The following is a 57,671-nucleotide window of genomic DNA, read 5'->3' as shown; positions in this document are numbered from 1 at the left end:
TCAATAACAATTGCCTGCGCACCACTTTCATCACCAGATACGCTCTTTTCTTGAATTAATCGTGTTAAAAATTTTACACTCTCTTCTTCATGACCCTCAATATAATCACAAACTTGTTTTTTTAATTGCTCCATATATTACAACTCCCCTCATTCAATTACTAGTAAATTTGAGCTTATATGAAAATCAGCTGTCGTATGTCGTTTTACATCTTCTACAGTATATGGACTCATTAATTCTTGTAAGACAAGTCCTCTTTGGGTCACTTCCATGACAGCCATGTCTGTAATAATTAAATCTACACATTTTTTCGAAGTTAATGGCAATGTACATTCCGAAACAATCTTTGCATTTCCGTATTTATCAACATGATTCATCACAACAACGACCCGCTTCGCTTTTTGCGCTAAATCCATCGCTCCTCCAATACCTGGAACGCGTTTTCCTGGTACAATCCAGTTCGCTAAATCACCATTTTCACTTACTTGTAACGAACCAAGTATCGTAACATCAAGTAATCCTTTTCGAATCATGCCAAACGCCATGCAGCTATCAAAATAACTTGCTCCTGTAATAAGAGATGTTGGTAAACCAGCTGCGTTACATAAATTCTCATCTTCATTCCCTTTACTTGGCGTTGGTCCCATACCAACAATACCGTTTTCTGCATGAAACATAACATTCATATCTTCTGGCAAATGATTCGGTACAAGCGATGGAATTCCAATACCTAAATTTACAAGCATACCATTCTGAATTTCTTTTGCTGCACGTCTTGCAATCTTATCTCTTACTTCTACGCCCATACCCATTTCCAATTCACTCCTTCCGATGGCACGATATAATTTACAAATACACCTGGGACGACAATTTCTTCTGGATCTAAACTTCCAAGTGGAACAATTTCTTCTGCTTCTACAATCGTTATGTCACCAGCCATAGCTACGTGAGGATTCATATTACGAGCGCTTTTATCAAATACAAGATTTCCAAATGGATCCGCCTTTTTCGCATATACAATTGCGACTTCAGCCGTTAAAGCTGTTTCAACTAAATATGTCTTTCCATTCATTTCAACTGTGCGCTTTCCTTCTTCTACAATCGTATCAACACCAACGTCAACTAAAATACCACCAAGCCCTACACCACCAGCGCGAATACGCTCTGCGAGTGTTCCTTGCGGAGAGAATTCAATTTGCAATCTTCCTTCATTTAATTGTCTTCCCGCATTTGGATTTGACCCAATATGAGAAGTAACTAAAGATTTAACCCTTTCATTCGTAACAAGACGACCGATTCCTACATCAGCAAATCCAGTATCATTTCCTATTAAATTTAAATTTGTAATGCCTTTATCTAAAACAGCTTGAATTAAAGATGGAGGGGATCCGATTCCTCCAAATCCCCCAAACATTAATGTCATATCATCATGGAACAAAGAAATTACTTCCTCTATTTCTTTTAATTTACCGAATGTATTTGTAATAGTTGTCATGCGATACTATGCCCTCCTTTTTGCATCATCTCTTCCACGCTCTTTACAAAAATTGAAAGTAATTCATCTAACTCGGAATATGTAGTTGTCATTGGTGGTGCAACAAGCAGTGCACTATCCTCTTTTCCTGCTTGCCCTGAAACAGCTTGGTATAAGAGCAGTCCATTTTTAGCAGCAACTGAAATAAGCTCCGATGCTTTTGTAAACGGTTGCAATTCTATTCCAATTAGCAATCCTTTTCCACGCACATCGGCAATGATTGTCGATTGTTGCTGAACTTTCTGCAAACCTTTTAATAAATACTCTCCCTTTTCTGCTGTTTTTTCAGGTAAATTATGTTTCTCCATATATTCAATAACAGCTAAAGCCGTTGCTGCAGACAATGGATTTGCACTAAGCGTATGCCCACTCATTACAGAACGTGATCCATGTAAAATCGGCTCCATAACACGGTCACTTACTATTGTCGCTGCCATTGGTGTATAACCCGCTCCTAGCCCCTTACCAAGCGTCATAATATCCGGTTCTACACCCCAGTGCTCCATAGCAAACCATGCACCAGTACGACCAAGTCCAGTCATTACTTCATCCGCAATAAATAATATATCGTAATGACTACAAATATCTTTAATTACTTTATAATATTCTTTCGGCGGGACAACCGCGCCTCCAGCAGCTCCGATAATCGGTTCAGCAATAAAAGCTGCAATATGTTCTGCACCAATTCGATCAATCGCTCTTTCTAGTTCAGTCGCACAAGAAAGTTGACATGTTGGATATACCTTTTGTACAGGACATCTAAAACAGTATGGAGCTGGAATAGTCGGATAATCTTCCAAAATAGAAACGAAACGTTGTCTGCGCAGTGGATGCCCAGACATAGATAAAGCTCCCATTGTAATCCCGTGATAGCTCATCCACCGTGACAAAATTTTATGTTTCCCTTGAATGCCACGCTCCTGAAAATGCTGAATTGCGATTTTCATAGCTGTTTCATTTGCTTCCGTACCACTATTCACAAAAAAGCTCCAGTTCAAATCTCCTACACATAAATCACTTAACTTCTTCGCTAATTTTTCAGCTGGTTCACTCGTAAACTGTGATCTATAAACGAAAGCGATCTCCTCTGCCTGTTTTTTAATAACTTCTGCTATCTCTGCTACGCCATGTCCAATACCTGCCGTAATCGCTCCAGACGAACCATCAAAATATTTATTTCCGTTTTGATCATACAAATACACACCTTTTCCATGTGAAATCATCGGATACGGCTGACCAACAAGTGGTTTAATTAAGTAATCGCGCATAGCGCTCCCCCATTTCTCCAATTTGTATATGTATATGAAGAAAATTGACGTTTCTTTCATAAAAAAGAATCCTCTGCAAAAGCAGTGAATTTATCAAAAAACTATTATAAAATATACAAATGACTGCTAAATATTATTTCGAAAACAGAAAATTCAGAACTTAAAATGAAGACCAACCTTACCTGTACGCTTAAATACCCCTTCCTAATTTAAGATAACAGCAAATTGAATATTTTTTTAATATAATATCAACTTCCCTCAATTGCTGACATTGTGTAAACTTCGACGGAACTCCCGTTATTCTCCTTCCTATTATCCTACTTTATATTGCATATTTTCAAACAAAATTCGACATTTTACTCCACCTCATTTATCGTAACTATTTCTTAACAAATAGTACCACCTATTTAGAACAATAAAAAAAGAACCGATTAACCATATTAATCAGTTCGGCACGACGCTCTTTTATCGGTATTACCTTATCCAACGCATCACTAAAATTAATAGCAATACTCATAATACAAATCCATAATTCGTCCCACAGCCTATAGCACCAAATCCTCCATAACTTCATTCCAAATAACTATGGGGATATCCCCATCCCAATGGTTCCACTCCTTCCATCAAAGTCAAACTACCTTTCCTTTATAATTTATGTAGGACAATTATCGATTTGTATGTGTGTTTGCCTATAAATAAAAAAATCCCCATTTTAACTTTTCTTTCTAGAAAGGCAAGTTTTTTGCATAACCTCTTTCTAGCTTCGCATATATTTGTAATGATGATAAAGGAGGAATGTTCATGACTCAATCCGAAATTGAAAAATACGGCCAAGAAGCTGCACGTTACGAACAGCTCGCTCGTTACTATCAATATAGCAATCCTAAAAAATATGTAGAACTCTATATGAAATACTATGATGCAATTACAAAACTTGTACAAGCATATGAAAAGAGGGATTCACAAGAAGCGACTTTACCGTCACATATGAGAATCTTCCACACAGCTCCCCATACACCAGCAGTTGATATTATAATAAACGGACAAAAGGTTATTAAAAATATTTCTTTTAAACAATTCAGTCCGTATTTATCATTAGTGCAAGGTAAATACCGTATTGATATTGTCCCTGTCGGAAACGAAACTCCAATATTTTCAGCATTAGTACCAATAATGGGGAATCACACTTATACCCTTGCAGCGATCAATAGCGATAATCATCTCCAATTACAACCCATTCTTGATAATACTCATTTACCATCTGGTCAAGCAAAAATACGGTTTGCACATTTTTCACCAGACACTCCAGTTGTAAATGTAAATTTAAAAGATGGGGATCATTTATTTGAAAATGTACTCTTTAAGCAAATAACAGATTTTTTACAAGTTAGCCCTGGTACAGCAGATATTGAAGTTTCACTTGCTGATACAAAAAAAGTATTATTAACCATTCCAAAATTCAACGTTGAACCAAATACAATTTACACAATTTCAATAGTTGGTTATTCAACTGAGGATCCAAAATTAGAGACCGTTATACTTACAAATTAAAACAGTCTACACCATTCGTATGGTGTAGACTGTTTACTTTTGAAACGTAATTTGAAATTCTGTCCAATCGTTATCCGAACGACACAATATGGATCCGTTATGTTTTTCTACAATTTGTTTACATACAAATAGTCCAATACCAGTTCCTAGCTTTTTAGTAGTTACAAATGGCTCAAAAATGGTCTCTACATTGTCTGCTGGAATCATAGGTCCATTATTTTTTATAACAATGCGAACAGCCTGATCTTCTTCAAATACATCAATGATAATTTTCCGCTCTTCTTTCACCGATTCAAGAGCATCAATCGAATTCATTAAAATATTTAAAACTACTTGCTTCACTTCACTCCGGTAACCAACGAGTGGAATAGGATACGGCAAATTCTTTTCAATCAAAACATTTGCATTAACTAAACTTGGATATAAGAATTGTATAATATCTTGAAATAAGTCATTTACCCAAAAACGTTCAGATTCATTCCACATTTCTTTTTTCGATACAAGTAAAAATTGCGAAATCCTAAAATTTAATTGATCTAATTCATGTGAAATAATATCTAAATACGATAGATTAGGGTGATCTGTCTTCAATAACTTTACAAATCCCATAATCGAAGTTAGCGGATTACGAAATTCATGCACAAAACTAGCCGACATTTGCCCTAGAATCGTAAGCCTTTCTTTATGTGTTTCATTTATATATTGCTGTTTTTCTTCTAAATTTCTCGATATAATTTCTGAGTATTTTAAAACGGTATAATAAATTAATTTGTCAAAACAAGTATGTATTTTGGCCATAATCGGTTTCAGTTCACGAGCACTTACATCCAATTCGCACATTGCTTCAAAAAGTTCATTTCTTCCCACATTTGCATTGTAAACAAAATCTCCAATATTCGCATCTGCCCCTGCACGCTCAATGGCAATTTTCTCACATAATGGCTGAAGATAATTAATGTCTTTATCTTCCATAATGAGTTCGATAATTAACTCTAATAAATTCGCTCCATTTTGAACTACCTCTTGTTTAAATGGATCTTTTTCGGAAATTATCATTTTGTTTTTCCAGTTCTCTACGAATTGGTGCCTGTTGTTTTTCAAGTGCGAACAAAATACTTCTTTAATATCCTTATCGATTGGAAAAACCTCCATTCCCTCCATTTCCATACGACGAATACCCTTTATATTTTGAATATTAACACAAAAAATACATTTCGTTAATAGATTGTTGTCACATTTTGTTAATTTCTGTTGATAAAATTTATTTTTCCTTTCTTATTTAAATAAGTTTTATTCATATATCCCTTTTCTCTTCTCATTTTTTTAATTATTTTCCTGTTCAAAACTACTTTTTTTTTGCATCCTTTTTAATTCTTGCGTACAATAAGAAGTGAAAGGTGTGAAAAATATGGTAAATAAAAATGTGGAAGACTATCTCCAAGAAGGCATATATGGCCAAAAGCAAAACAAACCAGAAGAACGTAATATGTACTTAACTACATTACGTGAGCGTGTAGAAATCGCTTTAACAATCGGTCAAGTAATGCAAAGTAATGTGTATACAGAAGTAACGGGTAACATACGTTCTTCTCAATCATTACAACTATTCCTAAATGGAAGCATTGCTTACCCACATTTATCAAAATACATTAAATTAGCAACTGAAAAAAATATTCCTTTTACAATTGTTCAAAATAAAGGTACTGAAACACCAATCGGTTTAGTACTCTCTCATAGCACTGCTGTAGATAAAGAACATATTTATGTCGAAGATGATATTTTCAAACAAGAAATGAAGTAAAAGGTACACTTGATTAAATGTAATCGTTCCGAGAAACGTAAAACAAACAATAAAAAACGAGTATGGAATCGTAAACATTTCCTGCTCGTTTTTTATTGCGGTGTTTAAGCTCGATCTACTTTATTTTTTAATACACACTAATTTCATTTCTGTCATTTCTTCTATTGCATATTTAATCCCTTCACGGCCTGTTCCACTCTCTTTCACACCGCCATAAGGCATATGATCTACTCTGAACGTTGGAATATCATTAATCATGACACCACCGACTTCTAATTCATCAATTGCACGCATTGCCTTACATAGATTGTTTGTAAATACACCTGCTTGTAATCCATAACGTGAATTATTTACTTGTTCTAAAGCCTCATCAAATTCTTTAAATGTATTTACAGTCATAAGTGGACCAAATACTTCTTGGCACTGAACAGATACATAATCTGGAACATTTGTTAATACAGTTGGTTCAAAAATCCTTGCATCACGTTTGTTACCACCGTATACAACATTAGCTCCTTCCTTAACTGCCTCTTCCACCCATGAATTTATACGTTCTACATCTTTTTTTGAAATAAGTGCTGATACATCTGTTTCTTCATGAAGCGGATCTCCTACTACAACGTTTTCCATTGCTTTCGTTAATTTTGTAATAAACTCTTCCATTTTACGTTCATGCACAAAAACACGTTGTACTGAAATACAAACTTGTCCATTATTCACAAACGCGCCCCATTTTACACGTTCAATTATTTCGTCTGTCAATTCAACATCTTCATCAATAATTACTGCAGCGTTCGATCCTAATTCTAACGTCACTCGTTTCAACCCGGCTTTTGCCTTAATTCCAATACCTACTTTCGGACTTCCTGTAAAAGTAATACTAGCAACGTTCTCATCTTTTACTAATGCCTCACCTACAACAGATCCAGGTCCAGAAATTATATTGAAAGCTCCCTTTGGTAAACCAGCTTCTTCAAATAATTCTACCAATGCATACGAAGAAAGTGGCGTTTGGTCGGCAGGCTTTAGCACAATAGTATTTCCAGCCGCAATTGCTGGGCCTACCTTATGTGCTACTAAATTAAGTGGAAAATTAAACGGTGTAATAGCACCAATAACCCCGATTGGTTGTCGAATTGTATACGCTATACGGCCACCTGCTCCTGGTGCAGCATCTAATGGTAACGTCTCACCATATATTCGCTTCGCTTCTTCAGCTGCAAACTTATATGTTTGAACAGTGCGATCTACTTCTCCCCGTGCAGCACGAATTGGTTTTGCAGCTTCTTTTGCGATAATCTCTGCAAACTCTTCTCTTCTCTCATCCATTTTTTGTGCAACCTTTTCTAAAATAGTTGCACGGTCGTATGCGGATAATTTTTTCATTTCTTTCATTGCATTTTTGGCCGAAACTATTGCTTCCTTAACATCATCTTCTGTACCTTGCGCAATCTCCGCTAATGTTTCTTCAGAATATGGTGCATACAATGGTTTATACGTCTCTACTGATTTCCATACCCCATTTATATATAAATGTTTTTTCATAGTGGTTCTCCTTCCGAATATATGTATACAATAATACATTTCATTTATTTCACCTGGTGAAAGGTCTGACTTGTGTAATTGTATCATAGCCCTAATACATCAAAAAACATTTTGCTCAAAAAAACTCTGCTACAAAGCAGAGTTTACGAACTAATTTGTTCTTGGAGCGAAATCTTTTTTTCATCTCCTACAATAACAATCGATTCTGAAGGTTTCGTTACTTCTAATCTCTTAATATAGTGTCCATCTAATTTTTTCACGCAAAATTTATAATTTTCAATCTCAATGGTATCGCCCTCGGAAATCTCAATATTTTTTGTTAGGATCCAACCGCCAATCGTATCGACATCATCGTCGTCAATAGCCAAACCTAATAATGCGTTCACTTCACTAACAAGTACTTTTCCCTCTAAAATCGTTTTCGTCTCACTAACTTGTTGGATTTCCGGTTGTTCATCAGTATCGAACTCATCTTGAATATCCCCTACAATTTCTTCTAAAATATCTTCAACGGTTACAAGACCTGATGTACCACCATATTCATCAATTAATATAGCGATATGTGTTCTTTCTCTTTGCATTTTTAAAAATAGATCATGAATTGGGATAGATTCAATAACTAAAATAATTGGCCTAATATATTGCTCCACTGTCTTTTCACTAACAACTCGGTGCTTCACAAAATCTGTAAATATATCTTTAAAATTCACAAAGCCTATTACATGGTCCTTATCACCATCAACAACCGGATACCTCGTATATTTTTCATGAGACATTTTTTGTAAAGCCTCTTCAGCAGGCATTTCTTTATTTAAAATATTCATCTCTGTTCGTGGTACCATTATTTCTTTCGCAATACGATCATCAAATTCAAATATTTTATTCACATACTTATATTCAGATTGATTAATCTCACCATTTTTATAACTTTCTGAAACTAACAACCGCAATTCTTCTTCTGAATGCACTTCATCATGCCCTTTTGGTGGTTTCAACCCAAGAAACTTTGTAATTAACCGAGCTGATCCATTTAAAATCCAAATGAATGGGAATGCAATACGATAAAACAAAATGAGTGGCTTAGCAACAAAGAAACTCACTTGTTCTGCTTTTTGAATCGCAAATGTTTTTGGAGCTAACTCTCCTACTACCACATGGAAAAATGTGATAAACAAAAACACTAAAATTATAGCTAAAATGTCTGCGAGTTGAGTAGGGACGTTCCAATTTGCAAACAACACATCAAACATGTGCTTTAGCGCAGGTTTACCCGACCACCCAATCCCAAGAGCTGTAACAGTTATTCCTAATTGACAAGCTGATAAATATTCGTCTAAGTTTGTAATGATTGTTTTGACAGATATTGCACGATTATTTCCTTCTGCAATTAAATAGTCAATTCGTGAACTCCTCACTTTAACAATTGCAAATTCTGCTGCAACGAAAAATGCCGTTAAGGCAATTAAAACAATCACTATACTTATACTATATATGTCCAAATACTTTTCCTTACTTACAGTGTAAGCAAGGAAGCCACCTCCTACTTAAATTTATTCAAGTGAAGTAAGCATTCTTATACTCTAATAAAATTCTACATTAGTAACCACCTTTTTATATATTATATGCATACATAAAAAAGATATTTATAATTATGATAATCTAATTAGCTTATTATCGTCAAACTATAATAAGCCCAATTTTCCGATAACTAAAAATGATTTATATAAATAGTATGTGCTAAACAGCTGAACTTCGTGAAAAAACACTTTCTTTGCCGATTCCACACTTCTTTTGTCACACCTGAAGGGAACTTGCTACATAACTAGAAATCATTCAACAGGATATATATAGGAGGGATTATTTTGGAATATAAAACACCATTTATCGCAAAGAAATTAGGTGTTAGCCCAAAGGCTGTTGTCCGGATTGCACAACAATTAAATCTTACGATTAAAAAAAATAAATATGGTCATTTTATTTTCACACAAGGTGATTTAGATCTAATGTTAGAATACCATCGCTCTCAAATGGACCAGCCTCAAAACTCTCAAACTACTCAAAAACCATCTTCAAATGATGTAGAAAAATTAAAAACTCAAGTAAACACAATTGTTCAAAACACATCATCGAATGATTTTGAGCAATTAACAGCTCAATTTACCACAATTACGAGAAGACTAGATCGAATGGAAGAACAAATGCAAGATAAAGCAAATGATGTCGTTACATACCAACTTTTACAACATCGCCGCGAAATAGAGGAAATGTTAGAACGAATTCAAAAACTAGAAGCTGCCCTAAAAAAAGAAGAACCAATATACATTACTCCTGATGCAAAACCAACATATGAAAGAGAAAAGAAACCGAAGCGTCGTAAAATGATTTTTAGTATATTTGGACTATAATATTGTAGACCCTTATTCTGAGAATAAGGGTCTACTTTTTGTATGAAAACAGATGCCTGTAATAAGTAACTCTTCTTCATACTATACATATTCATATATTTTCATTTTGTTAACATAATATTTTTACTGTATTCTGCAATAAGTGCCTGCGCATGAGCATTCCCTTGAATAATATCACGGAATTCTTTCAAAGAATACAGATGTGTAGCCCCTTTTCGAGCATGAATTCGCACTGGTACACCTTGTAAAGTATCATGAAACTGGAATGGACTATCTATCGGTTCGATTGGAAAACCGAGTGTAAGTAAATACATATACATTCTTTTTGTAACTGCTGCAATATACCATTCCGCTTTCGTCTCTAACGCATGCATAAATAAAATAGCTGCCAGCCTTTTGAAATGTCCTCTCCCCCGAGACGTTTTCGCAATACTTAACTTTCCTATTTCATACACATTTTTCAAATCTTTCACTAAATCATTTTTAGAAAACGGATAGAAAAACTCAGAATTTGATTGTTCAGGTACTGTAAACTTAATACATTCAACTGTACCAATATGATGTTCATCTTCTATTAATAAAAATCGTGATGGATTTAAATTACGTTCTACAAACATTAAGTTTCTTTCTTCACAAAAATCTCCCCACAGTTGCTCGAACCAAAAATGCTCTTCTTTTGTTTGAACACGCTGGAACATATTTAACCGCCTTTCCCATCGCCGCTCTGTTTTTGATAACGCTTTCGCTTACTATCATATAAGAACAAATCTTCGTATGCAACTAAAAATATTTATGTCTTATTATATTCTGCAAAATGAATTAAATTCCTACTTATTAGTCATTCATACACATGTAAAAACCCTTAATTCCCAATACTGTTACAAATATAAAAAGATCCAATTACTCTAATAAAAAAATGATAATCACTATCAAGTTCGAACCGTATAATGTGTCTTTCCGTACTGCATATAATTCTTCTTAACCTAAAGAAATCCTTCATTAAAAAGGATTTCTTTTACATTTTATTACTTTTTAACCATTTCTCAAAAATTTGAATCATCCCATGCTTCCCAGCCAACTTCTCTTCTCCTTGTTTCGTTTTATATGGATATAGTTGTAAAAACACTCCACATCCAGATTCAATTTTTTTACTATGCATATGGCTACCTGGATATACACAAATCACTTCATAAATCGCTCTTCGCTTAAAAATTCGTTTACCATTCTGTTCTTCTACATACTTAATAGACCAGTATTTATACATTTGCTCCGTTGCTTTCGTATTACCTACAGGCTGAAAAATATTGTACATAGGGCTATATTTCACTTCGATAATAATAGAAGATTTATATACATACTTCTCTTCTTCCTTTACATAACAATCTAAACGAATATCCGGCTTCTTTGTGTCCTCTCCGTTATAAAAATTACTTCCTTTGCTTAGTGCAATAAGAGGGTGTGTTTCAATTAAATCATTAAACGCGACATGCACTTTTATATCATCTCGATGTAAAATCACTGTCGTTCCATCTTGTAATCCGTCTAAATAAAAATGTTCTTGTATTTGTTCACGGATAGGATTCTTATCTTCAAATCCGATTTGTTCTAATATAGAAATAACGATAAAAAAAGCGTAATACTCATACACTAAAAACGTTGGTTTATATACGAATAATAAAGATGGAGGTTGCTCGGTATGTTGCGGTAACAATTCTAAATGGTGGATTAATTGTTGATGCGGTATAGATAAAGTGTTCGAATTAATGGTAGCTGTTTCAGAAACTTCCCTCCAAAATGGAGAATACAATAAATGTCGAAAGTATTGTACGCTTTCATATACGATATGAGCTAATATTTTATATTCTTGCATTTTCACAGAACTTTTCCGTAAATCTGCTTCTTTCAGTAAATGTAGATTTCTATATTTTTGTTTTTCCCTATCCGTCACGGATCCATTTCGTTCAATCGTTTTAATAATTGTTTTAACAGCTTGAAATTCATCTGACTTTTTCTTCTTTTCTCCTTCTAGTATTTCAATAGTTTTACGTACAAAACTTTCTGCTTCAATTAAATAATAATAGAATTGCATCATTTTAAATTTAAGAAATGCATTTTCAATACTATTTTTTTGCTCCTTAAATTTACGGTTGTAATATTTCGCATAAAGCTTTCTTTCTGTCATAATGGCAGTTTTTCTCGTTGTCTTCCGCGCTTTCGTTTCCCATTCATATTCGTGTACAAATTCCGCATTCGATTCTACTTTTTTAAAAATTTGTTTTATTCTTTTCATTTTTTGTGGCAACTTTCTTAACAATACCAAATAAGAAGAATCTTCAATATCGCTAAGTGCTGAGAAAGTTTTCTTGTAATAACCTCTATCTAAAATTAACTCGTTCAAAATTGACTTCACATAATCTTGAATCATTTCAAATTGGTCATCAAAAAAGTTTTTAGGAACCACTTGAAACGCACCATAATAAGTTTTATCTTCTATACGCACTTCAAAATGGTATAAGCCACAGCGCCACGGATAAAAAAATTCAGTTTTTCCATGTTCATACACTAATACACTTTGTTTTTTTTCATTTAATTCATATTGTGACTCTTTTATATTCTTTTGTCCCTCATATACTTTATTCCATATGAATGTAATATCCATTGGATTTTGATAATGGAAATGTAATTTCAGTGGTTTTAATTCCTGTACTTTATAAATACATTGAACTAATGCTGTAGTAGACGTACAAAGCCGGTTTAAAAGGATAAAATCGCCTTTCCCCTCAGTACCAATAATTAGCTTCAATACAAACGGGAGCGTTTCTTTCGTATCGACGATTGCTGTTTCATAAGGCTCCTCATTTTGCATAGCCATACAGCTCCAGTTCTCTACGCTTTTGTCTTATATAAGCTAAAGAATGTTCAAATGTAGATACACGATTTGCAAGCGGAGACTGTAAAAGTGGTATCAATGTCGCTCCCCTTTTTGCTTCCTCAAAAAGTAGAGGGCCCACTGTCATTTCTGTCCCCCTTAATTTCGTTAATACACGCTGCTTTATTTGCAAATCAAAACCTTCTTCCCTGCTAATCATATAGGACTGATTATTTTGGAACGGTATATTTTGCAAATACGTAGCGATTGCGCTTGCACATCGGAAAGAAATTCCTTTTGATATATCGTGTGATGATAATACATCATGTAACTTATCCAATAACTCTAATTCCTCTTCAGTATACACTTCGATCATCTCTTTATTCCTAAACCAATTGAGTCGAAATTCTCCCGTTGTTACTTTCAACGGGGGTTGCTGAACAACTTTCTCATGTTCTATACTCATCTCGCAAAACGGAATTTTTTGTAATGTAATCAAATTTGTTCGATCTAATAATCGATCGGAAAGCTCTTTCGTCGTTTCATCAAAATTTACAGTGCCTACGAAAATAATATTCTCACCAATTTCCACTGAAGGTGGAATTTGATTTTCTATTTCTTGTACTTTCTCATACAAACTCAAAATACGATTTTTCTTTTCAAGTTGAAGAACGGATAGAAACGGAGTAAACCAATGCTCAATATGTGACATGTTCATTTCATCGAACACAATTATATACAATTGATTTGGATTTTCTTTAGCCTTTAACAATGTCCGAACTAACTTCGTTTCACTTTCAATAAAATTACCATTCGGATGAAGGTAACCGAGAATATCATGTGGTTCTTGATACGATGGTGAAATCGGAATCCAAATTAATTCTTCCCCATAACGTAACCCAAGTGATTCTGCATAAGCTTGCACAAAGCGTGATTTCCCAACACCTGGTATACCACCAACAATTGTTAACATATTGGTTTTAATACTAATGTGAAAATTATATATATCTGTATCATCCAAATATAACCCTTTATTACGAACCATACTTTGTACATACTGCAAAAAAGAGGATTCACGCTCATCCCATTCCCAGTCATCCTTTTGCATTTTAATATCTTCTACTTCAACTAACTTACCTTCTTCAGCAATTCGTTTATTTAGTTGGTCATACACATTTTCACTTACAAAATATAAATGATCATCTACTGCTATTTCTACATGTTTCATCCAATCGTTTATTTCAATATATTTGCATTCTTTTCTTTGCTCAAAATATGAAATTGAACTTATTGATGATTTTAACGATACATTTCCATATAGCCTTCCTTCATGCCACAATAATTCTGGAGGCTCAAAGTCTTTTGGTAATTTAGGCATAAGAAATGATAAATAACCGTTGCTTAACTTCCGTTCCAAAGACGCTCTCTTTTTATAATTTGAGACCTTTGGTGAAGGAATCAATTTATATGAAGATGCTATTTCCCGAGGCTCTTCTGTGCATATTAATTCCAGAAATAAATTTCCACGATCATAATAAAGACGAAACATAACCAGTTGCTTTTCTAATTTATGCTTCTTTAAATCAGTAAAGATTTTTTCATTCTTTTTATTACTGCATAATCCTTCAAACAAATATTTTCCAGTCGGAAATAACTCTTGTAAAGTTAAAGGTATTGAAGAAAGACATTGTACAAAGAAATTTTCTCCATTCTTCTCTCCCTCAGCTTTTGCAAACTTCCCAATAAACCTCATATAATACATTCGCTTTATAAAACTTGGATGAAGAGCTTTATGTAATTTCAACGTAGTCACCTTCTTTTTTTCATACTATTCTTATTGTATGAACTACAATCTAAAACTAGAAGTCAACTATCCCCACTGAGATGAAGCGTTTCAGTGGGGGCTTGAGTTAGAACGCTAGGTCTTTTCGTCTATCGCTAGACAGTTTGACGCTCTAGAATTCATGCCACCTTACAGTAACACCCCAAGTATGTTTTTGGTTGGTACTAGAAACGAACAATCGTTTCCCCACTTGCACCACCCTTTCGAAAAAGAGCAGTTCTTCCTTATAGAAGAAGCCACCACTCAGATGAATCCGGCGTGTGCTACAAGCCCCGACAAGTCGAGTACACATGGATGGTTGACGCACCCACTAAGCTATGCGCGAAGCAACAGCCTTACGTTTTTGCACTTCTAATAGAATCGGCGTTTTCACTTTGAGGTTGTCATCCAATTCTACAACTCTTGATTTTTGCAATGTATTCAACGCACCATTAATATCAGCGTGGATACATGTTCCTGCTTTACTTTGGTACAGGCCACGAGTGATTCGTCTGCCACTAAAACGATAATGCGCCCTATCATCCTTAGACCAAACAGGAACCCTGTCTTTATCAAGAAAACTAGCTTTTGAAGTATAGCTTTCTTCTTGTTTCAAAAAACGGATGCCTTCTTTTATACATTTATTCTCAATCGCTGCAATCAGTTTATGAAATGGAATTTGAACAAAATTTTGATTATTCTTTTTTCCCATATCAGATTTTTGTTTCCAACCCGTGTTATACCCTACGACAATAGTATCTATATCGAATACTTTCACTTTTTTGAACAACAAGCCTACAGTTTGTGAAATGTAACCGTTTACTCGCCCTTCTCGTTTATGCCAAAGTGCGGCCATTCTATTCGTTACAACGCGTTTTGAAATTCCATTTTCTATATTTTTCTGCTGCAAATTACGTATCTTTTTGTTGAAATATTGGTTAATGGATTTTAATTTTTTTCCATCAATTAAGAATGTATCACCTGTATTTGTTACGCAACTTAATAACCGATCTACACCTAAATCGCAACTCAAAGCGTTACTAGTAGTCGTGGAGTGTTTCTTCATTTGAGAAACGTGCATTTCATATGTGTAATGCACCTCAAAGAACCGACCTTTTTGTTTCGGTACAATCTCAATGTAGGAGATTTTTTTATTTCTTACGTTTTTAGGCATACGTATTTTAATGGAACCGAATTTTTTTCTGAATGCCACATTCATCGGAATCATCCAATACCCATTATCATCCACTTTTGGAACTTGATAGATTTCAATGATTCGTTTGTCCGTTGAACCAGAATAATTCGGAAACCTAGGACGGCCTGTGAATGTTTCCGGTTTTTTCTTCCACTGTTCCCATGCTTTAAAAAAGCTTTTTACTTCTGTAAATAAGGCTCTACGAATCGCTTGAACAGAGTTTGATTGGACGCCCGAGTAGTTCATATCGGCTTGCATGGCAGTGTCCACTTCTTTTACAGTAGCCATCTTGTTATTATTCAGATAACTTTGTTTAATCGTGTACAATCCAACATTTCGCAACGCTTTTGAACTATGTGACATGCGTTGCAGTAAACGAAATTCTTTCGCAGTAAGGCAAGCTCGTCCGATATTCTGTTTCTGAGTGAAGCGTTGCATGTTTTCTCTTTTCTTTTGTTTACGTAATACTTTCACTGCTTTCTTTCTACCCATTGTTTTCACCACCTTTCTCAGGGGGTTCATTAAAATCATTTCATTCCTTGTGATTCAATGTACTTACGGATAGAACCTATAGGTGCACCGCCCGTTGTTAAAAGACAATAACTTCGAGACCAAAACATTTCTTTCCATAGATCATGTTTTATCTTAGGAAAATCTCGTTTCACGAAACGAGAACTAACACTTTTGTAACTGTTAATCGCTTTTGACAAATCAATGTTTGGAACTGAACGGAACAAAACGTGAACATGGTCTTCATCGTGATTCCATTCTTCTACAGTAATTCCTTTTGGCTCAAGCTATATCGCAAGACGCAAAAGAAACAAATATTCGCTCTTTAAAAAATTGTTATTAACGAAACAAAAGAGTTCAGCCTACCTTCTGACGGCAATTCATCTCCACCTGAATTGTTGGGTTTCACCCGTAACACAAATCAGATGGAGTCTTCTTGCCGAAAAGGATAAAAAACCTGACGTCATCCGTCAGGTTCAAAATTAAAACGTATATTAATGAGAAGGAAATGCTTTTTTTTCTTGTAAAATGGCATTATGAGCGATTTTCATTTTAGCAAGTACGTACCGTAATCGATCTTCGGCATTTTCATCTTTATTTTGCTGCAAACTCGCCAAATTCTCTACAGAACTCGCTAAATTTTCAATCACGCCTCGAAGTTCAGGATGATGATTAAAAAAAGATTCTTGTACTAATACTTTCCTTAAATCACTAGCTAAATCCATAATTCTAGACAACTGTTCTTTTTCTTCCATTTTCATCCCTCCTGAATATCTTATGTATTAAATATTCTCTAGACAAGGAAAAAAGCCCTTTAAATTAAAAGGACTTTTACATTTTTATAGTTCCTGTCAGTAACATATAAAGTGATGTAATAGCTGCAATAACAATTGCCCACATCACATATCGCTCTTTGCCTGAAAAACAACGATTCCCTTTTTCTTTTCTTGCAAACATATACACGAGAATCCCAATACCATATACGATTGAAACAAGCAATAAATTCTTTAAACCAGCTGCATAAATTAGCCATACAGAGTATAGGGAAGCAATTAATGCTAACAATCCATTTTTTACTCTCGCAACTTTCAGCTCTTTCGTGATGACTAATTTCAATTGAAATAGCGCTGATAATAAGTACGGCAGTAATATAGATGTTGACGCAATAAAATACATAATTTGATATGTCGATTGTGAAAACAGAACGATTATAAATATAGTTTGGGCAACGATATTTGAAATCCACAATGCCATATGCGGCGTTTGTTTCTTATTTGTTTTCGTAAAGACTTTCGGAAACACGCCGTCTTTTCCTGCTACGTGAGAAATTTCAGAAACAAGTAAAAACCAGCCAATTAATGTACCTACAAGTGACGCAACTAATCCAATATTAATTGCCATTGCACCCCATGGCCCAACAACATGTTCTAATACATGTCCCATTGAAGGAGTCTCTAATACTGAAAGTTCTTTTCTTGTCATGGCTCCCATTGACAGAACAGAAATTAAAATATAAATAGACATTACTAAAATAAGTCCAAGTACTGTCGCTTTTCCAACGTCTCTACTATTTTTAGCTCTTCCTGATAATACAACTGCTCCTTCAACCCCAATGAACACCCAAAGGGTTACAAGCATTGTATTTTTCACTTGACCTAGTACAGAGGAAACTGAGATAGTTCCTTCGCCCCAAAAGTCATGTGTAAATGTATCCCAGCGAAACGCTGTTACCATCACGACAATAAATAATAAGATCGGAACTAATTTCCCAATCGTTGCGATAACATTCATAATGGAAGCTTCACGAATTCCAAATAAAATTAGAAAATGCAATGTCCATAATAAAAGTGATGCACCTACGATTGACGCAACATTATTTCCGCCTTTAAAAATTGGGAAGAAGTAACCTAATGTACTAAACAGTAACATAATTGTTGCAACATTTCCTAAAATCCCTGCTAGCCAGTATCCCCAAGCACTGTTAAAACCAATATATTCACCGAATCCAGCTCGTGCATAACTATAGATTCCGCCCTCAAGCTCCGGTTTTTGTCTTGCTAACGTTTGATATACGAGCGCAAGTGGAATCATTCCCATTGCTGTAATACACCAACCAATTATCGTTGCACCACTATTTGCTCCTACTGCTAAATCATGCGGTAAACTAAAAACACCGCCACCAACCATCGTTCCAACTACTAATGCGATTAACGGAAAAAATCCTAACTTCTTTTCTATTTGTACCACCCCATCTGTCATTCTAGGTGTTATGTTCGTTCAACTATTAAAGTCACCTTTTTCTCTAATAGACGTTTCTCTTATATTTTTTCAGGAAAACATTACTTATTCTAAAAGAAAATGAAGAAAAATGGAATACTTTTTTGAAAAAATGTATAAGTATGCACAAAAAAACCGTTCATTTTGTAATGAACGGTCATTTCATACATATAAAATTGTATATTTATTGTAAAATTAACGAAGTAACTTCTCTTTTTGTAAAAATTGTTTTGCGACTTCTTCGCTACTTTTCCCATTCACATTTACTTCATAATTCATTTTTCTCATTTCTTCATCTGTAATCTTTCCAGATAATTTATTTAATACTTTTTCGAGTTCAGGATATTTCTGTAACGTCTCTGTTCTTAATAATGGTGCTCCTTGATAAGGCGGGAATAGTCCTTTATCATCTTTTAGCACTTTAAGACCATATTGCTCCAATTCACTATCTGTTGAATATGCATCGATTACATTAACATCTCCCGATTGTATTGCACTATAGCGCAGTTTCGGTTCCATCGTTTTAACATTTGAAAACTTATAGTTATATAATTTTTGCATTCCTTTATAACCATCTTCACGATCAGCAAATTCTAATGTAAATCCTACTTTAGCTTCCTGTGCACTTTTTCCTAAATCAGAAATTGTATTTATGTTATTTTGATCTGCTATTTTTTTCGGCATGGCTAGTGCGTATGTATTGTTATACTCCATTGGCTTTAACATAACCATATTATATTTCTTTTCCATTCCAATACGAGCTTGTTCATATACTTCATCACGATTTGTACTTTTCGGTTCTTCTTTCACGAAAGTAGATAAAGCTGTACCTGAAAATTCCGGGTATATATCTACTTCACCTGATTTTAACGCTTCAAATACAAATGCTGTTTTTCCAAGGCCTGGCTTTAATTCCACTTGTAAATCTGTATCCTGTTCAATAAGTTGCTTGTACATTTGAATTAATATTTCTGGTTCAGATCCAAGTTTACCAGCAATAACTATGTCTTTCTTTTCGGTATTCCAAAGAAATGGAGCAGCTATCATTACTACAACTATACATATCGTCAATATAACGCGCTTAGAAGAGCGTTTCGGGCTCTCAAGTATGCGAAGTACTATATCAAAGAATAAAGCGAGTAACGCAGCTGGTACGGCCCCTAAAATGATAAGCGCATGGTCATTTCGATCTATGCCTAATAATATGAGCTTACCGAGCCCACCAGCGCCTATTAAAGCAGCTAATGTAGCCGTTCCAACAATTAATACCATCGCTGTACGAATACCAGCCATAATAATTGGCAATGCGAGCGGAAGCTCTACCTTCCATAATCTTTTCCAGCTATTCATCCCCATAGCTCTCGCCGCTTCTATAAGTGATTCATCTAATTCCCGTATTCCTGTATATGTATTTCGTAAAATAGGTAATAGTGCATACACAACTAATGCGATTATAGCTGGCAGTTTTCCAATTCCTACTAACGGAATTAATAGTCCAAGTAAAGCAAGTGAGGGCACTGTCTGCATAACAGCAGAAGTCCCTATAATAAATTCAGCCATTCGTTCTTTTCTCGTTAATATAATGCCGAGCGGCACTGCAATAATTACTGCAAAAAATAGTGAAATAAGCGATATTTGTAAATGCTCACTTAATGCACTTAGCAATTCTACTTTTCGTTCTTGGAACGTTTGAATAAAATCAGTCACTGTTTAGCCTCTTTCCTTCATTTGTTCAACAATGTAATTGACAATATGACGACTTGTTAACGCTCCAACATATTGACCATGCTCTTCAACCGGCACTGACTCTTCAGTTTGTAAGCGGACTAGTGCTTCTTGTAATGACGAATGTAAAGATAAAGCATTCCCTTCAACTCGTATACCCTCGTCTAGCGGCAATACCTCTTCTATACTCTTCCCCTCATACCAAGGTCGTCCACGATTTCCAATGAACTCCTCTACAAACTCATTTTTCGGGTTATGTATAATTCCTTCTGGCGTATCTAATTGAACAACTTTTCCTTCTTTCATTACACAAATACGATCACCAAGTGATAAAGCCTCTTGCATATCGTGCGTTACGAACACGATTGTTTTTTGAATCTTTTTTTGCAGTTGTACGATATCCTTCTGGAGCTGCTCCCTACTTAACGGATCTAACGCACTAAATGGTTCGTCCATAAGTACAATTTTCGGGTTTGCGGCTAATGCCCGTACGACACCAACACGTTGTTTCTGCCCTCCCGACAATTCATCTGGCATACGATCACGATATACATCTGGATCGAGCCCAACCATCTGTAGCAAGTCATCGACACGTGCTTTTATTTCCTTTTTGGTCCATTTTCTCATTTCAGGGACAACTGCAATATTTTCAGCAATTGTCATATGTGGAAACAGCGCAATCTGCTGCAACACGTACCCTATATTCCAACGTAGTTCGTTTATGTTATATTGTTGAATATCTTTTCCATCGATTAAAATTGATCCTTCCGTCGTTTCAATTAAACGGTTAATCATCTTCATTGTCGTTGTTTTCCCGCAACCACTCGGACCAATGAGAACAAAAAATTCTCCTTTTTTAATTTCTAAATGCAATGAATCCACTGCTTTTGTGCCATCTTCATACGCTTTTGACACATGATTAAATTGAATCACAGACACAACTCCTTTCATGTTGTTTCCTTTATTTTGATGGAATATAGCATTCATTTCAAATGATACGCTTTATTATACAAAAAAAGAGCTCTCATTTGAGCTCTAACGGTCGAACAATATTGTTTTCACAATTGCAGCATATTCACGCACATACGCTTTTTTCTTAGAGCGTCTCGGTGTTTCAGCAGCCAAAGCTTCCATCTTTATCCCTAAACGCTTTGCAATTATTTTCGTTCGATATAAATGATACGTATTACTTACAACTACCGCATGCTTTACATCATATAAATCCATACTAAACTTTAAATTTTCATACGTATTTGTAGAGCGGTCTTCAATTAAAATGCGATTCTCATCTATACCATGTACCATTAAATAGTTTCTCATACTGTGAGCTTCCGGTATATCTTCATCTTCCCCTTGACCACCTGAAACAATTACTTTCACCTCAGGGTGAGCATGTAAATATTCTAGCGCCATATCCAAACGATTTTGAAGAGATAAAGACGGCCTATCTCCAAATAACTTTGCACCTAATATAAGAACGTATGGAGAGTGATTACTCAATGTTTCACGAGCAACTTTATTCATTCGAAACGTCATATAAATGATGTATATCGGAGGTAGTAATAAGATTATAAGCAATATCCATTTGTTCATAAATAAGTTAACACTCCCTTTCTTTTTATTATATAGAAAAAGAAAAGGAGGCAGAAGTATTTTTTAAACAATTGATTTATTAGACACATTCGCTTCCGTTTTACGTTTTGAAATTACATAATAAAAAGCAACCCCTAATGATAGGATCAATATACAGCTCAGTACATAAAACGGGATCATTACCCCTGCTTTAGATACACCTGCCGTAAACAACATTAATAATACAATTCGAATTCCTGTGCCAATTAATCGAAATAAGCTGTCCACACGTCCCATTACTTCGTTTGGGATTTCTTCCATCATCAATACATTTCTCGCCACTCGTGTTCCAGCATTTCCAATCGCATGGAAAATCGCAAGTCCATATAATAACATAATGGAAGGCTCAATAATCATTGCGGTAATTGAAATTACATAAATAACCATCGTCATAACGATTGAAATTTCTATTTTGACATATTTCATCATGATTGGAATACTTATTCCCGCAATAACAGCCCCAACACCATACATCATACCTTCTATCGCGTATACAGAGGCATTAGCTTTGAGTATATCTGAAATATAAACTGGGATTAAATAATTTGCCATCATAACACCGATAAACGGCATATAAGTGGCAAGTAAAAACCAAAAGAACTTAGGGCGAGTTTTCATAAAGTGAATTCCTTCGAACAATTGCTTCTTAAATGTTACTTTCCCTTTTACTTCTTTTTTCTTTACATACGGTATACATAAGAACAGGAAAAATGCTCCTGCAAAAGTTAACATATCCACTAACAAAATCCATTTCAAAGAAATAATCTCAATTAAAAAGCTAGCGGCCGCTCCTGAAATAACTTGCGTTAATTGTCCTTGTATCTCCATCGTGCCACTTAAACTTTTATAATGTTCAGATTGAAATATTTCTTGGTTAAATGCAAAAATTGTAGGATAGAATAATAGATAATAGAAAGAACCTGCTATATAAATAATAATGTAATGAATAGAATTGTATGATTGCCCAGCAAATCCCCAAATGGCCATCATTCCTATAATGGCTATCCCGATACCTTCGTTACATAACAATAAAGATTTTCTTGAAAAACGATCTATGCTTTGCCCAATAAATGGCGTTAATAAAAACATTATGAGAGTCGCAACGATAGAAACATAACCAAACGTTGTCTCTCCTCCACTTTCCTTAATTAACAACCACGGAATCGTTATCATAACAATCCCAGAGCCAATAGCAGATAAACTATTGGCGCCTAGAATGTAATACAAGCGAGAATCATGATAAAGAGAGGACATATCACTCAACTCCTAATTGTTTTTTCACCTCTTTATATACGCTCATATATGCTTTTAATTCTTTAACTAAATCATGAATTAATGGTTTTGCATCTTCTCCAAGTTCACTATCTTGCACATGTAATCCATCAAGCACGACTTGTTTTGGAATTGCGTTTGCGTAAACGCCTCTAGCGACAGTGCGCATACTATTTAATGCGTTTATTCCCCCTTTACCGCCTCCAGCAACTGCTAGTAATGCGACAGGCTTATGGATGAATTCACTGCTACTTAAGTAATCTAACGAATTTTTCAGCGCTCCGCTCATCGCATTATGATATTCTGGTGTACATAGTACTACACCGTCTGCTGCTTTCACTAAAGCTTTTAATTTTTTAACTGCTTCCAATTCACGTTGTGATTCTTCCCCATTATATAAAGGCAATTCCGCTACTGCTAAATCGTATAACTCCCCTTCAAATTGCTCTGCAATATATTTTGCCACAACGCGAGTTCTACCGAATTTTCTTGGTGTACCGTTAATAACGACTAGTTTCATAATTATTTCTCCCCTTTGTTTTCAAGTTATATTTATATATTATCAGAAATTTCTATACAAAATACAGTAAAAAGGGGTAATAGCTTTCATAAAATAGTATGAGAAATAAAAAAAGAACTCATACTTTCGTATGAGTTTCACAAAACTAATATTCCCTATTTTTTCACAACCTCATGTCCACCGAATTGATTACGAAGTGCAGAAACCACTTTTCCGTGGAATGTATCATCTTCTTGTGAACGGTAGCGCATAAATAATGACATAGCGATAACTGGTGCCGCTGCTTGTAATTCAAGTGCAGTTTCAACAGTCCATCTCCCTTCTCCTGAAGAGTTCATTACACCTTTAATACCATCAAGTTTCGGATCATCTGCAAATGCCTTTTCAGTTAAGTCCATTAACCAACCACGGATAACTGATCCATTTGCCCATACTTTTGCAACATCTTCATAATTGAAATCAAAATCACTTTTATCTAGTACTTCAAATCCTTCAGCGATTGCTTGCATCATTCCGTATTCAATACCGTTGTGAACCATTTTTAAGAAATGCCCACTACCGACGCGGCCTGCATATGAATAACCATTTTCTACTGCTAAATCTTTAAATAAAGGTTCTAGTTGATCATAAATTTCTTTTTCTCCACCAACCATTAAGCAAGCACCGTATCTAGCTCCTTCCACACCGCCTGATGTACCGATATCTACGTAATGTAAGCCAAAGCTTTTCGCTTCTTCAGCACGGCGTAACGTATCTTTATAGAATGAATTTCCACCTTCAATAACGATATCGCCTTCCTCTAATAATGGATATACATCTTTTAGTACTGACTCAACAACTTCTCCTGCAGGTACCATTACCCAAATTGTACGAGGTGCTTCTAGTTCAGCGATCATTTCTTTTAACGTATGACGTGCAGTAATCCCTAGTTTTCCTGCCTCTTCAACAAGTTCATTATTTACATCGTATACAACTACTTCATGCTTGTCTTCATATAAGTGTTCAGCTAATGGGAATCCCATTTTTCCTAATCCAATTAAACCTAGTTTCATATTAATCAATCTCCCATTCTATACAAATATATTTAATAACGAAATTAGCCCAAGTGCTACAACAGATAATATTGTCTCCATTGCAGTCCATGTTAATAATGTTTCTTTCACAGTCATTCCAAAATACTCTTTAATCATCCAAAATCCAGAATCATTTACATGCGATAAAATTAATGACCCTGCACCTGTTGAAAGTGCCAGTAACTCTACATTAACTCCTGGTGTACTTGCCGCAATCGGTGCCACTATTCCTGCTGCTGTCATCATGGAAACAGTAGCAGAACCAGTCGCGATTCGAATAAGTGCAGCAATTCCCCAACCTAATAATATCGGTGAAATATGTGATTCTTTCGCCATCTCCGCAATTGTAGTTCCAATTCCAGAATCTAATAACACTTTATTAAAGGCACCACCTGCACCGATAACTAACAGTATGTTTGCAATTGGGCCTAAACAATCATTTGTAACTTGTAAGACTTTGTCTTTAGAAAACCCTTTTGCATAGCCAAGACTAAAGAAAGAATATATCGTGGCAATTAATAATGCGACTATTGGATCTCCAATAAAATGCAATACTTGTGCAAGTTGGCTTGTTTTATTTAATGCTACTTCCGCTATCGATGCACCTAGCATAAGAAATACTGGAAGTAAAATAGTAAACAATGTATTTCCGAAGCTAGGAAGTTCCTTCTTCTTATCTCTTTCAATAAATTGCTCCGCTATATCTAACGGTACTTCTTTATGTATACGAGCACCAATCCATTTCCCGTAAAGCGGACCTGCAATTATTGCAGTTGGAAGTCCGACAATTAATGCATACAAAATTGTCTTCCCTACATCTGCTTTAAATATACCTACCGCTGCCATAGCTGCTGGATGCGGTGGAACAAGTCCGTGTACAACCGAAAGACCTGCTACTAGCGGAATACCGATTGTAATAAGTGATACCCCTGTTTCTAACGCAATTGTAAATACTAACGGAATTAATAGTACAAATCCAACTTGGAAAAATACCGGAATCCCTACTATAAATGCAACGAACATCATTGCCCAGTGAACACGCTTTTTCCCAAAACGTCCAATTAATGTGTTAGCAATTCGTTCAGCACCGCCAGACTCAGCCATCATTTTTCCAAGCATTGTTCCTAAAGCTAAAACAATCGCCAAAAACCCTAACGTATTACCAAGACCTAATTTAATAGAATCGATAATCCCTGGATGTTGTGGTGAAGTTCCAATTAAGGGCATCCCCATTGCTAGCCCTACACCGATTGCTGTTAAAATTAACGCGACAAATGGATGCCATTTTACTACCGTAATTAGTAAAAGTAATATAACAACAGCCGCTAGTACGATTCCAACTACCATTTCTCCCAATCCCCCTATTGTTTACGTTGGAAAGCAGCTATACAATCAAATTCTTCTTTCAAACGATTGTAAAGTCGTTCATACATATAAAACATCTCTAAATATAAAGCCGTATTTTCTTTATTCGGTACATGGTGATGGACAATATCAATCCAATCCTTCACCTCTTCAAGCGAATCAATTTTCCCAATTGCATACAAAGCAAGTGCCGCTGCCCCAAGCGCAGATGCTTCATGACTTTCTGGAACAAGTAATTCTTTCCCCATCATGTCAGATAACATTTGTCTCCAAAATGCAGATTTCGCAAAGCCTCCTGAAACACGTATTTCAGTAAGTGGCCCTGTACAATCTCGAATGGCAAGTGCTACTGAATACACACTCATACAAACACCTTCCATAACTGCTCGTATAAAATGTTCTCGTTTATGCTGAAGGTTTATACCGAAGAATGTACCACGAGCATTTGCATTCCAGTAAGGTGCACGTTCCCCAGATAAAAACGGTAAAAATAGCAATCCTTCTGCTCCAGCTGGTACACTTTCTGCATACTTAATTAATAAATCATAAGGATCAATCCCAAGCTTCCTTGCAACTTCTTGCTCTGGACTACCGAATTCATCACGTAGCCATCTTAATAAAATCCCGCCATTATTCGTCGGTCCACCGATTACCCAGTGCTCATCTGTTAATGCGTAACAAAAGGTTCTTCCTTTTTCATCTGTATTAACACTTGATGAAATTGTTCGAACCGCACCGCTTGTCCCAATCGTAATTGCAGCTGATCCAGGTGATATTGCACCGACACCTACATTTGCAAGAACACCATCACTCGCACCAATAACAACTGGAGTATCTTCATGAATGCCCATCTTTTGTGCTAATTCCGGTTTCATTCCCGATAAAATATATGTAGTTGGTACAGGTGTTGATAATTGTTCTGGTGACATATTTAACATAGTTAAAACATCTTCATCCCAGTTTAATGTTTCTAAATTAAATAACCCAGTAGCTGATGCGATTGAATGATCAACTACATAGCGTGAAAATAATTGATAAATGACATACTCTTTAATGGAAATAAATTTATAAGCAGTTCTGAATAAATCCGTTTCTTCTTCTTTCATCCACAGTAATTTAGAAAGTGGTGACATCGGATGAATTGGTGTACCAGTTCTTCTATAAATGTCATGACCATTCATTTGTTGTAATAGTTTTTCTGATTGCTTTGTGCTTCTATTATCTGCCCAAATAATAGAGCGCGTTAACGGCGCACCGTTTTCATCTACAGCAATTAAGGCATGCATCGCTGTACTAATACCGATTGAAGAAATATCTTCCGGTGACACATTACCATTTTTAATGGCAACGCTTACAGTTTTATATACAGCAGCACATATTACATCAGGATCTTGCTCAGCCCATCCGACGTTCGGTTGAATAATTGGATAATCAATTGCATGTGAAGCAACGACTTTTCCTTTTTCAGTGAATACAACCGTTTTCGTACTTGTGGTACCGATGTCAACCCCGATTACTCTCCCCCTTGTTTCCATGCGAACCTTCCCTTCGTTTCTAGCAAAATACGATCTAGTAAACCGTTTACATGAATTAGTATATAAAATATTTTTTCGTAAATCAAGTTATTAGAAGAAAATTTTTTTCAAATCAAAATGTACCTCTCATCTTCTAAACCATTCTCTTTATCTTTTTTAAATAACCTTTTTAATTTATCAAACATTCTTTCCCCTCCACCTAAAGATAATAATATATAAGTTCTCGTTTTCTTAGCTTGATGGACATAGGGCGTGGCTCCCTACTATCACTTTTTTACCTTGTAAATATATGTTCCATACTATAAAATCTAATAGTATTTATACTTTTCGGAAAAATCAAAACAGAATATGAACTTTATTGTATAATGTTGTAAAAAGATATCGGAGGGATTTAATGTTAAATACAATATCTCAATTCACAATTAAGCTTTCATCAATTCTTTTATCACTCTTACTGTTATTAAATTTACCTTATTTATTTATCACTCAACAAGGATTTACCTTTCAACCAATTTACTTTTTTAATCAGATCGTTATTATGTTAAAAGAGGTTTTCTCCCCTGAATCATTAGTGGTTATCGGATCAGACCCGAAATTTGGTAGTTTCAAAAAAACACCATTATTTCCAACTGTTTTAGAACCTTACCTATATTCATTTACTGTATTATTTATAGCCTTTTTGCTTGCACTCTTTCTATCATCTAGTATGGCATTTTTTTATTTTTTAGCAAAAGATTATATAAAAAAATGGATAAACCGAATTGTGTTCATATTAGAAGCTGTCCCTGATATGATGATGATGATTTGTTTGCAAATATTTTTCATATGGGTACTTCAGAAATTCGGGGAATCTCCTGTCACCATTATTTCTTTTAATGAAAATCGAGCTTATTTACTCCCTATTTTATCTTTAGCAGTCTTACCTACATTACAAATGTTTCGGATGATGGTGTTATACATAAAAGAAGAACATGAAAAACATTACGTAGAGGTTGCATATGGAAAAGGACTTTCATCAAGTTATATACTATGCATTCATTTATTCAAAAATATATCTATCCACTTCTTTCATCATTTAAAAACGATTTTTGTTTTCTTACTTTCTAACTTATTCATCTTAGAATTTGTTTTTAATATGGAAGGCATTATTCAATTTTTATTTAAGAAGGCGTTTATTTCACCTCCAGCTGCATTTATCATACTTGTTATGATTATCTTACCGTTTTATGCCATTTTTCAAATAATCTCATTCATGATGAATAGATGGCAAAAGCAATTGAAAGGAGCAGCATTATGAAATCTATTTGGAAATCAAAACGATTTTTAATCGGCTTTACTTATCTATTCATACTTGTTTCAGCTAGTTTTATTTATAGTTGGTTCTTTAAAGATAACATCCCAAAACCTCCTCAGTTACTTTACAATGACAATAACGAATTACTTGGAAAGGCCCCCTTTTCGCCATCGTTAATGCCGCCTTTTGGATCTGATCGTTTTGGAGATTCTGTTTTCTTACAAATTGTAGAAGGAGCAAAATTCACCATTTTATTAGCCGTGGCAATTAGCTTCTTTCGAATTTTATTCGGAACATGTATAGGAATCCTCTTAAGTTTATACGCTCCAAAATTCAAGAGATTTTTCCAGTCATGCTCAGAAGTTTTTTATTATATTCCAACTCTATTTATCGCATTTATACTCATCACGCCCGTTAATATTGTAATCACATCAAACGCTGATAGATTAGACCCAAATATTTCATTTATGTTTTATCAAGTACTCGTACTTATTTTCGTCGCTCTACCTACACTTTCTTTATATATATCCTCAGAGGTTGATGAATTTATGAAACAAGATTACATTTTAAGTTCTCAATTGCTGGGTGCTAGCCGCTTTCATATTATCAAAAAACACTTACGAGTCTTATTACTTGATCGCTTATTTGTGTTATTCATGGAACATATCGTACAAACACTCATACTCGTTATCCATTTAGCGTTGCTTAACATTGTAATTGGCGGGATACAAATGCGGGAACTCTATGACGGAGTGCCCAAACCTGTTTCTCTATCTAATGATTGGGCAGGTCTTATTGGATTAAATCGTTATGAAATGAATCTTTCATGGTGGATTATTTTTTATACTCTCGTTTCATTCTTTATTACGATTCTTTTTATTAAGCTTATGACAATCGGAATTCAAGATGCACTGAAAGCAAGAGATTCGCAAGTTGTAGCAATTCAAACCGTTCCAAATCATAAAAAATTTGTTGAAAATAAAGATTCTTTTTCGTTTGCAAATAAAGTGAATTTTTAATCATGTCTCATCAATCAAGTATTAATTGGCATTGATATTAGTAGAATATAAAAAAGATGATCCCTATTGAATACGAGGGATCATCTTTTTTATGCCGTCTAACTTTTTTACATGTCCTTTGCTAGACTCATGCTTTTTATATTTAAAATGAATTATTTACAATCACAATTATGCTGTTTAAAATCGATTACCATACGTCCTTGAATTCTACCTTGTTCCATTTCTTCGAATACATTTTGTACTTTATCTAGAGAACACGTTTGAACAACCGGCACTACTTTTCCTTCTGCGCCGAACATAAATGCCTCCTCCAGATCCTTACGAGTACCAACTAGAGAACCAACTACTTCAATCCCGTCTAATACAAGTCGTGGAATGTTTAAATCCATAGTTTCTACTGGTAAACCTACCGCAACTACTTTACCGCAAGCACGTACTGCATCAACTGCTGAGTTGAAGGCTACTTTAGAAACTGCTGTTACTACAGCAGCATAAGCACCACCAAACTCCTCTTGAACAATTTTATCAGCAGGACCTTGAGAAATTGGATTGATAGTCATATCAGCACCAACTTCTTTTGCTAAGGCTAATTTGTCGTCATTGATATCTACTGCAATTACCTTTGCACCAAATACGTTTTTAGCATATTGGATAGCTAAGTTTCCTAATCCACCGCAACCATAGATTACGATAGGTTGACCAGGTTTAATGTCTGATACTTTTATAGCTTTATATGTAGTTACGCCCGCACATGTGATTGATGATGCTTGAGCAGGATCTAATCCTTCTGGTACCTTCACCGCATAATCAGCTGTAACAATACATTGTTCAGCCATACCACCATCTACTGAATAACCAGCATTTTTCACTTCACGGCAGAATGTTTCTCTACCCGTTACGCAATATTCACAACGTCCACAAGATTGGAACATCCATGCAATACTTACACGGTCACCTATCTTTAGTGAAGTAACATCATCAGCAATTTTAGTAACAATACCTACACCCTCATGACCAAGGATGCGGCCATCGGTGTTTCCAAAATCATGATTTGCAACGTGTAAATCAGTGTGGCAAACTCCACAATACTCTACATCTACTAGCGCTTCACCCGAATGTAGCGAACGTAATTCCTTTTCAATAACTTCAATGTTTGCTTTGCTGTTTTTATTAACTACTACTGCTTTCATATGTGATCTCCCCTTTAGTGTTTTAGAGTTTTAATGAGTTTATCTCACAACTACTGTCCTCACTATTTTGGCTAATTATTGTGCCAAATTTAAGTGTTCAATCATCATTACAGGTTCATCATAACATGGAATTTCATAAGATTATTGTGAAATATTGAACAATATTTGAATTATTAACCAAGTATTTTCTTACTATATTTGAAAGGAAAACTGAAATTCCATCATATTTACATTGAAATTTATCAGGCATTTCTTTTTGGTTTATATGCAAAGAATATAGAGGTTTAAAAAATATTTTTTAAGCTTGGGAGATTATAAGTAATATATTTCTATAGACAATTAGAACCATTAAATCTAGCGGATATATCAACAACTATTCACCAATATAAAAATCCTTCTATCATTATATTTAGGTCGTACACTTTAGACTCAATAAAATCAAAGACAGGAACATATTTGTTCCTGTCTTTTTATAATGTGGTGGGACCCCGCATCCATCTATTTAAGAAATTTCTCCTATAATCCCTAGTATAAAAACGGAATAATTCGCCAAGTCTTGGACTGATATTGTTTATATTGTTCACCAAACAGCGTAATAAGAATTCTCTCTTCAATTTTTATACGATACGAATACACAAGGAAAAATAAAATAATATTTATGATAATGGCAATGAATGAAGATGAAGATATAGCAAATCCTAAAAAGGTCAAAAAAGACCCTAAATAACCAGGATGGCGAACATATTTATATAGACCGTTTTGAATTAACTTATGTCCCCCTTGCATTCCGACATTCCTACTGTAAAATCTTCCTAAGATTTTCATTGAAGAAAATCTTATCCATACACCAATTAGCCCGATAATAACACCCAAAAACAGCAATGAATTAATCTTATTTACTGTAATGAAATACATAATCTCTGGAATGGTTAACATCAATGCAAAGACTACTCCGATAAAAAAACTAGAACCACGATTTTGTTTTTCCTCTTTAACAGGTGAACTTCTATAAAATTCTAATAATAAATACAGAAAAATAGGTAAATACGCTATGAGAAACATAATTCTTTTTCCCTTCAATAAAAGTATTTTATAATTAACTCACTTATTTTTATCAATTAGGTCACAAAATTTGGAGATTCCTTCAGAAATAGCTAATTACTCTTCCTTGTTCAATGCCTTTATTTTTGCGAGTAATGGCACAAAATAATCAGAGATTAACTTTTCAATATAGTCTTTAACTTGTTCTAAAATGTAAAGACATGTATATCCCCGATCTAATTTATCAGTTTTTCGTTCTACTAAATTTTGTTTTTCTAATCGGTCTATTACTAAGCTACTGATGTAACAGGTACCCCCTCTGAATCCACTAGTAGGAAAGCTTTTCTTTTTACCAATGTTTATTTCTTTAACCCTCATTAAAACACTCTCCGAGGCTTTGTCCCCCTCCCAAAAGCCAAACAAACGATTCAAATTCCATATCTACATTATACTAATCGAATTGAATATTCATTCTTTTTATTCATTATGTAAATAAAAAGGATAATCAGCCCCGTAATGGACTAACTACCCTATAAGTTATTATCTAAATTTAACATTTGAAGAGCCCTTTATATTCGTTTCATCGAAATTGTTTCACGTATACTTTGTAAATTTTGTAGTGTTTCCTCTTGTCGCTGCAATGACAATCCCACATACAAAGTATCTAATAAACTAAGCTGCGCTAATCGTGACGAACTTGCTTCTGTACGAAATTCCGTCTCACGCGTCGAAGTATATAGTGTTATATGAGCAAGTTGGCTTAATGCCGATTTTTGATAGCTTGTAATCGCAATAATGCGAGCCCCTCTTGCTTTCGCTACTTCTAATGCTTCAAGTAATCCTTTATTACTGCCCGAATGAGAAATTGCAATGACCACCGCTTCTTTTGTCAGCAAGCCAGCTCCCATAATTTGAAAATGTGAATCCGTATGAGCAATACAAGAAATACCCGTTCTCATAAACTTATGATAAGCATCCATCGCAATAATACCCGAACCACCATTTCCATAAAACTCAATTCGTTTCGCTTCATTCAGCGCACTTACTGCCTGTTCCAACGCGTTATCATTTAACAAATGTAATGTATCTTGCAGTCCTGTAATATGTGAATGAAAAACTTTTTTAGCAACAGTGACCATATTATCTTCTACCGATACTTCCTCATGAATATTTTGCATCGGGGTATGTACAATCTCACGAGCTAATGTAATTTTCAGGTCTTGAAACCCTTGAAAACCTAGGTGTTTGCATAAGCGGAATATCGTTGCTTCAGAACTATTCGTAACTTCCGCTAACTCCGTAATTGATTTATGTACAACATCTTGTGGATGTTTCAAAATATGTTCGGCAATACTTCGTAATTTCGGTGATAAACCATTTAACGAAGCCTGAATCTTTCCAATCCCACTTTTTGTACCAGGCATATCGTATCTTCCCCTTCCATAGTAGCTATATCCCGTATTAACGGGCAGTAAGACTCCCACCTCAAAATTCGATGAATGCAAGGGAGTTAGGTGGGAGATCAACTGCCCGTAAAAACCCGATTGGTTCAACTAATAATCAGTGGGGATGGCCCCCCACTGATTAAAGTTTCACTTTATTGTACCTAATAATCGAAAGAAGAAACACCTTTATTTAGCGATTTTATTTGCTCCTATGTATTCTGCCGTAACATATGACACAATTATTCATACTTATTTCTAGTTTTCCCCATGCTTTACTGCGTATAATGCAGCTTGTGTACGATCATCTACTTCTAATTTAGCCAATACGTTAGAAACGTGTGTTTTCACAGTTTGTTCTGTAATATGAAGCTCTGCTGCAATCTCCTTATTGCTTCTTCCTTTCGCAATTTCACGAAGTACTTCTTGTTCCCTTTTTGTTAACATAGAAAAAGGATTCTCTTTTTCTTTCTTGACAGCTGATCGTCCTAATAGTGCTGGTGTTACTTTCGGGTGAAAATTTGCATTTCCTTGATATACCGCAACGATTGACGCAACGAGTTGATCTGGCTGCACTTCTTTTAATTGATAACCATCTGCCCCAGCTTCTAATGCTGGTAAAACGTAATCTTGTTCTGAAAAACTACTGAGCATAAGAATTTTTATTGTCTCATCGTATTGTTTTATACGTTTTGTCGCTTCAATACCATCCATTTTCGGCATTGATAAATCCATTAATACTACATCCGGCCTTTCTGTTTGGACGAATGTTAATGCTTCTTCACCATTTGCTGCTTCCCCAATAATTTCAAATTCTTCTCTCGTCTTCAAAAAGAATACGAGTCCCCTTCGAACGATATGATGATCTTCTACAAGTAATAATTTAATTTTCACTGACGTTCTCCCTCTCAAACCGGTAATTGAATTTCTATCTTTGTCCCCTTTTCCGGTTCTGCTTTTATTCGAAAAATCCCCCTCATTAATTCAATTCGTTCTTTCATACTTTTCAAACCAAGTGCTGACTCTCTTACTTGATCCTGTATAAATCCTATTCCGTTATCTTCTATGTAAAAATGCAACTTATTATTTTCTATCCTTAAATGAATACATACTTTTTCACATGAGGCATGTTTTTTACAATTATGTAATGCCTCTTGGCTTATACGCCATAAAACTTCTTCTATTTCATCTTCAATTAAAACCATTCCATCAATTCGAACTTCCACTTGAATCCCTAACAGTTTTCCGTAATTTTGAATCGCTTCTGCTAAACCTTTCTCTAATCCTTCAGGCCTTAATTGCCAAATCAAAAGTGTCATCTCTTGTAATGCTTCCTGTGATAATTCTCCAATATAGCTTAACATCTCTTGCAAGTCTCTATCCTTCGTCATATTTAGAGTCCCTTTCGCTGTTAGCATAATTGAAAATAACAATTGTTTAACAGAATCATGTAAATCACGAGCCAATCGATTTCTTTCAGCTACAACTACATATTTTCGTTCTTTCTCAACTAATTGAATACGTTGTATTGTCGTTCCAATTTGAAATGCAATCGCTTCTAATAACGCTAACTCCTCCTCAGAAAAATGTGTTTTATGAGGCGAGGCTACATTTAATAGACCAAATTTCTCTGATCCAGATCTTAGCGGGATTGTCGCATGATGTGTAACATCTTCTGTCTCGCCCCAATTACATTCAATCGCATCCTCTATTCGTTTACATTCAATAATATTTGTCGCTTTTTCCAATCTTCCATTCACAAAACGTTCTACACACCAACAATCTCCTTCACACATCGGCTTCTTTTCCTGCCACGTAAGAGCTGGGGGTAAGTTTTGGTCTACAAGCATACGATGCTTTCCACTTTCATCAATAAAGAATATCCACCCTGTTTGTAAATTCATAACTTGTAATAATGTATGTAACACTTTTCCTAACATTTCCTGTAAGTTTGTTGCTTCATTTAGTAACTCAGCAATTTCTTTTAATGCCTCTAAACGATGCATCTCTTTTTCATCTATGCTCATTCTCATCACCAACTACCATTATAACATTAAGAAATTTCAAAATACTACAAACAAAAAAGAACCGAATTCCTTCAGCTCTTTTTTCGGAGATATCCCATACAGTACATTCAAATTTGCTGATTTGCAAATCTAAATTCTAAACCAAAACAGAAATTAGCTAGTTTTCATTAACTGTCTGATAAAGATTGTCCCACATGGATATGCTGTAAACTTTCAGTGTTAACGAACATATTCGCTGCTGGCATTTGCACTTGATTTTTATGGAACATAGACATTAATTCAAACCTTACTTGTCTAGAAGTTTCAAAATAATCTTCCGGTTTAATCAAACCTGTAATACAAAATTCATATCCAACATATTTAAGGTTAGGATTTAAGTCTGTAACTCCAACATATTTAAATGGTTCAACAGCTTCATCATCTACTCTATAAAGATTTTGGTCCGATTTTTCATTACAAATAACACATACTTCTTCTAACAATTCCTTAACTCTTGTAGGATTTTCCTGATAACTTACCGTGATGCGTTCAATAACTCGCATCCACCCTTTATTAAAATTCTGTATCGTTCTAATCTCTCCATGTGGTATGGTAAGGAGTTTCCCTGACCATTCACGAATTTGCATAAAACGAATACTAATTTCCTCAATAGTTCCTGAATTTGTTCCGTTAAAAGTTACAAAATCGCCAACACGAAACTCTTTGTCCGCTAATCTTGCGAAGCCTAATATGACATCTTTTAGCATCTGTTGTGCAGCAAAACCGATGACAACTCCCGCTATCCCTGCACCTGCAATAATACTTTTTATATCTACAAATTGACTAATTAAATATATGATCAGACTGATGATAATGATATATCTAAAAATAGATCGAATAACACTTTGAATCGTCTGCTCTACCTCTTCATCAAAAAAGCTTGATTTTTTAAAAAACCAATCAATAATGCGATTTATGACAAAAGAAATAATGATAAGAACTAAAGCAAATAGTAAAAATCTTAAAAGTAAAAATTCCCTTACATAATTAAAAAACTCTTCAGTATACGTTAATAAACTCATCCATCCACTTCCTTACTAATGAAAATTTCATGCAGAGCTACTCTATTTTAAATACACATTTATCATCTCAACACTTGTTTTCGAAACATCTTTTATCCTGATCTTAAATCGTACTTTCTTAACTATGTATTTGTATTCATTGTTCATCTTCAACAATATAACCATTTCATCAATCTTTCAACTTCAGATGTCCTTTTCTATTCACTATAAATATACCCTTTTTAATACCCTAAAGGGAGATTACAATAGAATTTTTTATAAACGACTTTCTTTTAAGTCCGCAATACTCACCTCGTTACAAGGAATATTTTCACATTACATCGAATATTGCATTTCATACTATTTTTACTCACGGAGGTTACAAACAATGGGATATATCGAAGAACTAAGAGAAGTTGTTGGATCAAGACCACTCAATCTAGCAGGAGTTGCTGTAGCTGTTTTTAATGAACAAGGACAAATATTACTCCAACAAAGACGAAATGACATTTGGGGTGTTCCTGGAGGTTTTGTGGAACTTGGTGAATCCACAGAAGAAGCTGGCAGACGAGAAGTGCTTGAAGAAACAGGTATTGAAATTGGTACACTTCAGTTAGTAAGTGTATTTTCAGGTAAAGAGTTTTTTGTACAATTACCGAACGGAGATGAATTTTATCCTATAACAATCGCATACCTTTGTAAAGACATTACAGGTGGCTCGTTAAAAGCAGACGGAGTTGAATTATTACAGAATTTACGATACGGGAAAGCCCACGCAGGACTTTAGTCCGTCTTTAGACGTGGGATGAAAGCATCGTTTTTGCATAGCAAAACATGGTATACTTTATTCATAGTCATGCAAAAGACTCTAAAACGACTGTTCTCTGAAAATAGAATACATATGAGGTTGGGGTAGCCAATTCTTCTACTCCGTAAAATGTATTAAGTCGTCATGCAAAAGACGTAAAAACAGTTGAGAACGAACAACCTGTACGGTATGGTCACAGTACCGTAGCCTACGAACCTATATGGTCTGTTGTGGGAGTGGTGATGGCACACCGCAATCTTGCACGTCAGCGATACCAGAAATGGACTTCGCCTTTGGTAGCAAGAATCCCACTGACGTTAGTCAGCTGGCCCCTTTAGGGGTGGGAGTGTCAAATGTACAATTTTTTGATTTAAATGGGCTACCAGAAAACATTAGCCCGTTCATAAAAAAACTAATTGAGCAAAATGTCGTCTCAATTTAAACGTAAAAAGAGGCCTTTTTGAAGGCCTCTTTTTCACTTCACTTCACTTCTGCATTTAAACAAGATTTAAAATGTCCAAGTGCATATTCATGCCCTTGCGCATTAAAAGATGCTACTGCTTTTTCATAAACCACAATTTGAAACCCTTTGTTATAAGCATCTACTGCTGTATGAAGGACGCAAATATCTGTACATACACCTACAAGATGCACTTCCCCTATTCCTCTTTCTCTTAGCTTCATTTCTAGATCCGTTCCTGCAAAAGCACTGTAACGTGTTTTGTCCATATAGTATACATTCTCTGCATTTTTATATTTCTCGCATACATCTTGTAATTCACCAAATAAGTCTCTCCCATTTGTACCTGCTATATTATGAGGTGGAAACAATTTCGCTTCTGGATGATATACATCATTGTCTTCATGTTTATCGATCGCAAATACTACGTAATCACCTTTTTCAATAAATTGTTTCGTTACACTTACAAGTTCCTTCTCAATTTCTTGACCTGGTTTCCCGCATGTTAAAGCACCTTTTTCAGCTACAAAATCATATGTATAATCAATATTTATAAGAGCTCTTTTCATAACTACAATCTCTCCTTCTTCTGTTTCACAGTAAACAATAGAAAATTTGTTATTACGACATCGTATGTACTATTCGACATTTCAAATGAAATCCCTACATTTCCAACTCAATACTTACCTTAATCCGAGTTTATCATAAAGCGAAACTTTAATCATAGGGGGGTATTATCCTTCACCAATCGGGCTTTTACGGGCGAGTTGATCTCCCACCTAACTTCCTCGCATGTGCCGAATTTTCAAGCGGGGTTCTTATTGTCCGTTAAGGCTTGATAAAACCGATACACAATGACAAAACATACAGCTCCAATTAACAAGTCATGAATGTGATAATTGAGCGTAACTTCAACCGCCTCTTGTAAAGTAAACCAAATGACCGAAAACATTATAATAAATAAGAAAATACGAATAACTCGTTTCAAACTTTCAATCCCTTCCTCTTACATGATAGTAAAGAATAAGTTCTTCCTATTCATTCGTACTAGAAAGTGAAACAAATTATTCTCAACAACCTAATCCTATCCAAATTAAAAAGTACACTACCACTTTAAGTAATGTACTTTTTATCCATAATTAAGACGCAGGCTTTGTTTCAAACGTTGCTTGATTAAAGCTAATGACTTTTCCTTTCGGGTCATTGTTTTCAAACTGAGCTGCGGTAATCGTATGACTACCTGTCTCAAGCGTCTTTTCTTTTAATTGTACTGTTGTCTGTGTTGTACTAGTTACTTGATGTTTATCTGCAAATATTTGATCTACAAATACAAATGTTTCTTTATCGTTTTGAAAATTGGAAAGTTCTAATTCGACTTGCTGAATTAAAGTATCCTTTTTTATGAATACAGTTGGTATATTGCCATTTTCAGAAGTACCATCTGGAGTAGTTACTTTTACTTTCCCTTCTCCGATTGGCACTGCTCCTTCAGGAAATACGACCATATTCTCATCACTTGCATTTACAACTTGTTCTTCCTGGTTTGACTGTGCATCCTCTTTTTCCTTTGGAGTACCACAGCCTACTAATAACAATACAGACAATCCAGCGATTATGAATTTCTTCAAAATTCATTCCCCCTGTTATTTCATTATAATTTATTATACAAAAATAACTTCTTGATTTTAAAACTAGTTTTTAACACTTTCATGAACAAATATTAGCTTGCTCACGATTACTGTACCATACTTTCATTTTAAGAACATTAATTTTTTTAAAGAAATAAATAGTAATTCCAATCTATTCATCATTTTAGCCCAATTTACTAAAAAAATATCCATTCAAAATAAAAAGACATTGTCATTTCAATGTCTTTTCTACATAACATTTAGAAAATAAATGTTGTAATCTCATCAACTTCTTTTCGAGAAAGTTTCTTCGGCTTATCTTTCGGAAACCCGAGTGAAATTACCATATTAATTTGTTTTTGAGGCCCAATTTGTAAATATTGTCGCAGTTCATCCTGAGCTAATAATACAGGTCCTGTCATTGGACAAGTGCCAAGTCCTCTCGCATGTGCAGCTAGCATTAAGTTTTGTGCTGCTAGACAGCTACTCTTAATTCCTTCTTCTTCCCATACTGAATCAGGAACGAAGGCAATTGGATCAAATATCTTTTCACGAAACTTTGATTCATATGGTGTTGCTAAACATACGATTAATACTGGCGCCTCAGAGAAAGCTGTCGCATATGGACCGAAAGAACGTGTAAGTAATTTCCCTGCTTTCTCTTCTCCATTTTCTGCTGCTTTTGCCGCAAGTTTATGTAATGCATCCCATGTCATTTGTTCAATTTCTTTAATTTTCTCTCGATTCATAATGACCAAGAACTCCCACGTTTGTGAGTTCGTATCACTCGGTGCATAACGAGCACAATCAATAATTTCTTTTATATCACTAGTGGATACTTCTTGTTCTGTAAACTTTCTAACACTTCGTCTACCGTGAATTACTTCTTTAAAATCTTCATAATTCATACATTAAATCCCCTTTTTACAGCGTTTTCAAAAATTGTCCTATGGTTGAATTATATCATGAAAAAAAGCTGGAGGAATACCAGCTTTTTTCCTCATTATTAATTTGTCACTTTAAACAAACTAATACTTTCTTCATATGCAGCTTGTAGTTTTTTCGTAATTGGTCCTCTTTCGCCACTCCAAAACTTCTCATCACCAATTTGAACAACAGGGAATATTTCAAGTGGTGTTGCTGTGAAAAAGCACTCATCGGATTCGTACACTTCCTGTAATGAAAATTCACGCTCTTCTACCTCTATATGTAACGCTTTCGCTAATGTAATAACGTAGTGACGAGTAATGCCGTGTAGAATGAAATTATCGGCCGGATGTGTAATTAATTTATCATTTTTCACCATAAAGAAATTCGAATGACACCCCTCTGTTACAATTCCATCTCGCACCAATATCGCTTCTTGGTAGCCTTGCTCGTTTATTTTATTTTTAATCATGATATTAGGAAGCAGATTTAATGATTTTATATGGCAGAACTTCCAGCGTATATCCTCTTCGACAGTAACCTTTATTCCTTGTTCCATAGTAGCAGTAGGTCTTGGAAAAGAAACGATATTCGCAAAATATGTTGGTTGTAAATCTTTTTCATACACATGATTTCGTGCTTGAACACCACGTGATATTTGAAGATACACATTCCCATCTTCTTGAAATTGATTTCTTTCAATCATTTGATGTAACTCTTCCACTAACTCTTCTTTAGTAAACGGTGGAATTAGTTTTATTTCTTCCATAGAATTAAAAAATCGTTCCAAATGTAAATCCAATAAATGTGGCTTCCCATCATATAACCTAAACACCTCATATATACCATCACCAAATTGAAAGCCCCTCTCCTCTAATGGGACCATCGGCTGTTCTTCTTTCGTATTCACAATTCTTCCGTTAAATAAAATCCAATCTTTATGAGTAGCTTTCATTCCTTCCCACTCCTTTATTCCATAATTGATTTTATTGTACAACTTATCCACACTTAAAAGAAGGAATTTTCTGTATTTAACTAAATTAAAAAGTACATCACCTATTTAAAGTGATGTACTCAACCATTCATTTATTTCAGAAAATATTTTTCAATATCATCTAACATTAAGTTTGCAGCTTTAATACCGCCTGCTGTATTCCAAATTACTTCATCCACTTGGAATACTTTATTGTCTTTAGAAGCCTGCAGCTGCTTAAAGAGTGGGTCTTCTGTCCATTCTTTTGCTAACGTGGTTCCTTCGTTATTCTTATCTGCATCTTTATCAGATGTGAAGTAGAATATGTAGTCCCCATCCATATTCGAAATTTGCTCTTTTGTAATTCCTTTTATCGCAAATTCATCTTTATCTTGTAGTGGTGGTCGCTTAAATCCAATATCATTTAAAACAGCACCTGAGAATGAGTTTTTCTGATAAATACGAACGTCACCTGGTACGAAGCGAATAATAGAAACTTTAGAATTCAATTTATCTCCTAACTTCTCTTTCATTCCTTCAATACGTTTTTTATAATCTTCAAGAGCCTTTTGCCCTTCTTTTTCTTTATTTACAGCTTTTGTATAGAGTGTAAAGTTTTCCTTCCAATCCCCGCGCAATGTTTCAGCGTATACAGTTGGCGCTATTTCGTTCAATTGCTCATATATTTTTTCATGACGCATTTTATTCCCGATAATTAAATCCGGCTTAAGCTTCATAACTGCCTCTAAATTAATATCACGCTCAGTTCCTACAACTTTCGTATCTTTTAAATCTTTCGCTAAATGAGGATACCATTCATCACCAGCACGTGGTTTTGTAGTTCCAACTGGCGTTACTCCAACAGCTAAAAGTGCCTCCGCACCCTCATTTGTTAAAACAACTACTTTTTTAGGTGTACCATTTACTGTTGTTTCACCCATTGTATGCTTTACAGTATACGAATCTTTTGCTTTAGCTGATGGATCATTTCCTTTTTTCTCTTCTTTGCTACACCCTGCGATTATTACCATAAGTATCATAATGCATAACATAAATATTTTTTTACTATGTACCATATGTCCCCCTAGATGAAATTGATTATCATTAACAATCAAAGGTTAATGTATGTAATATACATTTTAGATTCTATCCGCTATTCAAATGTTTATTTTTAAAATAAAGTATATAAGTATGAAAACAATAAACGTTCTTAAAATGCGTATCTACGTTATACATAAATACGCATTCATATTACATTATAAATTTATTTCCTAATATTGATTATATTTAATATATGATGGATCATTATACACCCACTGATTTCCACCAAGGTTCAACCAACCGTTTTGATTAATATATACTAAATAAGATTCCGGATTATTTAATTTACGAATAACTGAAGAAGATGTTGATGGACCACTTCTTAAATTCACATTTGTTCCTTGTATATATGCAACACCAATTGCGCTTCCATCACTATTGCTCGTCTTTACAAAATTAATATACGAAGGGTCATTATACACCCATTGTCCATTTCCTAAGTCTAACCATCCGTTACTTTCCTGATATACGACATACGATTCTGGGGCGTTTAGTTGACGAATAACTGAAGAAGACGTTGATGGGCCACTTCTTAAATCCACATTTTTCCCAAGTATATAGGCAATCCCCTTCGTTTGTGGGTTTGGAGGTTGTGGATTTGGAGGATTCGGATTTGGAGCTACTCCAAAAATAGCTGCTATTCCGTTTGCATACGCTTGGCTTAGATCTTCGATAAATTGTGGATTTTTCAATAAATTAGCATCAAACGTTGTATCAATAAAGGCAGTCTCTGTTAAAATTGCATCCATTGCAGTCTCTCTTAGTACCGCATAATTTGCTTTTTTGGCTCCTCGGTCACGAAGACCGTATTTTGTTAATACAGGATTGACTGCTGCATGCATCTTTTGTTGCTTTTCATATGCGGAACTACTATTAGATAGCGCGTTGTAAATATAACTTTCAAATCCAGTTCCACCGCCACTATTAATGTGAAATGAGATAAAATAATCTGCACCAAATGAATTAGCAATATTAGCACGTTCTGATAAAGAGATAAACACATCACTATCACGTGTCATTTTAATATTGATTGGATAATTTGCAGATAAAATATCTCGCACACGTCTAGCAATTTGAAGTGTTAACTCTTTTTCCACTAACCCATTACCAACAGCACCAGAATCATATCCACCATGCCCTGCGTCTATAACAAGTTTCATATATCTTTTTCGTTCCTTTCTTTATTGTAATAAGCTTTCATTTCTACTCGTCCTATTTTATGATAATTGTACAAGTTCCGTTACAAGTACAAATAAAAAACCCCCTTATGTAAGGCGGTTTCTATCGCTTTGCTTTAGCCAATTTAAAATGAATATATACGATTGATAATGGATGTAACGTATGCAAAATAAAAGAAATAAAAGAAATATCCCACCGCCGCTATATAGCAACCCAAACTTCAAAAAGATGTTCAAAAGAGGTGGGAAATACGTTATGTTTTGCAATACAAATAGCATACAAAACAAAATTAAAAATACGGGAATATATTGTAATTCATATGGTCTTCTCTTCTTATACATTCTTTTCCGAATAAAAGTCTGGCATAGTTCTGCTACTATAAAACAACCTCCAACTAATACAAGACCAGAAGTTATCGTCATACGTCCACCTACCTTATATTCATATCATCACCTAATCAATATTCACTATATTTTCTTTACATATATTCCATTTCCCTCAATAAAACCAGATCCCTCTATGAAAGATTTAGCTTGTTCCGTAAACATCTCTTGCAATACTTTTATTTCTTTCACATTTCTCTGTTTCATCATTTCTTCAAATGTAAAATACGTATTTGTCCCGTATCCATAACCTTGATAATCAAAATGAATAATTAACTGTGACAAAATAGCACTCTCTTCTTGAACGCTATAATCTATTACGCCAATATATGTATCATCAACTTTTACACAATACTGAACCTTTTTCTCATCTAAGCTGTGTGAATGAAACATTTCTTTTACAGCGCTTTCATTTTCTGTATTTACTTTCTCAAACGTAATCATATGTTGTCCATCCTTTTACTATTATTGTATCAATAATAAATGCAATTTATGAAAAAAACCTTAAGATCGAATGCGACCTTAAGGTTTTTTATTAAACTAAGCTATACGCACGCTTTGTTTCTTCGTGGAACTTATTCGTATCGTATTTATGCTCAACATAAATTTGATGCCATACCATAAACGCAAGTACAGTCCAAATTTTACGGCTATAATCGCCTTTATCTGCACAATGTGCTTCCAGTAAGTTTAATACATACTGTTTTTCGATTAAATGCTCAGTTTTGCTTTCTTTAATAATATTTACAGCCCAATCGTGCATTTCATCTTTTAACCAGTGACGAATTGGTACTGGGAACCCAAGCTTTTTACGATCTAACACGTGATCCGGAACAATTCCACGAGCAGCTTCACGTAATATAGCTTTCGTTGTTCCGTTTGCAATTTTAAATTCTGTCGGAATTTTAGATGCAACGTCAAATACTTCTTTATCTAAGAACGGTACACGAAGTTCTAATGAATTTGCCATCGTCATTTTATCAGCTTTTAATAAAATATCGCCGCGTAACCATGTGAACATATCAATGTACTGCATTTTACTTACATCATCATAATCTTTAATTTCGTTATACAATGGTTTCGTGATATCCATATAGTTAACACTTTCATCGTAATACTTCATTAATTCAGCTTTCTCTTCTTCACGGAAGATTTTCGCATTTCCATAGTAACGCTCTTCGATTGGCGTACATCCACGCTCTAAGAAGCTTTTTCCTTTAAACCCTTCTTTAAGAGCACCACTTAATGCCTTTAGAACACTCTTTCCTGGGCTAGGAATGTAAGAGAACATTTTTAACGAGTTTGGCTCACGATAAATGTTATATCCACCAAATAGCTCGTCTGCACCTTCACCAGAAAGAACAACCGTTACATGTTTACGCGCTTCTTTCGCAACGAAATACAATGGTACAGCTGCTGGATCCGCTAAAGGATCATCCATATGCCAAATGATTTTTGGGAACTCATCCATAAATTCTTGCGCTGTAATGAATACGTTATGGTTTTTAACTCCTAATTTCTCAGCAGTTTCTTTCGCAACATCAACTTCACTGAAACCACGTTGTTCGAAACCAATAGAGAATGTTAATAGATTTGGATTCATTTCTCTTGCGATAGAAGCAATAATAGATGAATCGATACCACCAGATAAGAAAGAACCTACTGGTACATCACTACGCATATGTACTTTTACAGAATCGTATAATACATCACGAATTGCTTGGATATGCTCCTCTTTCGTTGCGCTTGAAGCGTTGAAATAAGGATTCCAGTAGCGATGGATTTCCATCTCTTTACCGATTTCTTTTACGAAGTAATGACCAGGCTCAATTTTGTTAACATCAATTGTTAATGTTTCTGGCTCTGGACCATATTGGTACGTAAAGTAGTGTTGTAGTGACTTTGGGTTTACCCCTTTGTCTTCCATTACATGCATAATACTTTTCTTCTCAGATGCGAAGAATGTAGTATCGCCTTGTTGTGCGATGTATAAAGGCTTAATACCGAAGTGGTCACGTGCACCGAAAAGTGTCTTTTCTTCACGATCCCAAATCATAAATGCGAACATACCACGAAGGTAGTCTACACATTTTTCTTTCATATGTGCATACAATGCAATGATAACTTCTGTATCAGATTGTGTAGCAAACGTTGCACCTTTTTCAAGTAACATTTCACGTAGTTCTACATAATTGTAAATTTCACCATTAAAAATAATTACATATCGATCATTTTCATAAGTTAACGGCTGATGTCCTGCCTCTAAGTCAATGATACTTAAACGGCGGAAGCCAAATTGTACATGTTCATCACGAAAATATCCTTCGTCATCTGGACCGCGGTGGAAAATCATCGTGTTCATATTTTCAAATTGATGTTTTTCTGTTTCTGAAAACTCTCTAGGGTTTTCACATAAACATCCTACAAAACCACACATACTTCTTACCCTCTTTCAGTTTTCATTCTGTCTCAATACTACTATATCAACCCTATTTATACTAGCATAATCAACTGAATATGGCGACCAAAAACTATAAAAAACTCACTCCATTTCACATTTTTAACATTTTTTTATGAAAACATGAAAACTAGGCACTCACCTTTCTCCGCTTTTGTCATATGATATTGCAAATTGATTTCTAGGAGGTAATACCATGAGTGAAGAAAAAAAAGATTCTTCTCGCCCACCAGTTCGTAATTATTTAAAACAAATTGATGATTTTTTCGAACAAACGCCTCTTCGTGGCGTAATTGCTGATTTAAATCATTTTTTCCAAAAAGGAAACCGTTTATTAACATTCCCAGTAGATTTATACGAAGTTGGTGACGAACTCGTCGTTACAGCCGAACTACCAGGTATACAAAAAGAACAAATTCAAATTGAAATACAAAGCGAATACTTAAAAGTCTCTGTAAAAGAAGATATACTTGAAGAGACGGAAGAAGAACAAACATCTCATAACTATTATCGCCGAGAACGTTCCATTTCAGAAGCGTCAAGAATTATTAAGTTACCATATTTAATTAATAAAAAAGCAACGAAAGCTTCTTATCAAAACGGTGTATTAGAAATTCGCGCACCGAAATTACCACAACAACATGACATATTATCCATAGACTGAATACTAATAAAAGAAGGGTGCTTAGCACCCTTCTTTTTAATCAGCTAATCGCTTCATATCACGTATAATATCTTCGTATGGCGTATTGCTAATGCCACTATATTTTTTCATTACTTTTCCATTTTGATCGACTAAGAAAAATGATGTACCGTGTATTACTTGCCCATTCTCTGGTTTATCTACAAGCGACTGGAAGTTATCTTTTGAAAACTTTGTAATATCCTCCAGTGAATAACCAGTTAACAAGTTCCAGTTACTTGTATCCTCTGTAAACTTTTGAATGAATGCTTTCAAATTTTCTGGTTTATCAAGTTCAGGGTCTACACTAAACGAAACAAACTGAACGTCTAATTTCTCTTCCTTAGCCATTTTCTGTAATTTCGCCATATTAGCAGTCATTGGCGGACAAACTGTTTGACAGTTTGTAAACATGAAATCAGCTACCCAAACTTTCCCTTTTAAATCTTTTGTACCAAACGGCTTTCCTTCTTGATTTGTAAATTGGAAAGTTTCCAAATCCCAGTTTAACGGTTTACGGAGTTTTGCCCCTGAACTGCTACAACCTGAAAGTACAAAGAGACAAAATACAACCATAAGACCAATTAACTTTTGATAACGCTTCATTATTAAACCTCTTTTCTCTATCCTTAATTTATGTAAGTTATGTATATCATAACAAAAGTAAACACTATGAGAAAATTGTTTACATCATTTGTTCACGAAATCGTACGAATTTACGTATGTTACTTCTTTATTTCAAGCGAATTACTAGACAAAATATATTTTACTACTATTATTTCTCTAACCATTATTTGCGAAACGAAGTTCATTGTTAAATTTGTAAATAAATTCCCCTATTTTTTTACAATTACTTAAACATTAATCCATGTTAAACACTGTATTCCTTAACAACATTTCGGTACAATACAACTACAACGATTTTAAATGAGGTGATGTTCATGGCAAAGCGCTATGAAAATATGGATAATGCAAGTACAAAAAAATCAATTCGCTCCTTCTTACGTTGGCGTAAAGAGAGAAAGCAAAACAAAAAAGACTTTTCTTTTCTAGTAGAACAATCACCTGTTAAACAAAGTAAATTTCTACTAAATAACTTTGAAAAAACGACTGTCACATGGATTGGTCATTCAACTTTTCTCATTCAAACGAACGGCTTAAATATTTTAACAGATCCAGTATGGGCAAATAAATTAAAGTTAGTTCCACGACTTACTGAGCCAGGGCTCACTATAAAAGAACTACCTAAAATCGATATCGTTCTTATTTCACACGGTCATTACGATCATTTAGACTTTTCATCTCTTCGTCAACTAAATGATGATACCTTATACCTTGTTCCTATTGGGCTAAAAAAATTATTTACTCGTAAAAAATTCACCAATGTAGAAGAATACAACTGGTGGGAAAGTACAACAATTGATGAAGTCTCTTTTCACTTCGTACCTGCCCAGCACTGGACGAGAAGAACATTATTTGATATGAACACCTCTCACTGGGGAGGATGGATCATTGATAATATGACTTCTTCAGAAACCATTTATTTTTGTGGTGATAGTGGTTATTTCCAAGGATTTAAAGAGATCGGCAAACGTTTTTCAATCGATATTGCACTTATGCCAATTGGTGCCTATGAACCAGAATGGTTTATGAAAGTGTCTCACGTTTCACCAGAAGAAGCTGTGCAAGCGTATCTAGATATAAAAGCTACACATTTCATTCCCATGCACTACGGTACTTTTGCTTTAGCAGATGAAACACCAAGGGAAGCAGTAACACGACTACGAAATAACTGGAATTTACGAATGCTACCGTGGGAACAACTACATGTTCTCTTTTTAGGTCAAACCTTCACTTATAGCCCTATTGTCCCAGTTAAAGAACCAGTAAAAATCACAGAAACTTCTCATGTATAATAGTACTAATTTTTGCCAGTAATTTATCATATACTTTAAAAAATTGAAAAGGGTGTTTTCCATGAAAGATTATTTACAGACTCGCTATATAATTAGCGGTAGCGCCTGTATTGCCCTTCTCATTTCTTATTTTCTGTCCTGAAATAATAAAAAAGCTACTTGAAAATTCATTTCAAGTAGCTTTTTTATTACTCTGCTAAATACATAAAACCAATTGCTCCTGGTCCTGTATGAGTACTGATAACTGGTGTTGTATAGAAAATCTCTGATTGAGTGAATCCATTCACTTTTTCAACAGCAGCTTTTACACTTTCTGCTAAAGGAATTGCTTTAGCATGTGGAATCGCAACAGCTTTCACCACTTTTCCAGCAGTATCTTCCTCGAATAGTTTAGCCAACGTTTTTACAATCTGCCCTTGGCTACGTACTTTCGTTACCGGATTATATACGCCGCCTTCTAAACTTGCAATTGGTTTAATATTAAGTAAAGAACCAATAAGTGCCTTACCTTTACCGATGCGTCCACCTTTTACTAAGTTTTCTAATGTATCTACGACAACATATAAACGAGTATTCTTTCTTACTTCATCAATACGTTTTAAAATATCTTCTAGTGAGCATTCTTCTTTTGCCATTTTTGCCGCTTCAATTACTTGATATGCTAAAGCATGTGTAATAAATTGAGAATCAACAACTGTTACTTTTGTATCTGTCATTGATGCAGCGCTATTCGCTGTTGCGACAGTACCGCTCATTCCACCTGTCATATGAATGGAAAGTACTTCACTTCCATCTTCGCCTAGCTTGTCATACATTTCTACAAATGTACCCATAGCCGGTTGTGATGTTTTTGGTAATTCTTCTGATTTAATCATTTCTTCAATAAATTCATCCGGTTGTAAATCAACGCGATCTAAGTATGTTTGTCCATTTACAGAAATAGATAATGGTAAAACATGAATATCATACTTCTCAATTATATCTTTTGATAAATCTGCCGTTGAATCTGTTACAATTTTAATTTTTTGCATATTATATTCTTCCCTTTCCAATACGCTCTCCCTGTTATTATACTAGCATTCCCGATGCTTTCAACAATTTCGAATGAATTTCACCAAATTAATTATATTTTTATACCTAAAATAAAAAAGACAGAGCCTATCTAACTCTGTCCCTGCTGTATATTATGCATTCTTTTCAAGAGTATTTGTCTTATATACATTTGAATAATCATTCCACTTCAAACAACTTTGTAAATATTCACGGAAAGAGTACGAGAATCTTGGGTTTTTATGTTTTTGAATTTTCGCAATAAACAATTGAAGACGAGACTGAATTAGAAACGCTAATGGATGCTGTGTTTGTAGGACAGGGATTTCAAATATTTTAATACAATTCCCTGTTGCATGAGTGAAATAAAAACTTTTCGTAATCACAATATCAATCCTCTTTTTCGTTGGATTTTTGAACTTCCTCCACTTTATTCTTTAACACGTTTTTTAGTGTAGGTTTCCTATGAATACTAAAATATCCTTAAGCTGCCCCATTTAGAAGTTAATACTTCATTTATATCCACCTAATTCGAACCCTGTCCTATATATCCTTTGAGACGGGAGTCTTATTACCCATATATAGCTTGATAACTTCAGTATAAACTTATAAAAATGAAAAGTTTGTCTAAATTTTGGAGATTCTATAATTTTTTCCTTCTATATATTGTATACAATTATAGCTAGAGTATAACAAATAAATTAAAAAGTGCCTTTATAACGAGGCACTTTTCGACTGTATTTCTTCTCTTTTCTGTTTTCGTTTACTAACTATCTTTGATAAAGCGATACTGATTTCATAAATACAAATAAGCGGTACCGCTACTAAACTATGTGATAAAAAATCTGGCGGCGATATACATGATGCAATTATAATCAACACGACATAAGCATATCTTCTTATTTTCTGAAGAAATTCTGCCGTTAGAAGACCTATACTCGTTAAAAACATAACAACTACAGGTAATTCAAATATAACAGCAAACGGAACTGTTAAATTTAATACGAAATGAAAATATTTTTCCGTTGTAAACATCGTATTAAACATCCCATTACCAATTGTAGTTAGGAAATGAAATAAAAATGGCATGACGATAAAATAACCGAAAGATAGGCCTGCTATAAATAATATAGACAATACCGGTATATACATTAATGTCATTTTTTGTTCATTGGGATGTAAACCTGGTTTTACAAATAACCAAATTTGTATCGCAGCAAAAGGAATTGTACAAACGATAGCAAATACTGTAGCAATCGAGAAAAAAATCCACAACACATCACTTGGACCGAGAACAGTTAATTTCATTGGTAAATCTTTTACAAGCCAAAAATAAATATCCTTCGTAAAAGTAAATCCAATAATTAAAAATAATACAAAGGATAATACTGTATATATTACTCGTTTGCGAAGCTCAACAATATGTTCTACTACGCTCATTTCCCGATCTTCCATCTCGTTCACCACACTTTATTTATCCATTCCGAGAAAAACTTCAGCATATTCTTTTATTTATTTATTTTTTTCTTTCTCTTGAAATGCCTCATCAGTCAATTCTTTTGTTGATTTTTTAAATTCTTTTAACGTTTCCCCTAAAGCTTTCCCAATTTCCGGTAACTTTTTTGGGCCAAATAAAATTAACACTGATACTAAAATTAAAATTAACCCTGGAAAGCCAATATTTGAAAACATTTCCCCATCCCCTTCATAAGTAGATTCCTTGTCCTACTATTCCATAAGTTCATTTTGTCAAAAAATTTCGCAAACGTCAATGTATCCGTTGTCTTTTGTCAAAAAAATTCGAAAATATAATCAATTGAATATCATTTTCTATTCCTTTTGTATATGATATGGTTAAGGAAAATATAACTTATCTCAATACAGTGAAAGGAATTAACATTATGACGCAAAAAATTAAAAGAATGACCCAATTTGTAAAAGAAGAAATTGCGAATGCAATTACCCATGGTATCGGTGCCATTTTAAGCATCCCTGCCTTAATCATATTAATTATTCATGCTTCCAAACATGGCACAGCATCTGCTGTTGTTGGTTTTACCGTTTATGGCGTAAGCATGTTCCTACTATACTTATTTTCTACACTGCTACATAGTATCCATCATCCAAAAGTAGAAAAGTTATTTACCATTTTAGATCACTCCGCCATATATTTATTAATTGCCGGCACGTATACACCATTTCTACTCATTACACTGCGTGGCCCGCTCGGTTGGACTTTACTCGCAATTATTTGGACCCTTGCGATTGGTGGAATTATTTTCAAAATCTTCTTTGTTCGTCGCTTTATTAAAACATCAACATTATGTTATATCATTATGGGTTGGCTCATCATCGTTGCCATTAAACCCCTTTATGAAAATTTAACCGGTCACGGCTTCTCACTACTATTAATAGGCGGCATTTTGTATTCTATCGGAGCTATATTCTTCCTTTGGGAAAAGCTTCCGTTCAATCATGCCATTTGGCATCTCTTCGTACTAGGCGGTAGTACAATGATGTTTTTCTGCGTACTGTTTTATGTCTTACCCGCAGCATAAAAAAAGTTTCAGCTTGTTTAAGCTGAAACTTTTTTTATTACTTATGTAATTGAGATGCAATAATATCTTTTGTATGCTGGGTTAACTCTTTAGCATCCATACTTGTATATTCTTCAGGTGTAATTGGCTTAGAAATCGTTACTGTTGCATGAGCTGGTTTCATACGATTTCCATTCGCTTCAAACATTTTATATGTACCATCTAACGTTACAGGTAAGATTGCTACACCAGATTTTACTGCTAGGTGAAAACTACCCGCTTTAAACTCTCCAATTTCGCCACCCTTACTTCTCGTTCCTTCAGGGAAAATTACGATAGAATGTCCATTCTTTAATAGTTCAATTCCATCTTTAATTGCCTTAAGAGATTGACGGCGATCGCTGCGGTCCATGAACACACAATTCATTAGTTCCATCCATGTTGGTACAACCGGAAACTTTTTAATTTCCGCTTTTGAAACGAATCCAATTGGCTTATTTAAGTAACCTAGTAAAACAGGAATATCCATATTACTTTGATGATTACTTACAACTAGCACCGGCTTGTCTTTTGGAACATTTTCAAGTCCCTTTACTTCTACAGTCGATCCAGTTACACCCACCATTTTCTTACCAAACCAGTTTGTTGTTTTATACACAACACTATCTTTTTCTTGCGGTGACATCGCATTTGCTTTTCTTTTTATACGCCACAACCTTGGTGTAATCGCAATTACGATTAAAATTAAATAAAAGATTTTAAAAAACGTTTGAATCATACAGAACCCCCACCTATTATCATTCCGACCTTCATTATACTAGACAAACGAAGGAAAAAGAAGAAAAAATGTCCAAACAACAAGTGTTTGGACATTTTGAAGTTTTCTATATTAGAAACGTTTTGCTAATTCGCGTGCACTTGCAATTGCTGCTTCTTTAATGTCTTGTGCTTTTTCAGGATTTGCATTCATTCCTTCAACTGCAATATATTCAGTGTCTGATACACCCATGAATCCTAATACCGCATTTAAGTGATTGCGACCGAAGTCCATAGATGCGTATGCTCCTTCAGAGTAAACGCCGCCTGTAGCTTGAATATGAAGTGCTTTTTTGCCTTCTAGTAAGCCAACTGGACCATTTTCAGTATATTTGAATGTTTTACCTGCGATTGATAAGTTATCTAAGTATGCTTTCACTACTGCTGGGTAGCTGAAGTTCCACATTGGAGTCACGAATACATAACGATCTGCATGCATAAATGTTTCTAAGTTATTGTTCATTGCTGCAACTTTTTGTTGCTGATTTTCACTTAAAGTTTCGAATCCTTCGCCTGCTGCAAATTTCCCCCAAGCAGCGAATACGTCTGCATCGATTGCTGGTACAGTTGTATTGAATAAATCAATTGTTACAACTTCGTCTTGTGGATGTTCGTTTTTATATGCTTCGATGAAAGCTTCTCCTACTGCCATACCGAAAGAACCTTCTGCTGAATTTGGATTTGCTGTAATAAATAGTACTTTTGTCATTGTATTATCTCCCTTTTTTAAATTTATCTTTAGTTTGAGATTTATTATTTTATAGTAAATAACTTACCTTATGTAAGTATAATACAAAAAGTTTTAATGACTGTCAATAAAAATAGCTACTTTTTTTTCGTAAGTTAATAAGTTATATTATTTCAGTTAGTTTTTGTATATAAATATTAAGGTTTTAATCAAATAAAAGACTATCTCCATATTTCATGGAGATAGTCTTCTTCAATTATTACTTTTGAAAAACATGTTTCACTTTTTCAGCCGGAATATTACTTCCACCTCTACCTTTTACATCTTCAATCATCATTGTAATGACCATATCAGGTGAATTTAAATCAAACGCAGCGAACCAACCTAGTTCTTTTCCTTCTGCCTCTTTTGATACTTTTAATTCTGCTGTTCCTGTTTTACCAGCAAGAGTCATACCATCAATTTTCGCAATTTTCCCCGTACCATCTGGATCGTTAATTACTTTCGTTAAAGCCGTTTTCAATATATCTTGATTTTCTTTAGAAATCACGTTCTCTTTCCAAGTTTTTGGTTGTTTATCTGTTTTAATAAGATACGGTGACGGAATCTTTCCATCATTTACAATCGGTGCATAAGTTAAAGCTAAATGAAGAGGAGTCATTAAGACTTGTCCTTGTCCATATCCTGTATCTGCCATTTGAATATCATTTTTCATGCCATCATTTGCGATTTTAGAAGCTGGGAATCCGTATTCAATTGGTAATTTCTCATCAAATCCGAATTTTTTCGCCTCAGCCATAAATTTATCTTTTCCAATTTTCAAAGCTTCTTGTGCGAAATAAATATTATCCGAGTACTTCATTGCCTTATCAAAATCAATCGGATTTGCATCTTTTACACGTGTTACGTAATAATTGCCCCAAGAAGAATCTTTCGTCCATTTCAGTCCTTCTATTTTCAATTCTTCTTTTGGATCGATTGTTTTTGTTTCAAGACCAATTGCACCTGTAATTGGCTTAAATACAGAACCTGGTACCGATAATTGTGTAAATCGATTCGTCATCGGTTTTTTCGGGTCATTATTCCAAGCCTCGCGTTGTGCTTTTGATGTTCCTCGTGCAATTAAATTAGGATTATAAGCTGGACTACTTACAAGAGCAATTGTTTCTCCACTTTTCGGATTAATTGCCGCACTTGAACCAGCTTCTCCCTTCATTTCATTATACGTTTTTTCTTGAACAACACTATCGATAGTTAAAGTTACATTTTCTCCATCAACAGCATCTGTTTTCGCTAAATTTTTAATTTCTTTTCCTTGTGCATCTTCCATGAAGACACGGCCACCTTTTTTCCCGCGTAGCTGTTCTTCCAATACTTGCTCTAATCCAGCTTTACCAACTGGATCATCGGCTTGATAGCCTTTCTTTTGAAGCGTTTTTAAATCTTCAGCATTTACCTTTCCGATATAACCAGTTAAATGAGCTGCCGCTTCCCCTAACGGATATGTACGAACATTTACTGGTTTTGTTGAAACACCTGGTAAATCGATGTACGTATTTTGCGTTGCCCCATCAGGTAAAATTCCAATTGGTACGAGATACCCTGGTTTTACCCATTTAGCAGCTAGTTTTTGATCAATTTCTTCTACAGACATATTTAACAACTTCGCTACTGTTTCTTTCGTTTGCGGAGCAGTAGCGTCTAATTTTTCTGGAACGATTCCGATCTCAGAAGCTTTCCCATTCGTCGCAAGACCTTTTCCATTACGATCGTAAACTTCACCACGTTTTGGTTGCGTCGTTTGCATACGCACTTTACTATCTTTTGTCATGCCAGGGAAAATAAAATCAGGAGTCCAATCTATTTTCCAAGATTCTTTATCGCCATCTTTTTCTTTCACCATTTTTGCTTCATGGCCAAAAGAGATATTACCACCAACTGTATCCATACTTACTTTAAAAGGAACAGGGCCGTTCTCTTTCTTATCCTCTTTTACTTCGCCAGTCTCTACTTTTAAGTTTTTCACTTCTATACCTGCATAAATTTTTTCATATTTCTCTGTGAAATCTTTTTTAGAAATATTCTTTTTTGCATTTTCTGATAATTGATCATACATATCAGCAAATTTTTTCTTATTCCATGCTTTTGCATATGTATCAAACGCTTCTTGTGGTTTTTCTTCTTTACCGCATCCGACTAGCATTAATGCAAAGCAAAGAAAAAGAATCCCCCATATTTTTCTCAACCGATTCTCCTCCTCTTTCTATATGAATACTTTTGAAAATTTTAGCATTTTTCACATGCTACCTTTCATTATAGCACTATTGAATATCATCTATAAACTTACATTTATAAATACAAATAAAAAAATTGATGCGAATACTCACATCAATTTTTATTATTATTGTTGTTTCTCGTATACATGGTAATAATACGTATACGGATTTTTTTCATCCGTTAAACCTTTTTCTACAAAAATCTCTTTCCAATTTGTCATATCCATTTCTGGGAAGAATGTGTCCCCTTCAAATGCGTGGTGGATTTTTGTTATATATAACTTGTCTACATAAGGTAAAAAGAGATCATAAATTTGCGCTCCGCCAAAAATAAAAATCTCTTCTTCATTTTTACATAGTTCAAACACTTCCTCTACAGTATGAGCTACTTCGCAGCCTTCTACATGATACCCTTCATTACGAGTTACAATAATATTACGTCTTCCAGGCAATGGTCTACCAATTGCTTCATAGTTCTTTCTCCCCATAATAAGTGGGTGACCCATCGTCGTTTTCTTTACATACTGTAATTCACTCGGTAAACGCCAAGGTAAGTTATTATCTTTACCAATTACTCTATTCTCGTCCATTGCGACCATAAATGAAACAATCATCTTGTCATCTCCTCTACAATTACACTGCAACCGGTGCTTTAATTGCTGGGTGCGGATCATATCCTTCAATCGTTAAATCTTCCATTTCAAAATCAAACACAGATTTTACATCTGGATTTAATGTAAGTTTCGGGAATGGACGTGGTTCACGTGCCAATTGCTTTTCTACTTGTTCAAAATGATTTGTATAAATGTGTGCATCTCCAATTGTATGAACAAATTC

The 57,671-nt window shown here is 34.7% G+C and carries 56 protein-coding genes and 2 pseudogenes (2 of these 58 cut by a window edge); 9 read left to right on the top strand and 49 right to left on the bottom strand.

The genetic code is table 11. From position 1 onward, the window contains the following. The 4 genes in view from DET63_RS21555 to DET63_RS21540 are tightly spaced (at most 15 nt apart) and all read right to left on the bottom strand, a layout consistent with a single transcriptional unit that may run on beyond the window. A protein-coding gene (locus DET63_RS21555; RefSeq protein WP_085310907.1) for a peptidase crosses the window boundary here: on the bottom strand, positions 1-134 show its start. Its footprint begins 1,135 nt before the window's first position; only the first 134 of its 1,269 coding nucleotides appear in the window; the start codon lies at positions 132-134; its stop codon lies beyond the left edge, outside the window. A 15-nt stretch (positions 135-149) separates the two neighbouring features. Beyond that, entirely contained in the window at positions 150-812 is a 663-nt protein-coding gene (locus DET63_RS21550) for a CoA transferase subunit B (protein ID WP_002127246.1), read from the bottom strand. Next, positions 797-1,495 carry an acetate CoA-transferase subunit alpha gene (gene atoD / locus DET63_RS21545; protein ID WP_113937804.1) on the bottom strand — a complete coding sequence of 233 codons (699 nt, stop codon included), beginning with the start codon at positions 1,493-1,495 and terminating at the stop codon, positions 797-799. The genes DET63_RS21550 and atoD overlap by 16 nt, the downstream gene beginning before the upstream one ends. Then, positions 1,492-2,802 (bottom strand): aspartate aminotransferase family protein, encoded by a 1,311-nt coding sequence (locus DET63_RS21540; protein ID WP_002136137.1) that lies wholly within the window; start codon positions 2,800-2,802, stop codon positions 1,492-1,494. Before DET63_RS21540 ends, atoD begins: the two co-directional genes overlap by 4 nt. Before the next feature lie 801 nt (positions 2,803-3,603). Here DET63_RS21540 and DET63_RS21535 point away from each other — a divergent pair. Further along, the gene (locus DET63_RS21535) at positions 3,604-4,353 is read left to right on the top strand and encodes a DUF4397 domain-containing protein (protein ID WP_113937803.1); all 750 of its coding nucleotides are present in this window, start codon (positions 3,604-3,606) and stop codon (positions 4,351-4,353) included. Between the two features lie 33 nt (positions 4,354-4,386). Here DET63_RS21535 and DET63_RS21530 read toward each other — a convergent pair whose 3' ends face one another. Further along, positions 4,387-5,520 (bottom strand): BA2291 family sporulation histidine kinase, encoded by a 1,134-nt coding sequence (locus DET63_RS21530; protein WP_337460022.1) that lies wholly within the window; start codon positions 5,518-5,520, stop codon positions 4,387-4,389. 241 nt (positions 5,521-5,761) lie between these two features. On the opposite strand from DET63_RS21530, the gene DET63_RS21525 reads away from it, so the two are divergent. After that, entirely contained in the window at positions 5,762-6,154 is a 393-nt protein-coding gene (locus tag DET63_RS21525) for a YueI family protein (RefSeq protein WP_002085811.1), read from the top strand. 120 nt (positions 6,155-6,274) lie between these two features. Here the strand turns inward: DET63_RS21525 and DET63_RS21520 are convergent, their stop codons facing one another. Together DET63_RS21520 and DET63_RS21515 are read right to left on the bottom strand one after the other, a co-directional pair. Continuing rightward, entirely contained in the window at positions 6,275-7,699 is a 1,425-nt protein-coding gene (locus DET63_RS21520; RefSeq protein ID WP_002012663.1) for an aldehyde dehydrogenase family protein, read from the bottom strand. A 143-nt stretch (positions 7,700-7,842) separates the two neighbouring features. Beyond that, positions 7,843-9,198: a hemolysin family protein gene (locus DET63_RS21515; protein WP_113937802.1), complete on the bottom strand. Its 1,356-nt coding sequence runs from the start codon at positions 9,196-9,198 to the stop codon at positions 7,843-7,845. Positions 9,199-9,561: 363 nt separating this feature from the next. Here DET63_RS21515 and racA point away from each other — a divergent pair, with 363 nt between their 5' ends. Then, positions 9,562-10,104, top strand: a complete 543-nt coding sequence (gene racA, locus DET63_RS21510; protein ID WP_002012665.1) for a chromosome-anchoring protein RacA — start codon at positions 9,562-9,564, stop codon at positions 10,102-10,104. 101 nt (positions 10,105-10,205) lie between these two features. On the opposite strand, the gene DET63_RS21505 is transcribed toward racA, so the two are convergent. The 15 genes and pseudogenes from DET63_RS21505 to gntK form a co-directional block, all read right to left on the bottom strand. Continuing rightward, positions 10,206-10,802 carry a hypothetical protein gene (locus DET63_RS21505; protein WP_002085820.1) on the bottom strand — a complete coding sequence of 199 codons (597 nt, stop codon included), beginning with the start codon at positions 10,800-10,802 and terminating at the stop codon, positions 10,206-10,208. Positions 10,803-11,119: 317 nt separating this feature from the next. Beyond that, positions 11,120-12,970 carry a hypothetical protein gene (locus DET63_RS21500; RefSeq protein ID WP_113937801.1) on the bottom strand — a complete coding sequence of 617 codons (1,851 nt, stop codon included), beginning with the start codon at positions 12,968-12,970 and terminating at the stop codon, positions 11,120-11,122. Beyond that, a complete protein-coding gene (locus tag DET63_RS21495) occupies positions 12,960-14,777 on the bottom strand; it encodes an AAA family ATPase (RefSeq protein ID WP_113937800.1) in 1,818 nt (605 codons plus the stop codon). Before DET63_RS21495 ends, DET63_RS21500 begins: the two co-directional genes overlap by 11 nt. Positions 14,778-15,126: 349 nt before the next feature. Further along, on the bottom strand, positions 15,127-16,482 hold the full coding sequence (locus tag DET63_RS21485; protein WP_113937799.1) for an RNA-guided endonuclease TnpB family protein: 1,356 nt from the start codon (positions 16,480-16,482) through the stop codon (positions 15,127-15,129). Positions 16,483-16,517: 35 nt separating this feature from the next. Further along, positions 16,518-16,772 (bottom strand): annotated as a pseudogene (gene tnpA / locus DET63_RS21480) (IS200/IS605 family transposase); the annotation flags it as partial. A 222-nt stretch (positions 16,773-16,994) separates the two neighbouring features. Continuing rightward, positions 16,995-17,255, bottom strand: coding sequence for a hypothetical protein (locus DET63_RS21475; RefSeq protein WP_002085825.1), 261 nt, complete (start codon positions 17,253-17,255; stop codon positions 16,995-16,997). A 76-nt stretch (positions 17,256-17,331) separates the two neighbouring features. Beyond that, positions 17,332-18,759, bottom strand: coding sequence for a basic amino acid/polyamine antiporter (locus tag DET63_RS21470; RefSeq protein WP_002031795.1), 1,428 nt, complete (start codon positions 18,757-18,759; stop codon positions 17,332-17,334). A gap of 213 nt (positions 18,760-18,972) precedes the next feature. After that, positions 18,973-20,484, bottom strand: coding sequence for an ABC transporter permease/substrate-binding protein (locus DET63_RS21465; protein ID WP_113937798.1), 1,512 nt, complete (start codon positions 20,482-20,484; stop codon positions 18,973-18,975). Between the two features lie 3 nt (positions 20,485-20,487). Beyond that, positions 20,488-21,435 (bottom strand): ABC transporter ATP-binding protein, encoded by a 948-nt coding sequence (locus DET63_RS21460; RefSeq protein ID WP_033709046.1) that lies wholly within the window; start codon positions 21,433-21,435, stop codon positions 20,488-20,490. A 102-nt stretch (positions 21,436-21,537) separates the two neighbouring features. Next, the gene (locus tag DET63_RS21455; protein ID WP_113937797.1) at positions 21,538-22,095 is read right to left on the bottom strand and encodes a YdcF family protein; all 558 of its coding nucleotides are present in this window, start codon (positions 22,093-22,095) and stop codon (positions 21,538-21,540) included. A 63-nt stretch (positions 22,096-22,158) separates the two neighbouring features. After that, positions 22,159-23,388 (bottom strand): MFS transporter, encoded by a 1,230-nt coding sequence (locus DET63_RS21450; RefSeq protein WP_113937796.1) that lies wholly within the window; start codon positions 23,386-23,388, stop codon positions 22,159-22,161. 1 nt (position 23,389) lies between these two features. Beyond that, positions 23,390-23,926, bottom strand: coding sequence for an NADPH-dependent FMN reductase (locus DET63_RS21445; RefSeq protein WP_002031805.1), 537 nt, complete (start codon positions 23,924-23,926; stop codon positions 23,390-23,392). A 155-nt stretch (positions 23,927-24,081) separates the two neighbouring features. Next, a complete protein-coding gene (gene gnd / locus DET63_RS21440; RefSeq protein WP_113937795.1) occupies positions 24,082-24,978 on the bottom strand; it encodes a phosphogluconate dehydrogenase (NAD(+)-dependent, decarboxylating) in 897 nt (298 codons plus the stop codon). 18 nt (positions 24,979-24,996) lie between these two features. After that, a complete protein-coding gene (locus tag DET63_RS21435) occupies positions 24,997-26,346 on the bottom strand; it encodes a GntP family permease (protein WP_002136120.1) in 1,350 nt (449 codons plus the stop codon). A 14-nt stretch (positions 26,347-26,360) separates the two neighbouring features. Next, the gene (gene gntK / locus DET63_RS21430) at positions 26,361-27,899 is read right to left on the bottom strand and encodes a gluconokinase (protein ID WP_113937794.1); all 1,539 of its coding nucleotides are present in this window, start codon (positions 27,897-27,899) and stop codon (positions 26,361-26,363) included. 394 nt (positions 27,900-28,293) lie between these two features. On the opposite strand from gntK, the gene DET63_RS21425 reads away from it, so the two are divergent. Further along, entirely contained in the window at positions 28,294-29,196 is a 903-nt protein-coding gene (locus DET63_RS21425; RefSeq protein WP_113937793.1) for an ABC transporter permease subunit, read from the top strand. Beyond that, positions 29,193-30,212, top strand: a complete 1,020-nt coding sequence (locus tag DET63_RS21420; protein ID WP_113937792.1) for an ABC transporter permease — start codon at positions 29,193-29,195, stop codon at positions 30,210-30,212. Before DET63_RS21425 ends, DET63_RS21420 begins: the two co-directional genes overlap by 4 nt. 152 nt (positions 30,213-30,364) lie before the next feature. Here DET63_RS21420 and adhP read toward each other — a convergent pair whose 3' ends face one another. The 7 genes from adhP to DET63_RS21385 form a co-directional block, all read right to left on the bottom strand. After that, positions 30,365-31,402 carry an alcohol dehydrogenase AdhP gene (gene adhP / locus DET63_RS21415; RefSeq protein ID WP_113937791.1) on the bottom strand — a complete coding sequence of 346 codons (1,038 nt, stop codon included), beginning with the start codon at positions 31,400-31,402 and terminating at the stop codon, positions 30,365-30,367. Positions 31,403-31,927: 525 nt separating this feature from the next. Next, entirely contained in the window at positions 31,928-32,464 is a 537-nt protein-coding gene (locus tag DET63_RS21410; protein ID WP_113937790.1) for a methyltransferase family protein, read from the bottom strand. Between the two features lie 96 nt (positions 32,465-32,560). After that, positions 32,561-32,821, bottom strand: coding sequence for a hypothetical protein (locus DET63_RS21405; protein WP_113937789.1), 261 nt, complete (start codon positions 32,819-32,821; stop codon positions 32,561-32,563). A gap of 191 nt (positions 32,822-33,012) precedes the next feature. Continuing rightward, positions 33,013-33,867, bottom strand: coding sequence for a MurR/RpiR family transcriptional regulator (locus DET63_RS21400; RefSeq protein ID WP_001119626.1), 855 nt, complete (start codon positions 33,865-33,867; stop codon positions 33,013-33,015). A 276-nt stretch (positions 33,868-34,143) separates the two neighbouring features. Continuing rightward, positions 34,144-34,779 (bottom strand): response regulator, encoded by a 636-nt coding sequence (locus tag DET63_RS21395; protein ID WP_002031722.1) that lies wholly within the window; start codon positions 34,777-34,779, stop codon positions 34,144-34,146. Positions 34,780-34,793: 14 nt separating this feature from the next. After that, complete coding sequence (locus tag DET63_RS21390; protein ID WP_113937788.1) at positions 34,794-35,912, bottom strand: GAF domain-containing sensor histidine kinase; 1,119 nt, start codon at positions 35,910-35,912, stop codon at positions 34,794-34,796. 167 nt (positions 35,913-36,079) lie between these two features. Continuing rightward, complete coding sequence (locus DET63_RS21385) at positions 36,080-36,973, bottom strand: mechanosensitive ion channel family protein (RefSeq protein ID WP_113937787.1); 894 nt, start codon at positions 36,971-36,973, stop codon at positions 36,080-36,082. 367 nt (positions 36,974-37,340) lie between these two features. On the opposite strand from DET63_RS21385, the pseudogene DET63_RS21380 reads away from it, so the two are divergent. Next, positions 37,341-37,700 (top strand): annotated as a pseudogene (locus DET63_RS21380) (NUDIX hydrolase); the annotation flags it as partial. Positions 37,701-38,240: 540 nt separating this feature from the next. Here the strand turns inward: DET63_RS21380 and DET63_RS21370 are convergent. From DET63_RS21370 to asnB, 10 genes are all read right to left on the bottom strand, one after another. Then, the gene (locus tag DET63_RS21370; protein ID WP_107887470.1) at positions 38,241-38,789 is read right to left on the bottom strand and encodes a cysteine hydrolase family protein; all 549 of its coding nucleotides are present in this window, start codon (positions 38,787-38,789) and stop codon (positions 38,241-38,243) included. A 236-nt stretch (positions 38,790-39,025) separates the two neighbouring features. Further along, positions 39,026-39,208 (bottom strand): hypothetical protein, encoded by a 183-nt coding sequence (locus tag DET63_RS21365; protein WP_395922898.1) that lies wholly within the window; start codon positions 39,206-39,208, stop codon positions 39,026-39,028. Between the two features lie 151 nt (positions 39,209-39,359). Beyond that, complete coding sequence (locus tag DET63_RS21360) at positions 39,360-39,848, bottom strand: putative periplasmic lipoprotein (protein ID WP_016092680.1); 489 nt, start codon at positions 39,846-39,848, stop codon at positions 39,360-39,362. 260 nt (positions 39,849-40,108) lie between these two features. After that, positions 40,109-40,756, bottom strand: coding sequence for a nitroreductase family protein (locus tag DET63_RS21355; RefSeq protein ID WP_113937785.1), 648 nt, complete (start codon positions 40,754-40,756; stop codon positions 40,109-40,111). A gap of 98 nt (positions 40,757-40,854) precedes the next feature. Then, positions 40,855-41,730 (bottom strand): D-amino-acid transaminase, encoded by an 876-nt coding sequence (gene dat / locus DET63_RS21350; RefSeq protein WP_113937784.1) that lies wholly within the window; start codon positions 41,728-41,730, stop codon positions 40,855-40,857. A gap of 131 nt (positions 41,731-41,861) precedes the next feature. Continuing rightward, positions 41,862-42,824, bottom strand: a complete 963-nt coding sequence (locus DET63_RS21345) for an ABC transporter substrate-binding protein (RefSeq protein ID WP_113937783.1) — start codon at positions 42,822-42,824, stop codon at positions 41,862-41,864. Positions 42,825-43,019: 195 nt separating this feature from the next. Continuing rightward, on the bottom strand, positions 43,020-44,009 hold the full coding sequence (locus DET63_RS21340; RefSeq protein WP_113937782.1) for an N-acetylmuramoyl-L-alanine amidase: 990 nt from the start codon (positions 44,007-44,009) through the stop codon (positions 43,020-43,022). Positions 44,010-44,114: 105 nt separating this feature from the next. Continuing rightward, a complete protein-coding gene (locus tag DET63_RS21335; protein ID WP_012260872.1) occupies positions 44,115-44,450 on the bottom strand; it encodes a hypothetical protein in 336 nt (111 codons plus the stop codon). Positions 44,451-44,495: 45 nt separating this feature from the next. Beyond that, positions 44,496-44,855, bottom strand: a complete 360-nt coding sequence (locus DET63_RS21330) for a GNAT family N-acetyltransferase (protein WP_002085863.1) — start codon at positions 44,853-44,855, stop codon at positions 44,496-44,498. Between the two features lie 91 nt (positions 44,856-44,946). Next, a complete protein-coding gene (gene asnB, locus DET63_RS21325; RefSeq protein ID WP_002012706.1) occupies positions 44,947-46,848 on the bottom strand; it encodes an asparagine synthase (glutamine-hydrolyzing) in 1,902 nt (633 codons plus the stop codon). Positions 46,849-47,065: 217 nt separating this feature from the next. Between asnB and DET63_RS21320 the strand changes: the two genes are divergently transcribed. Next, positions 47,066-47,533 carry an Hsp20/alpha crystallin family protein gene (locus DET63_RS21320; RefSeq protein WP_002012708.1) on the top strand — a complete coding sequence of 156 codons (468 nt, stop codon included), beginning with the start codon at positions 47,066-47,068 and terminating at the stop codon, positions 47,531-47,533. A gap of 36 nt (positions 47,534-47,569) precedes the next feature. Here DET63_RS21320 and DET63_RS21315 read toward each other — a convergent pair whose 3' ends face one another. Beyond that, positions 47,570-48,157 carry an SCO family protein gene (locus tag DET63_RS21315; protein WP_063219615.1) on the bottom strand — a complete coding sequence of 196 codons (588 nt, stop codon included), beginning with the start codon at positions 48,155-48,157 and terminating at the stop codon, positions 47,570-47,572. 335 nt (positions 48,158-48,492) lie between these two features. On the opposite strand from DET63_RS21315, the gene DET63_RS21310 reads away from it, so the two are divergent. Next, positions 48,493-49,467 (top strand): MBL fold metallo-hydrolase, encoded by a 975-nt coding sequence (locus DET63_RS21310; protein ID WP_063219616.1) that lies wholly within the window; start codon positions 48,493-48,495, stop codon positions 49,465-49,467. Between the two features lie 188 nt (positions 49,468-49,655). Here DET63_RS21310 and DET63_RS21305 read toward each other — a convergent pair whose 3' ends face one another. From DET63_RS21305 to DET63_RS21290, 4 genes are all read right to left on the bottom strand, one after another. Next, positions 49,656-50,498 (bottom strand): DegV family protein, encoded by an 843-nt coding sequence (locus tag DET63_RS21305; RefSeq protein WP_033707617.1) that lies wholly within the window; start codon positions 50,496-50,498, stop codon positions 49,656-49,658. A 153-nt stretch (positions 50,499-50,651) separates the two neighbouring features. After that, entirely contained in the window at positions 50,652-50,903 is a 252-nt protein-coding gene (locus DET63_RS21300) for a DUF2535 family protein (RefSeq protein ID WP_002012715.1), read from the bottom strand. A gap of 328 nt (positions 50,904-51,231) precedes the next feature. After that, positions 51,232-51,972, bottom strand: a complete 741-nt coding sequence (tatC, locus tag DET63_RS21295) for a twin-arginine translocase subunit TatC (protein WP_113937781.1) — start codon at positions 51,970-51,972, stop codon at positions 51,232-51,234. A 57-nt stretch (positions 51,973-52,029) separates the two neighbouring features. After that, positions 52,030-52,209: a twin-arginine translocase TatA/TatE family subunit gene (locus DET63_RS21290; protein WP_113937780.1), complete on the bottom strand. Its 180-nt coding sequence runs from the start codon at positions 52,207-52,209 to the stop codon at positions 52,030-52,032. A gap of 209 nt (positions 52,210-52,418) precedes the next feature. On the opposite strand from DET63_RS21290, the gene trhA reads away from it, so the two are divergent. Continuing rightward, positions 52,419-53,075, top strand: coding sequence for a PAQR family membrane homeostasis protein TrhA (gene trhA, locus DET63_RS21285; RefSeq protein ID WP_113937779.1), 657 nt, complete (start codon positions 52,419-52,421; stop codon positions 53,073-53,075). Between the two features lie 37 nt (positions 53,076-53,112). On the opposite strand, the gene DET63_RS21280 is transcribed toward trhA, so the two are convergent. From DET63_RS21280 to DET63_RS21260, 5 genes are all read right to left on the bottom strand, one after another. After that, positions 53,113-53,832 (bottom strand): lysophospholipid acyltransferase family protein, encoded by a 720-nt coding sequence (locus DET63_RS21280; protein ID WP_113937778.1) that lies wholly within the window; start codon positions 53,830-53,832, stop codon positions 53,113-53,115. Between the two features lie 111 nt (positions 53,833-53,943). Further along, positions 53,944-54,579, bottom strand: coding sequence for an FMN-dependent NADH-azoreductase (locus DET63_RS21275; protein WP_002141626.1), 636 nt, complete (start codon positions 54,577-54,579; stop codon positions 53,944-53,946). A 238-nt stretch (positions 54,580-54,817) separates the two neighbouring features. Then, positions 54,818-56,803 carry a penicillin-binding protein 3 gene (gene pbpC / locus DET63_RS21270; protein ID WP_113937777.1) on the bottom strand — a complete coding sequence of 662 codons (1,986 nt, stop codon included), beginning with the start codon at positions 56,801-56,803 and terminating at the stop codon, positions 54,818-54,820. Positions 56,804-56,959: 156 nt separating this feature from the next. Further along, complete coding sequence (locus DET63_RS21265) at positions 56,960-57,448, bottom strand: dihydrofolate reductase (protein ID WP_000637202.1); 489 nt, start codon at positions 57,446-57,448, stop codon at positions 56,960-56,962. 19 nt (positions 57,449-57,467) lie between these two features. Continuing rightward, positions 57,468-57,671 carry the 3' portion of a thymidylate synthase gene (locus DET63_RS21260; protein WP_113937776.1) on the bottom strand. It continues 753 nt past the right edge of the window, so only the last 204 of its 957 coding nucleotides appear in the window; its start codon lies off the right edge, out of view — the gene reads right to left on this strand; the stop codon is at positions 57,468-57,470.

Source organism: Bacillus sp. DB-2, assembly GCF_003315125.1.
Classification (GTDB): domain Bacteria; phylum Bacillota; class Bacilli; order Bacillales; family Bacillaceae_G; genus Bacillus_A; species Bacillus_A mycoides.
This window is presented reverse-complemented; position numbering and strand designations above follow the sequence as displayed.

Excerpts from the sequence above, each read along its gene's own strand:
- DET63_RS21315 (WP_063219615.1), bottom strand. The coding sequence starts at position 48,157 with ATGAAGCGTTATCAAAAGTTAATTGGTCTTATGGTTGTATTTTGTCTC.
- DET63_RS21550 (WP_002127246.1), bottom strand. The coding sequence starts at position 812 with ATGGGTATGGGCGTAGAAGTAAGAGATAAGATTGCAAGACGTGCAGCA.
- adhP (WP_113937791.1), bottom strand. The coding sequence starts at position 31,402 with ATGAAAGCAGTAGTAGTTAATAAAAACAGCAAAGCAAACATTGAAGTT.
- asnB (WP_002012706.1), bottom strand. The coding sequence starts at position 46,848 with ATGTGTGGTTTTGTAGGATGTTTATGTGAAAACCCTAGAGAGTTTTCA.
- DET63_RS21420 (WP_113937792.1), top strand. The coding sequence starts at position 29,193 with ATGAAATCTATTTGGAAATCAAAACGATTTTTAATCGGCTTTACTTAT.
- DET63_RS21505 (WP_002085820.1), bottom strand. The coding sequence starts at position 10,802 with ATGTTCCAGCGTGTTCAAACAAAAGAAGAGCATTTTTGGTTCGAGCAA.
- DET63_RS21485 (WP_113937799.1), bottom strand. The coding sequence starts at position 16,482 with ATGGGTAGAAAGAAAGCAGTGAAAGTATTACGTAAACAAAAGAAAAGA.
- gnd (WP_113937795.1), bottom strand. The coding sequence starts at position 24,978 with ATGAAACTAGGTTTAATTGGATTAGGAAAAATGGGATTCCCATTAGCT.
- DET63_RS21500 (WP_113937801.1), bottom strand. The coding sequence starts at position 12,970 with ATGCAAAATGAGGAGCCTTATGAAACAGCAATCGTCGATACGAAAGAA.
- DET63_RS21475 (WP_002085825.1), bottom strand. The coding sequence starts at position 17,255 with ATGGAAGAAAAAGAACAGTTGTCTAGAATTATGGATTTAGCTAGTGAT.
- DET63_RS21435 (WP_002136120.1), bottom strand. The coding sequence starts at position 26,346 with ATGGTAGTTGGAATCGTACTAGCGGCTGTTGTTATATTACTTTTACTA.
- DET63_RS21280 (WP_113937778.1), bottom strand. The coding sequence starts at position 53,832 with ATGATTCAAACGTTTTTTAAAATCTTTTATTTAATTTTAATCGTAATT.
- DET63_RS21540 (WP_002136137.1), bottom strand. The coding sequence starts at position 2,802 with ATGCGCGATTACTTAATTAAACCACTTGTTGGTCAGCCGTATCCGATG.
- DET63_RS21340 (WP_113937782.1), bottom strand. The coding sequence starts at position 44,009 with ATGAAACTTGTTATAGACGCAGGGCATGGTGGATATGATTCTGGTGCT.
- DET63_RS21305 (WP_033707617.1), bottom strand. The coding sequence starts at position 50,498 with ATGCAAAAAATTAAAATTGTAACAGATTCAACGGCAGATTTATCAAAA.
- DET63_RS21355 (WP_113937785.1), bottom strand. The coding sequence starts at position 40,756 with ATGAATTATGAAGATTTTAAAGAAGTAATTCACGGTAGACGAAGTGTT.
- dat (WP_113937784.1), bottom strand. The coding sequence starts at position 41,730 with ATGAAAGCTACTCATAAAGATTGGATTTTATTTAACGGAAGAATTGTG.
- DET63_RS21385 (WP_113937787.1), bottom strand. The coding sequence starts at position 36,973 with ATGAGTTTATTAACGTATACTGAAGAGTTTTTTAATTATGTAAGGGAA.
- DET63_RS21410 (WP_113937790.1), bottom strand. The coding sequence starts at position 32,464 with ATGTTTCTCATAGCGTATTTACCTATTTTTCTGTATTTATTATTAGAA.
- DET63_RS21535 (WP_113937803.1), top strand. The coding sequence starts at position 3,604 with ATGACTCAATCCGAAATTGAAAAATACGGCCAAGAAGCTGCACGTTAC.
- DET63_RS21450 (WP_113937796.1), bottom strand. The coding sequence starts at position 23,388 with ATGTCCTCTCTTTATCATGATTCTCGCTTGTATTACATTCTAGGCGCC.
- DET63_RS21265 (WP_000637202.1), bottom strand. The coding sequence starts at position 57,448 with ATGATTGTTTCATTTATGGTCGCAATGGACGAGAATAGAGTAATTGGT.
- DET63_RS21525 (WP_002085811.1), top strand. The coding sequence starts at position 5,762 with ATGGTAAATAAAAATGTGGAAGACTATCTCCAAGAAGGCATATATGGC.
- trhA (WP_113937779.1), top strand. The coding sequence starts at position 52,419 with ATGACGCAAAAAATTAAAAGAATGACCCAATTTGTAAAAGAAGAAATT.
- DET63_RS21330 (WP_002085863.1), bottom strand. The coding sequence starts at position 44,855 with ATGATTACGTTTGAGAAAGTAAATACAGAAAATGAAAGCGCTGTAAAA.
- DET63_RS21310 (WP_063219616.1), top strand. The coding sequence starts at position 48,493 with ATGGCAAAGCGCTATGAAAATATGGATAATGCAAGTACAAAAAAATCA.
- DET63_RS21425 (WP_113937793.1), top strand. The coding sequence starts at position 28,294 with ATGTTAAATACAATATCTCAATTCACAATTAAGCTTTCATCAATTCTT.
- DET63_RS21390 (WP_113937788.1), bottom strand. The coding sequence starts at position 35,912 with ATGAGCATAGATGAAAAAGAGATGCATCGTTTAGAGGCATTAAAAGAA.
- DET63_RS21370 (WP_107887470.1), bottom strand. The coding sequence starts at position 38,789 with ATGAAAAGAGCTCTTATAAATATTGATTATACATATGATTTTGTAGCT.
- DET63_RS21275 (WP_002141626.1), bottom strand. The coding sequence starts at position 54,579 with ATGACAAAAGTACTATTTATTACAGCAAATCCAAATTCAGCAGAAGGT.
- DET63_RS21445 (WP_002031805.1), bottom strand. The coding sequence starts at position 23,926 with ATGAAACTAGTCGTTATTAACGGTACACCAAGAAAATTCGGTAGAACT.
- atoD (WP_113937804.1), bottom strand. The coding sequence starts at position 1,495 with ATGACAACTATTACAAATACATTCGGTAAATTAAAAGAAATAGAGGAA.
- DET63_RS21530 (WP_337460022.1), bottom strand. The coding sequence starts at position 5,520 with ATGGAAATGGAGGGAATGGAGGTTTTTCCAATCGATAAGGATATTAAA.
- DET63_RS21345 (WP_113937783.1), bottom strand. The coding sequence starts at position 42,824 with ATGGTACATAGTAAAAAAATATTTATGTTATGCATTATGATACTTATG.
- DET63_RS21290 (WP_113937780.1), bottom strand. The coding sequence starts at position 52,209 with ATGTTTTCAAATATTGGCTTTCCAGGGTTAATTTTAATTTTAGTATCA.
- gntK (WP_113937794.1), bottom strand. The coding sequence starts at position 27,899 with ATGGAAACAAGGGGGAGAGTAATCGGGGTTGACATCGGTACCACAAGT.
- DET63_RS21455 (WP_113937797.1), bottom strand. The coding sequence starts at position 22,095 with ATGAACAAATGGATATTGCTTATAATCTTATTACTACCTCCGATATAC.
- DET63_RS21470 (WP_002031795.1), bottom strand. The coding sequence starts at position 18,759 with ATGACAGATGGGGTGGTACAAATAGAAAAGAAGTTAGGATTTTTTCCG.
- tatC (WP_113937781.1), bottom strand. The coding sequence starts at position 51,972 with ATGGAAGATCGGGAAATGAGCGTAGTAGAACATATTGTTGAGCTTCGC.
- DET63_RS21335 (WP_012260872.1), bottom strand. The coding sequence starts at position 44,450 with ATGACGATAACTTCTGGTCTTGTATTAGTTGGAGGTTGTTTTATAGTA.
- DET63_RS21520 (WP_002012663.1), bottom strand. The coding sequence starts at position 7,699 with ATGAAAAAACATTTATATATAAATGGGGTATGGAAATCAGTAGAGACG.
- DET63_RS21405 (WP_113937789.1), bottom strand. The coding sequence starts at position 32,821 with ATGAGGGTTAAAGAAATAAACATTGGTAAAAAGAAAAGCTTTCCTACT.
- DET63_RS21320 (WP_002012708.1), top strand. The coding sequence starts at position 47,066 with ATGAGTGAAGAAAAAAAAGATTCTTCTCGCCCACCAGTTCGTAATTAT.
- DET63_RS21400 (WP_001119626.1), bottom strand. The coding sequence starts at position 33,867 with ATGCCTGGTACAAAAAGTGGGATTGGAAAGATTCAGGCTTCGTTAAAT.